General features: G+C 39.3%; 44 protein-coding genes (1 of these 44 only partly in view). 17 read left to right on the top strand and 27 right to left on the bottom strand.

The genetic code is table 11. The features are described from left to right. Positions 1-268: the 3' portion of a hypothetical protein gene (locus tag QUE09_RS17130; RefSeq protein WP_286234092.1), read on the top strand. The gene continues 212 nt to the left of window position 1, outside the view; the window shows 268 of its 480 coding nt (coding positions 213-480); its start codon lies beyond the left edge, outside the window; it ends in the stop codon at positions 266-268. Positions 269-335: 67 nt separating this feature from the next. Here the strand turns inward: QUE09_RS17130 and rep are convergent, their stop codons facing one another. After that, a complete protein-coding gene (gene rep / locus QUE09_RS17125; RefSeq protein WP_286234091.1) occupies positions 336-2,354 on the bottom strand; it encodes a DNA helicase Rep in 2,019 nt (672 codons plus the stop codon). Between the two features lie 108 nt (positions 2,355-2,462). On the opposite strand from rep, the gene ubiK reads away from it, so the two are divergent. Together ubiK and QUE09_RS17115 are read left to right on the top strand one after the other, a co-directional pair. Then, positions 2,463-2,717: a ubiquinone biosynthesis accessory factor UbiK gene (gene ubiK / locus QUE09_RS17120; protein WP_286234090.1), complete on the top strand. Its 255-nt coding sequence runs from the start codon at positions 2,463-2,465 to the stop codon at positions 2,715-2,717. 86 nt (positions 2,718-2,803) lie between these two features. Then, positions 2,804-3,442, top strand: a complete 639-nt coding sequence (locus QUE09_RS17115; protein WP_286234089.1) for a hypothetical protein — start codon at positions 2,804-2,806, stop codon at positions 3,440-3,442. 63 nt (positions 3,443-3,505) lie between these two features. Here the strand turns inward: QUE09_RS17115 and QUE09_RS17110 are convergent, their stop codons facing one another. The 6 genes from QUE09_RS17110 to ilvG all read right to left on the bottom strand — a co-directional run bounded on the left by QUE09_RS17110 (position 3,506) and on the right by ilvG (position 10,999). Continuing rightward, complete coding sequence (locus QUE09_RS17110) at positions 3,506-4,438, bottom strand: SPFH domain-containing protein (protein ID WP_286234088.1); 933 nt, start codon at positions 4,436-4,438, stop codon at positions 3,506-3,508. Positions 4,439-4,541: 103 nt separating this feature from the next. Continuing rightward, the gene (gene ilvA / locus QUE09_RS17105; protein WP_286234087.1) at positions 4,542-6,107 is read right to left on the bottom strand and encodes a threonine ammonia-lyase, biosynthetic; all 1,566 of its coding nucleotides are present in this window, start codon (positions 6,105-6,107) and stop codon (positions 4,542-4,544) included. After that, positions 6,100-7,965 (bottom strand): dihydroxy-acid dehydratase, encoded by a 1,866-nt coding sequence (ilvD, locus tag QUE09_RS17100; protein ID WP_286234086.1) that lies wholly within the window; start codon positions 7,963-7,965, stop codon positions 6,100-6,102. Before ilvD ends, ilvA begins: the two co-directional genes overlap by 8 nt. Positions 7,966-8,072: 107 nt before the next feature. Then, positions 8,073-8,999, bottom strand: coding sequence for a branched-chain amino acid transaminase (locus QUE09_RS17095; RefSeq protein WP_286234085.1), 927 nt, complete (start codon positions 8,997-8,999; stop codon positions 8,073-8,075). Between the two features lie 46 nt (positions 9,000-9,045). Further along, on the bottom strand, positions 9,046-9,333 hold the full coding sequence (gene ilvM, locus QUE09_RS17090) for an acetolactate synthase 2 small subunit (RefSeq protein WP_286234084.1): 288 nt from the start codon (positions 9,331-9,333) through the stop codon (positions 9,046-9,048). Between the two features lies 1 nt (position 9,334). Then, positions 9,335-10,999 carry an acetolactate synthase 2 catalytic subunit gene (gene ilvG, locus QUE09_RS17085; RefSeq protein WP_286234083.1) on the bottom strand — a complete coding sequence of 555 codons (1,665 nt, stop codon included), beginning with the start codon at positions 10,997-10,999 and terminating at the stop codon, positions 9,335-9,337. 447 nt (positions 11,000-11,446) lie between these two features. Here ilvG and QUE09_RS17080 point away from each other — a divergent pair, with 447 nt between their 5' ends. After that, positions 11,447-12,967 (top strand): YifB family Mg chelatase-like AAA ATPase, encoded by a 1,521-nt coding sequence (locus QUE09_RS17080; RefSeq protein WP_286234082.1) that lies wholly within the window; start codon positions 11,447-11,449, stop codon positions 12,965-12,967. 4 nt (positions 12,968-12,971) lie between these two features. Here QUE09_RS17080 and ilvY read toward each other — a convergent pair whose 3' ends face one another. After that, positions 12,972-13,850, bottom strand: coding sequence for an HTH-type transcriptional activator IlvY (gene ilvY / locus QUE09_RS17075; protein WP_286234081.1), 879 nt, complete (start codon positions 13,848-13,850; stop codon positions 12,972-12,974). Between the two features lie 150 nt (positions 13,851-14,000). On the opposite strand from ilvY, the gene ilvC reads away from it, so the two are divergent. Next, positions 14,001-15,485 (top strand): ketol-acid reductoisomerase, encoded by a 1,485-nt coding sequence (gene ilvC / locus QUE09_RS17070; RefSeq protein WP_286234080.1) that lies wholly within the window; start codon positions 14,001-14,003, stop codon positions 15,483-15,485. A gap of 208 nt (positions 15,486-15,693) precedes the next feature. Then, positions 15,694-15,849 carry a hypothetical protein gene (locus QUE09_RS17065; RefSeq protein WP_286234079.1) on the top strand — a complete coding sequence of 52 codons (156 nt, stop codon included), beginning with the start codon at positions 15,694-15,696 and terminating at the stop codon, positions 15,847-15,849. Positions 15,850-15,949: 100 nt separating this feature from the next. On the opposite strand, the gene QUE09_RS17060 is transcribed toward QUE09_RS17065, so the two are convergent. Together QUE09_RS17060 and proB are read right to left on the bottom strand one after the other, a co-directional pair. Beyond that, positions 15,950-17,206 carry a glutamate-5-semialdehyde dehydrogenase gene (locus tag QUE09_RS17060; RefSeq protein WP_286234078.1) on the bottom strand — a complete coding sequence of 419 codons (1,257 nt, stop codon included), beginning with the start codon at positions 17,204-17,206 and terminating at the stop codon, positions 15,950-15,952. A gap of 4 nt (positions 17,207-17,210) precedes the next feature. Continuing rightward, complete coding sequence (gene proB, locus QUE09_RS17055; protein ID WP_286234077.1) at positions 17,211-18,320, bottom strand: glutamate 5-kinase; 1,110 nt, start codon at positions 18,318-18,320, stop codon at positions 17,211-17,213. 290 nt (positions 18,321-18,610) lie between these two features. Here proB and yihG point away from each other — a divergent pair, with 290 nt between their 5' ends. Then, positions 18,611-19,507 carry a 1-acylglycerol-3-phosphate O-acyltransferase, YihG family gene (yihG, locus tag QUE09_RS17050; RefSeq protein ID WP_286234076.1) on the top strand — a complete coding sequence of 299 codons (897 nt, stop codon included), beginning with the start codon at positions 18,611-18,613 and terminating at the stop codon, positions 19,505-19,507. An 8-nt stretch (positions 19,508-19,515) separates the two neighbouring features. Further along, a complete protein-coding gene (locus tag QUE09_RS17045; RefSeq protein WP_286234075.1) occupies positions 19,516-20,757 on the top strand; it encodes a mechanosensitive ion channel family protein in 1,242 nt (413 codons plus the stop codon). Here QUE09_RS17045 and tesB read toward each other — a convergent pair. After that, positions 20,754-21,611 (bottom strand): acyl-CoA thioesterase II, encoded by an 858-nt coding sequence (gene tesB, locus QUE09_RS17040; protein WP_286234074.1) that lies wholly within the window; start codon positions 21,609-21,611, stop codon positions 20,754-20,756. The two genes, QUE09_RS17045 and tesB, sit on opposite strands and share 4 nt — an antisense overlap. A 474-nt stretch (positions 21,612-22,085) precedes the next feature. Here tesB and QUE09_RS17035 point away from each other — a divergent pair, with 474 nt between their 5' ends. Continuing rightward, the gene (locus QUE09_RS17035; protein WP_286234073.1) at positions 22,086-22,328 is read left to right on the top strand and encodes a hypothetical protein; all 243 of its coding nucleotides are present in this window, start codon (positions 22,086-22,088) and stop codon (positions 22,326-22,328) included. Between the two features lie 122 nt (positions 22,329-22,450). Here QUE09_RS17035 and QUE09_RS17030 read toward each other — a convergent pair whose 3' ends face one another. From QUE09_RS17030 to QUE09_RS17010, 5 genes are all read right to left on the bottom strand, one after another. After that, entirely contained in the window at positions 22,451-25,300 is a 2,850-nt protein-coding gene (locus QUE09_RS17030; protein WP_286234072.1) for a M16 family metallopeptidase, read from the bottom strand. A gap of 18 nt (positions 25,301-25,318) precedes the next feature. Then, positions 25,319-26,710, bottom strand: a complete 1,392-nt coding sequence (locus QUE09_RS17025; protein WP_286234071.1) for a M16 family metallopeptidase — start codon at positions 26,708-26,710, stop codon at positions 25,319-25,321. Beyond that, a complete protein-coding gene (locus QUE09_RS17020) occupies positions 26,697-28,034 on the bottom strand; it encodes a M16 family metallopeptidase (RefSeq protein ID WP_286234070.1) in 1,338 nt (445 codons plus the stop codon). The genes QUE09_RS17025 and QUE09_RS17020 overlap by 14 nt, the downstream gene beginning before the upstream one ends. A gap of 190 nt (positions 28,035-28,224) precedes the next feature. Continuing rightward, the gene (locus tag QUE09_RS17015) at positions 28,225-29,640 is read right to left on the bottom strand and encodes a hypothetical protein (protein ID WP_286234069.1); all 1,416 of its coding nucleotides are present in this window, start codon (positions 29,638-29,640) and stop codon (positions 28,225-28,227) included. 106 nt (positions 29,641-29,746) lie between these two features. Further along, a complete protein-coding gene (locus QUE09_RS17010) occupies positions 29,747-31,933 on the bottom strand; it encodes a winged helix-turn-helix domain-containing protein (protein ID WP_286234068.1) in 2,187 nt (728 codons plus the stop codon). A 296-nt stretch (positions 31,934-32,229) separates the two neighbouring features. Between QUE09_RS17010 and QUE09_RS17005 the strand changes: the two genes are divergently transcribed. Together QUE09_RS17005 and QUE09_RS17000 are read left to right on the top strand one after the other, a co-directional pair. Continuing rightward, positions 32,230-32,451 carry a hypothetical protein gene (locus tag QUE09_RS17005; RefSeq protein WP_286234067.1) on the top strand — a complete coding sequence of 74 codons (222 nt, stop codon included), beginning with the start codon at positions 32,230-32,232 and terminating at the stop codon, positions 32,449-32,451. A gap of 53 nt (positions 32,452-32,504) precedes the next feature. Continuing rightward, positions 32,505-33,386: a TraB/GumN family protein gene (locus tag QUE09_RS17000; protein WP_286234066.1), complete on the top strand. Its 882-nt coding sequence runs from the start codon at positions 32,505-32,507 to the stop codon at positions 33,384-33,386. 55 nt (positions 33,387-33,441) lie between these two features. Here QUE09_RS17000 and QUE09_RS16995 read toward each other — a convergent pair whose 3' ends face one another. Beyond that, positions 33,442-35,493 (bottom strand): prolyl oligopeptidase family serine peptidase, encoded by a 2,052-nt coding sequence (locus QUE09_RS16995; RefSeq protein WP_286235960.1) that lies wholly within the window; start codon positions 35,491-35,493, stop codon positions 33,442-33,444. Between the two features lie 298 nt (positions 35,494-35,791). On the opposite strand from QUE09_RS16995, the gene QUE09_RS16990 reads away from it, so the two are divergent. Both QUE09_RS16990 and QUE09_RS16985 read left to right on the top strand, forming a co-directional pair. Beyond that, complete coding sequence (locus QUE09_RS16990) at positions 35,792-36,658, top strand: SPFH domain-containing protein (protein ID WP_286234065.1); 867 nt, start codon at positions 35,792-35,794, stop codon at positions 36,656-36,658. A gap of 45 nt (positions 36,659-36,703) precedes the next feature. Continuing rightward, entirely contained in the window at positions 36,704-36,889 is a 186-nt protein-coding gene (locus QUE09_RS16985; protein WP_350226382.1) for a type II toxin-antitoxin system antitoxin, read from the top strand. Between the two features lie 317 nt (positions 36,890-37,206). Here QUE09_RS16985 and polA read toward each other — a convergent pair whose 3' ends face one another. The 5 genes from polA to gorA form a co-directional block, all read right to left on the bottom strand. Then, positions 37,207-39,939 (bottom strand): DNA polymerase I, encoded by a 2,733-nt coding sequence (gene polA / locus QUE09_RS16980; RefSeq protein WP_434017576.1) that lies wholly within the window; start codon positions 39,937-39,939, stop codon positions 37,207-37,209. Between the two features lie 541 nt (positions 39,940-40,480). Next, positions 40,481-41,848: a sensor histidine kinase gene (locus QUE09_RS16975; RefSeq protein WP_286234062.1), complete on the bottom strand. Its 1,368-nt coding sequence runs from the start codon at positions 41,846-41,848 to the stop codon at positions 40,481-40,483. Between the two features lie 119 nt (positions 41,849-41,967). After that, a complete protein-coding gene (locus QUE09_RS16970) occupies positions 41,968-42,930 on the bottom strand; it encodes an aldose epimerase family protein (RefSeq protein ID WP_286234061.1) in 963 nt (320 codons plus the stop codon). A 200-nt stretch (positions 42,931-43,130) separates the two neighbouring features. Then, positions 43,131-43,988 carry an N-acyl homoserine lactonase family protein gene (locus QUE09_RS16965; RefSeq protein ID WP_286234060.1) on the bottom strand — a complete coding sequence of 286 codons (858 nt, stop codon included), beginning with the start codon at positions 43,986-43,988 and terminating at the stop codon, positions 43,131-43,133. A gap of 290 nt (positions 43,989-44,278) precedes the next feature. Then, positions 44,279-45,634 carry a glutathione-disulfide reductase gene (gorA, locus tag QUE09_RS16960; protein WP_286234059.1) on the bottom strand — a complete coding sequence of 452 codons (1,356 nt, stop codon included), beginning with the start codon at positions 45,632-45,634 and terminating at the stop codon, positions 44,279-44,281. 153 nt (positions 45,635-45,787) lie between these two features. On the opposite strand from gorA, the gene prlC reads away from it, so the two are divergent. From prlC to QUE09_RS16940, 4 genes are all read left to right on the top strand, one after another. Further along, on the top strand, positions 45,788-47,836 hold the full coding sequence (gene prlC, locus QUE09_RS16955; RefSeq protein ID WP_286234058.1) for an oligopeptidase A: 2,049 nt from the start codon (positions 45,788-45,790) through the stop codon (positions 47,834-47,836). Positions 47,837-47,847: 11 nt separating this feature from the next. Then, positions 47,848-48,534 carry a DNA-3-methyladenine glycosylase I gene (locus QUE09_RS16950; RefSeq protein WP_286234057.1) on the top strand — a complete coding sequence of 229 codons (687 nt, stop codon included), beginning with the start codon at positions 47,848-47,850 and terminating at the stop codon, positions 48,532-48,534. Positions 48,535-48,545: 11 nt separating this feature from the next. After that, positions 48,546-49,337: a class I SAM-dependent methyltransferase gene (locus QUE09_RS16945; protein WP_286234056.1), complete on the top strand. Its 792-nt coding sequence runs from the start codon at positions 48,546-48,548 to the stop codon at positions 49,335-49,337. A 216-nt stretch (positions 49,338-49,553) separates the two neighbouring features. Continuing rightward, positions 49,554-51,506: a methyl-accepting chemotaxis protein gene (locus QUE09_RS16940; protein WP_286234055.1), complete on the top strand. Its 1,953-nt coding sequence runs from the start codon at positions 49,554-49,556 to the stop codon at positions 51,504-51,506. A gap of 83 nt (positions 51,507-51,589) precedes the next feature. On the opposite strand, the gene QUE09_RS16935 is transcribed toward QUE09_RS16940, so the two are convergent. From QUE09_RS16935 to QUE09_RS16915, 5 genes are all read right to left on the bottom strand, one after another. After that, on the bottom strand, positions 51,590-52,300 hold the full coding sequence (locus QUE09_RS16935; protein ID WP_286234054.1) for a helix-turn-helix domain-containing protein: 711 nt from the start codon (positions 52,298-52,300) through the stop codon (positions 51,590-51,592). Between the two features lie 242 nt (positions 52,301-52,542). Further along, on the bottom strand, positions 52,543-53,823 hold the full coding sequence (locus tag QUE09_RS16930) for a GGDEF domain-containing protein (RefSeq protein ID WP_286234053.1): 1,281 nt from the start codon (positions 53,821-53,823) through the stop codon (positions 52,543-52,545). Between the two features lie 13 nt (positions 53,824-53,836). Further along, complete coding sequence (locus tag QUE09_RS16925; RefSeq protein ID WP_286234052.1) at positions 53,837-54,850, bottom strand: ABC transporter substrate-binding protein; 1,014 nt, start codon at positions 54,848-54,850, stop codon at positions 53,837-53,839. Between the two features lie 106 nt (positions 54,851-54,956). Beyond that, positions 54,957-55,682, bottom strand: a complete 726-nt coding sequence (locus tag QUE09_RS16920) for an exonuclease domain-containing protein (RefSeq protein WP_286234051.1) — start codon at positions 55,680-55,682, stop codon at positions 54,957-54,959. After that, entirely contained in the window at positions 55,660-57,513 is a 1,854-nt protein-coding gene (locus tag QUE09_RS16915) for a putative nucleotidyltransferase substrate binding domain-containing protein (protein ID WP_286234050.1), read from the bottom strand. Before QUE09_RS16915 ends, QUE09_RS16920 begins: the two co-directional genes overlap by 23 nt. Positions 57,514-57,671: the final 158 nt, after the last annotated feature.

Below are 57,671 nucleotides of genomic sequence, written 5' to 3'. Positions count from 1 at the left end.
TGAGCATGCGGAAAAGTTCTTAGAAGTACTGCATCCATTTATTAATAATTATAGTGTGATTTATACCGAAGCGATTAGAGGTAAAGGACAATTGCACAAAATTACTCAAAAGTGTTTTGAAAGTTATCAAAAAGGTAGCTATCGCAAGTTTACAGGCATTATTGGTGCGATGAAGCCACATATTAATAGGGCGTGGTCAGGCAATAATATTGGTGCATTGGTAACGTTTACAGAAGCAATCTTTTACGACATGGAAAATCCAGAATAGTTAAAGCCAACACTGAAACTGATAAAGTGATCAATCAGTTTCAGTCACTGTCGTACTTTATCGCGTGTTAATTTTTCTTTTTAAGTAACTCTCTTAAGTTCGCCACACCTGCTTTAGCGGTTTGTTGCTTTTCTTCCTGTGTTTTTGTTGCTTTCTTTGTTTCCCAGTTTAAATCATCTTGTGGTAATTCATGTAAAAAACGGCTGGTATCTGTGCGTGCTACTTCACCAAACTGACGCCGCTCTCTAGCATAGGTGAAGGTGAGCTCGCGCTGAGCCCGTGTAACCCCTACATAGGCTAACCGCCTTTCTTCTTCAACATTACCTTCGTCTATACTTGTTTGATGCGGCAATAACCCTTCTTCCATACCGATTAAGTAGACATAAGGGAACTCTAATCCTTTTGAGGCGTGCAGGGTCATCAATTGTACTTGATCGGCAAATTCTTCTTCTTCGTTACGCTCCATCATGTCACGAAGTGTTAATCGTGTGACGATTTGCGGCAGAGTCATGGGTTCTTCATCGTCGGAACCTTCTAACATTTGCGTGATCCAACTAAAAAGCTCAGTAACATTTTTCATGCGCATTTCTGCTGCTTTCGCGCTTGGAGATGTATCGTAGAGCCAATCCTCATAATTTATTTCTCGGATCATACCTCTAAGTACAGCTGCGGTATCGCCGCGCTCTGCATTGTCGGCGGTTTCGACCAGCCAACGAGTAAAAGCTTGCATTTTTGCTAAGCCACGACCCGTTAAGTACTCTTCTAACCCATATTCAAAACTTGCAGCGAACATACTAATTTGTCGTTTATTGGCATAACTGCCGAGTTTTTCCAATGTTGCTGGGCCTAATTCTCGTTTCGGTACGTTTACAATACGCAAAAACGCATTATCGTCGTCTGGATTAACTAATACGCGTAAATATGCCATGACATCTTTGATTTCTGCGCGAGAGAAAAATGATGTACCACCACTAATTTTGTAGGGAATGCGGTTGGTCATTAAGGCTTTTTCGAGTAGACGAGACTGATGATTACCGCGATAAAGCACGGCATAGTCTTTATAGTGACTTCGATTTAAAAATCGATGACCGATCAGATCACCAACAACACGTTCTACTTCATGTTCTTCATTTTTGGTCTGTAAAACGCGTAACTCAACACCGTAATCTAATTCACTAAATAACGATTTATCATAAACATGCGGGTTATTAGCAATAAGAATATTGGCACATTTTAAGATACGACCGCTTGAACGGTAGTTTTGCTCGAGTTTGATTAATTTTAAGGAGGGGTAATCTTGGCCGAGCAAAACAAGGTTTTGTGGTTTGGCACCACGCCATGAATAAATAGACTGGTCGTCGTCACCTACTACTGTTAAACGGCCGCGCTCTCCAGTTATTAATTTTACCAGTTCGTATTGGCTAGTATTGGTATCTTGGTATTCATCGACCAACATATAGCGAATTTTTTTGCGCCATCGCTCTCTTACTTCCGCATAGTTTTTTAGCAGTAGCGTTGGGATCAAAATCAAATCATCGAAATCTAGCGCATTATACGCTTTCATATGCTGATGGTATTGTTGATAAAACTGTGCATATTGTAACGTATCTGCATCGCTCGACTGTTTCATTGCCGCATCAGGAAGAAGTAAATCATTCTTCCAATTCGAAATCATCGATTGCAATTTATTTAAGAGATCTTTATCGCCATCAAGTTGCTCTGCAGTTAATTCTTTTAGTAGCGCTAAGGTATCTTGGTCATCAAATAGTGTAAAACCAGGCTTGTAACCTAAGGTTTTAATTTCTTTTCTAACAATATCAAGTCCCAGCGAATGAAAGGTTGATACCGTTAAACCTCGTGTTAAGTCTCGTCCTAACATTTTAGTGACACGCTCTTTCATCTCACGTGCCGCTTTATTGGTAAAGGTTACCGCGGCAATATTGCGTGCCTTGTAATCACATTTTTTTATTAGGTAGGCAATTTTCTGACAGATTACGCCTGTTTTTCCACTACCTGCACCCGCTAATACCAGACATGGCCCACTTACATAATCTACAGCTTCTTGTTGTCCGGGATTTAATTTCATGAGGTCAGGCTACTATTGATAAAGGGCGGTGATTTTACCTTGTTTTTTACGTTGGCAAAATAGCTAATTCGATTACAATAGTAATATATATAGAGAAGAGGCGTTGCCATGATTAATGCAAAGAAAATTGAAGATATTGCCAAACAAGTGACGGAAGCTATTCCTCCAGGCTTAAAAAATTTAGCAAATGACTTTGAAGATAAAACCAAAACAGTGCTACAAAGAAAACTATCAGAGCTTGACGTGGTTACCCGTGAAGAGTTTGATGTACAAACACAAGTGCTGATTAAAACGCGTGAAAAATTAGCGACACTTGAACAAAAAATAGTAGAACTCGAAGCTAAGTTGAATGACGTAACATAAGGTTTGGACTTTAGATAATAAAACAAGATGTTTTGTTTGTTGGCTCAACATTTTTATTATTTTGATACTAACGAAAGGGATGACATATGTTTAATTTTGCTAAAAAAGTACCAATAGTTGGCATCATAGCTTTAGCTTTTTTGCTACCACATCAAGTAGTTGCACAAGATACGTTTGTAAGAGATAAAATTGAAAACTTTTCGATTTTGGGGATTTCACTTAACACCAAATCGGCAGAGCTAGACCGTTTGTTAAATCAGCATCCTTTGCAATTTAAATGTAACGCTGAACAAAGTGGTATTAGTGTTAATCGACAGAATTATTCAGTAGAGTATCGAAAGTGCAAAGCAAATGGCGTTAAAATTGAACTCACTATCACGCTTACTGACGAACATATTTCACAGGTTCATTTCAGAGGTCAAAGCAAAAAAAATTATCATGCAGAGCTGCTGAGTGACATCAAAATACTTAGTCAAGATTTGATTAAAGCAGGTAAAGTGCTACAAAAGAGTCATCCTAAGAGTTCAGATAAAGAGGGCTTCTTTTATCGAAGCGATGAAATGGCTCCTGGGATGAGCGATACAAATTTGGCTTTAATAACGCCGGCAACATGTATTCATCAAGTGCCTCCTACAGTCGTTGGTCTTTCAGCACGAATTATGGAAATGCCAGGTTTAAATGACGTTGCGGTTACGGTGAGTAACGGTAACGCCCATCTCTGTTAATTGAACTTGAGTGAAAAGCCTATTGATGACTCAATAGGCTTGGAGGTTTTTATAAACTTAGGTCTACTTTTCTTTCATATTCCACAAGATACCTTGGTCGCTTCCCATTACCGTCGTCGGTAATTTACCATCCCACTGTTGTGCTTTAACGTATTCAACAAGCACTTTGCTGGTTTTTATCGCTTCGGCTTTTTTCTTGATCGCTTCTGCTTCAGCTAAACCTTTTAACTTTATTGCTTCTGCTTCGGCTTTTGCCTCTGTTGTAATAGCATACGCTGAGCCGTCAGCCCGTGCTTTTTCTGCATCTCGTTTTGCTTCTGCGGTATTAACTTCGCGCTGTGCTTCAAGCTTTTGACGCTCTAAACGATGCTCTTCAGCAGCCGCTAAGTTTTTTTCGGTTTGCTTAGTTTCAATACTCTGTAAATATTTAGGTGGTAGCACAAGGTTTTCAATTTGAACGCTATCCAGTTTCACGGGAAATTCAGTCATTTCAGATAACAGTGTTTCTTCTATCTTTTGAATTACTTGCCCTCTATTTTGAACAATTTGTTCTGCTTTAAAGCGCGCTAAGGCGTCTTTAGTTGCAGAGCGTAATCTTGGATCAAGAATACGGTTTTCAAACTGGTCTAAACCACCATAATTTTTGTATAGCTCGAAGGCTTCTGAACGGATCACTGTCCAGTTTACAGATACTTCTGCTGTTACGGGCATCTGTTCATAGGTAGAAGCTTTCAATGACTCCGCATTTTTACGTGTACGAATTTCAAGTTCTTCTATGGTATCTGCAAAAGGAACTTTGGTGTGAAGGCCTGGGTTTACCTGTGTTGTTGCTTCGCCAAATCGTTTAACAATACCAACATGACCTTCGTCAATGGTGTAAAAAGTCATCCACGCACCAATAAAAATTGCCGCGACAATTACGCCTTTGGTCAAGTGTTTAGAAACGTTGATATTATCTTGTTTTTTAGATTGGGTAGGTAGTCCATTTTTTAACATAAAAAACTCCTTACTAAGCTATGTTAACTTGACATAATATGTCATTGAGGTGTTTATATGTCAAGTTAATACAGCATGTTAGCTCGGGATATGCTGCTAATAGTTAGCTTAAAAATGCTTTATAGGCTTGGTTATTGGTTTCTTCTTGCCATGCATAATCAAGCGTTTTTACATGGTTGAAGAAGTCCAACTGATCATCATTACTTACTTCAAAGCCAGCAAGCACTTGACCAAATGCTGCACCGTGATTTCGATAATGAAATAGGCTAATATTCCAACGTTCGCCTAAGGTATCTAGAAACTTCTCTAAAGCGCCAGGATACTCTGGAAATTGAAACCTAAAAATACGTTCTTGCACTGCAGTAGGATTTTGTCCGCCTACCATGTAGCGGACATGTAGTTTTGCCAATTCATTATTGGTAAAATCATCAACGTGATAACCTTGTTGTTGCAGTACATCAATCAAGGTTTCTCTCTCTTGTTGACCAGATAACCTCACGCCAACAAAAATGTGTGCCTTTTCATTATCATCATGCTGTGCCTGACGATAATTAAACTCGGTGATCACACGACCTGCCAATGCTTGGCAAAAACGTCGAAAACTACCTTTTTCTTCTGGAATGGTAACAGCCAATACTGCTTCTTTTTGTTCACCAAGTTCACAGCGTTCAGAAACATACCTTAAGGTATGAAAATTCATGTTGGCGCCAGATAAAATGGCAACCAGAGATTCGTCACCTTCACTTGATTGGCAATACTTTTGTAACCCTGCTAACGATAATGCGCCAGCGGGCTCTGCTATAACACGCGTATGTTCAAAAATATCTTTAATTGAGGCGCAGATTTCGTCGGTCGACACTGTAATTACATCATCACAGTATTGCTTTATTAAATTAAACGTATGCTCACCAATACGTTTAACAGCGACACCATCTGCAAATAGCCCTACTTGATCAAGATCAGTCGGTTGGCCAGCCTCCATTGCTGCTTTTAAACATGCTGAGTCTTCTGCTTCAACGCCAATCACTTTGATATTAGGCCTTAACTGTTTAAGGTAAACAGCCATTCCTGCTAAAAGACCGCCGCCGCCAACAGGTACAAAGATGACGTCACATTTAGTTTGTTGCTGAAGAATCTCTTTAGCTACTGTGCCTTGACCGGCGATAACATCAATGTCGTCGAATGGGTGCACGATGGTTTTATTTTCATCTTTTGCAATTTGTAAACAGGCACTCGCTGCTTCATTAAAACTTTTGCCAACTAATCGCACGTCTGCACCAAAACGACGAACATTGTCTACTTTGATCTCAGGTGTTGTGATCGGCATAACGATGGTGGCTTTAATACCGAGTTTATGCGCCGCAAGCGCTAAACCTTGCGCATGGTTACCCGCTGATGCAGCGACAACGCCATGTATGCATTGTGCTTCAGTCAAGTTCGCTAACTTGTTATATGCGCCGCGTAATTTAAAGGAATGTACGGGTTGTTGATCTTCGCGTTTTAAATAAATTTGATTCCCTAATCGCGCAGATAGTTTATTCAGTGGCGTTAAGTCACTTTCAACCGCAACTTCGTAAATAGGCGCTAATAAGATACGACGTAAATAATCTAATGCTTGCTCTTGGTTGGCATTTGTTTGTGCCAGTTTTTGTTGTTCTTCATCAGTCATTATTTGCTACCCCATCGAGCAAGTCACGATTTCTTACTGCACCTTTGTCTGCACTTGTTGCAAGCATGGCGTAATTTTTTAGCGCATAACTGATTGGACGGTGACGATCAACGGGTTGCCATTTATTTGTTCCTTTCGCGTTCATTTTTTCACGACGGGCATTAAGCTCTTCATCACTGATGTTAATTTGAATAGCACGTTTTGGAATATCTATGTGAATTATGTCACCTTGTTCTACTAGGCCAATTGCGCCACCGCTTGCGGCTTCAGGTGATACATGGCCAATAGATAAGCCTGAAGTGCCACCTGAAAAACGACCGTCAGTGATCAACGCGCAGGCTTTACCTAGGCCCATAGATTTTAAGTAGGTTGTCGGGTAAAGCATTTCTTGCATACCAGGACCACCTTTTGGTCCTTCATAGCGAATCACAACGACTTCGCCGGCAACGACACTACCGTTTAAAATACCTTCAACAGCCGCATCTTGGCTTTCAAAAATATGTGCGGGCCCGGTAAACGTTAAGTTATCTTCGGACACGCCTGCGGTTTTAACTACGCAGCCATCAACGGCGATGTTTCCTGATAATACGGCTAAGCCACCTTCTGTAGAGAACGCATTGTCAATGCTTCGTATACAGCCATTCTCACGGTCATCATCTAGCGTATCCCAACGACAATCTTGACTGAATGCTTTTGTTGTACGGATACCCGCAGGGCCTGCACGGTAGAATTTTTTAACGTCTTCGTCTTCAGTAACCTTGATATCATATTTAGCGATCAGGTCTGCTAATGTTGTACCTAAAACATTTGGTACATCAGTGTTTAACAAGTTAGCGCGTGCTAACTCACCAAGGATACCAATTACACCACCCGCGCGATGCACATCTTCCATATGATAATCTGGCGTTGAAGGTGCAACTTTGCAAAGTTGAGGCACGATCCGAGATAACTTGTCCATATCTTCCATGGTGTAGTCAACTTCTGCTTCTTGCGCCGTGGCTAATAAGTGCAATATGGTGTTAGTTGAACCACCCATCGCAATGTCTAAGCACATCGCGTTATGTAATGCTTCTTTACTGGCGATATTGCGCGGTAACGCTGATTCATCATTGTCTTGATAATATCGCTTGGTTAAGTTAACAATTTCTTTACCGGCATCTAAGAATAACTGTTTTCGATCTGCATGGGTTGCTAACATGGAGCCATTACCTGGCAAAGCTAGGCCTAATGCTTCTGCTAAGCAATTCATGGAGTTAGCGGTAAACATGCCGGAGCACGAACCACAAGTTGGACATGCAGAGCGCTCTACTTGATCACTTTGTTCGTCGGAAACTGTTGGATCTGCACCTTTGATCATAGCGTCAACTAAATCTAGCTTGATGATTTGATCCGAAAGCTTTGTTTTACCTGCTTCCATTGGGCCACCAGATACAAAAATCACAGGGATATTTAAGCGCATTGCTGCCATTAACATCCCTGGGGTAATTTTGTCACAGTTTGATATACATACCATTGCGTCGGCACAATGAGCGTTTACCATGTACTCTACTGAATCTGCAATTAAATCACGCGATGGTAAACTATAAAGCATGCCACTGTGCCCCATAGCAATTCCATCATCAACGGCAATGGTGTTAAATTCTTTAGCCACACCACCTGCTTCTTCAATAGCGCCTGCAACCAATTGCCCCATATCTTTTAAATGCACGTGTCCAGGGACAAATTGGGTAAATGAATTCACAACAGCAATTATAGGTTTGCCAAAATCATTGTCGGTCATTCCAGTTGCGCGCCATAACGCACGAGCACCGGCCATATTGCGGCCTTGAGTTGAAGTGGCTGATCTTAATTTAGGCATAGTGTTATTCCATTAGAGATGTTTAAATTTACTTGTTAAAACAAAGGGATACCTTCGCTTTAACAAGCAAACTTAGGAGTTTGTGCTCCTAGTTTGCCAAGCTTATTTTATTCGACTGGCGTCAACCATGAATCGTCGATATCTGTAGAACCATTAAACATACCGAAGAATGCTTCTTGAATTGCTTTTGTTATAGGTCCTCGAGTACCAGTACCGACTGGAATACCGTCAACAGTTTTTACTGGAACCACTTCCGTTGCAGTGCCTGTCATGAAAAACTCATCTGCTAAGTATAATGATTCACGAGAAATAGGCTCTTCACGTACTTCGTATCCTAAATTACGTGCAAGCTGCATTACCGTATCACGCGTTAATCCAGGTAAAATTGACGCAGTACTAAATGGTGTATAAATTACGCCTTTACGTACTAAGAAAAGGTTTTGTCCAGCACCTTCACTTACCATGTTATTGACATCAAGCGCGATTCCTTCAGTGTAACCATGTCGACCGGCTTCCATTGAAATTAACTGCGATGATAAGTAGTTACCACCTGCTTTAGCGGCAGTTGGCATTGTATTTGGTGCTAAGCGATTCCAGCTTGAAACGCCAACTTCAACACCATTTTCAATGGCATCTGCACCTAAATATGCTTCCCATGAAAACGCAGCGACCATTAGATCTGCCTGTGCGTCTGCAGGTGGACGAAGACCCATACCCACATCGCCTAAAAAGGCTAAAGGTCTTAGATAAGCGGAAGCTAAATTATTTTTAGCGACAGCATCCTTACAGGCTTGCATGACTTCTTCATGTGTATAAGGAATTTGCATGCGATATACTTTGGCTGAATCGAAAAGTCGATCTATGTGTTCTTCTAAACGAAAGATACAAGTGCCTTTGTGCGTTTGGTAAGCGCGAATGCCTTCAAATACAGATGAGCCATAATGTAAAGCGTGGCTCATCACATGTACGGTTGCATCTTTCCATGGGATAAGACCGCCATTAAACCAGATGAGTTCTGCACTAACTTTTGCCATTTTCTTTTCCTAATTTGTTTATCAATTTCAGTGTTAATAACACTGATTATTTGTATTGGGTGCTTTTTAAATAATTTTGCGCACTGTCTTGGTGCGAGCCTCTATTGTCTACTTTGACATCCTTGATGTCGATCAGTTTATTGATTTGGTCAACCAATAATTCAATGGGTCGTTCACTACTTACTTGTAGTTCGATAGTGCCTATCTGGGTACCTGTATTGACCACCGCATTCATGCCGTTTATGAGAAAACCTCGATAGCGTGTTACTTGTAAAATACGCTCAAGCACTACCTGTTTATCGTCTACCGAAATAATTAATTGGTAATGATTCATCTTAGGTGCTCTCCATCATTTTGTCGTTTGCGGTTTCGGGTGGAACAAGTGGCCAAACGTTCTCTTTTGCATCTATCTTTACTTGTAAAAGATAAGGGCCGTTATGATCTAGCATTTCTTCAATTGCTTCAGTAACTTGGTGTTTCTCTGTAACCATTTTAGCTTTAATATCAAAGGCATTAGCAAGCATCAGGAAATCTGGATTATCTGACAGGTCGGTTTCACTTAATCGGCCCTCGAAGAAAAGGTCTTGCCATTGTCTAACCATACCTAATTTGGCGTTGTCGATAAGCACTATTTTTACCGGTAACTGAAAACGTTTAATGGTTGATAGTTCTTGAACATTCATCATGATTGAGCCGTCACCTGTTACGGTGATAACGGTGTCATTAGGCCTACTAACCTGAGCGCCAATGGCGGCAGGTAAGCCAAAGCCCATTGTGCCCATGCCACCGCTTGTTAGAAAGTTACAAGGATCGTCAAATGCCATATGTTGTGCAGCCCACATTTGGTGTTGACCTACGTCAGTAGTAACACAACTATTTGGCGGCATTTTTTCACTAATTTCATTAAGTACGGCAGGCGCATAGATGCCTTTTCCAGGGTGGTCATATTGCCAACCGAATTCTTGTATCATCGTGACAATACTTTCTTGCCACGTATCGATATTTAATGGTGTTGCTAGCAGTGGAACGTTTATTTTCAAATCACCTAAAATGGCCGCATCAACAGCACGTCTTTTATTGATTTCAGCGGTATCTATATCAAAATGAATCACTTTAGCATTTGGCGCAAATTCATTAAGCTTACCGGTAACCCGATCATCAAATCGTGCACCAACAGCCACCAATAAATCACATTCTTGTACAGCTAGATTAGCGGCTTTAGTGCCGTGCATTCCAAGCATACCAAGGTAATAGGGGTTATTTGGATTAATTGCACCAAGGCCTTTAAGTGTTGAAACACTAGGTAACCCTGTTGTTTCAGCAAACTGTCTTACTTCATCTAGGGCGTTTGCCATACCTACACCACCACCGACATATAAAATCGGTTTCTTGGCGTTAGTTAAGATATCTAGTGCTTTAGTTACATCCGCTGGCGGTAATTTTACTTTGTTTTTTATTTGGTCGTAATGTACACCTAATTTTTCTACGGCGGCAAGCTGAACGTCTTTTGGAATATCAACTAATACTGGGCCTTGTCGACCTTCCAGAGCAATGGTAAACGCTTTGTGAAGTACTTTTTCTAATTCATCAACATGGTGAACTTGAAAGGAGTGCTTTGTACAGGCTAAAGACAAGCCAAAAACATCTATTTCTTGGAATGCGTCTGAGCCCATAGCCGCAGTAGCAACTTGGCCCGTAATCGCCACAATAGGGATAGAATCTGCTAACGCATCAGCAAGACCCGTAATCAAATTTGTTGCACCAGGTCCAGAGGTTGCTAGACACACCCCTATTTTCCCTGTTGCTCTAGCGTAGCCTATGGCAGAGAAAGCTGCACCTTGTTCGTGTCTCACTAAAAAATGCTGAACATCACTATCATACAAAGCATCATAGATTGGCATGATAGCACCGCCTGGATAGCCAAAAACGTGTTGAACACCATGTTGTTGCAGCACATCAAATAATAAAGATCCACCGGTGTGTTGATTGTCAGTTGCCATGATTGTTTTATACTATTCAAAACTTATTCAGTTCTGTTTAGTAGACTCCTTTTTGTTTGTTACCTTAACGTTCACGTAAATTAACCGCCATATACGAAAAACCCCCCGGTCCTATCGGAGCGGGGGGTTTGTATTTCTTAACTGAGTTTTCTTTAGCTCAACAAACGACCCCGCGATGATTTAATAATCACCACGACGAGAATGTTAATAATGACTGAGCTAAGTGTTTGCATGTTTATTCAAATACTCTGAAAATAAATTTATAAATGCGCATATTTCGCGTTCTTTTTAAATTAGTATCATAGCTCTAAATCATTGTGCAAGTACTTTTGTTAGAGTTTTTTTTAAGCGAATTGTTGCCTTTGGTTATAACCAAGTGAAATTCGCGTAATTAAAAAAGCAGATCTACAATGAAATTAACGGAATGTAACATCAAATGGAATTTGTATGTCTTTAGCGTGTGTTTATAGTCGTGCTCGTGTTGGTTTAACTTCACCATTGGTCACTGTTGAAGTACATCTAGCAAATGGTTTACCTGCTTTTAATATTGTAGGGTTACCTGAAACAAGTGTTCGAGAGTCTAAAGACCGAGTGCGCAGTGCTATCATCAATTGTGGTTATGAATTCCCCGCTAAACGTATCACGATCAATTTAGCCCCAGCTGACTTACCCAAAGAAGGGGGACGATTCGATCTGCCTATTGCAGTTGGAATTTTAGTTGCGTCGCAGCAATTGCCGTCAGATGATATTGAAAATTATGAGTTTGCAGGAGAGCTTGCTTTATCAGGAGAACTTCGGCCGATTGTTGGTGAGATCCCAATGGCAATGGCGAGCAGTGAATCTAAAAGAGCGTTAATTTTATCGGCAGAAAATGGCGAACAAGCCAGTTGGGTTGAATCAGCAACTATACTCCCGCTCAAACATCTTGCAGATTTATACCCGCACCTGATGCGTCAACAAAGATTAGCTATTGCAGAGCCCAATCGACAAGCCGTTAATACTGCGATAATGGAAGACGACATTAGTGATGTTATTGGTCAACCATTAGCCAAGCGCGCTTTAGAACTGTCGGCGAGCGGTGGCCACAATTTATTGTTAGTAGGTCCTCCTGGCACAGGAAAAACCATGCTAGCAAGCCGATTACCGGGTATTTTACCCGCGATGACTGAACAAGAAGGTATCAATGTTGCTGCAATCAAATCGATTAGCAACCAAGCTGTTGATGCAAATGCATGGCTTACACGCCCGTTTCGAAGTCCACACCATACGGCTTCTTCCGCAGCACTCATTGGTGGAGGTAGTATACCTCAGCCAGGAGAGGTAACGCTGGCGCATCATGGTGTATTATTTCTTGATGAATTGCCTGAGTTTGATCGTAAAGTGCTTGATGTGTTGCGTGAACCTATGGAGTCTGGTGAGGTCACGATATCGCGCGCATTACAAAAACAAACGTATCCAGCGCAGTTTCAATTGGTGGCAGCGATGAACCCATCACCGACGGGTTTTTACAATGATAACCGCAGTACACCAGAGCAAGTGTTACGATACTTAAACAAACTATCAGGACCGTTTTTAGATCGTATTGATATTCAAATTGAAGTGGCGAGGTTACCAAAAGGTATGTGGTCAGACTGTGTTCCGGTAATGGAAACCAGTGCACAAGTAAGGTTTAGGGTTCAGAAATGCCGTACCATTCAAATTAAGCGCCAAGGAAAAGCAAATGCGCATCTTACCAGCACAGAACTTCGACAATACTGTGTATTAACACCCGATGATAATGAGTTCTTAGCACTTGCGGTAGAAAAACTCGGGTTATCGACACGTGCCCATCATAAGATTTTAAAGATCGCGCGAACATTAGCCGATATGGAAAATTGTGATGCTATTGAACATAAACATTTGATCGAAGCATTGTCTTATCGTGCAATGGATCGATTATTAAAGCATTTAACGACAGCCGTCGCCTAGAGTTCTAAATAATTGCCTGAAGAAATGCCGTAATAAGTTTGTTCGCTTTATTTTGATTTAAACAACACACACCTAATTCGAATGGCGCAATATCACCGACATTGTCGAGATTTTGGATACGTTCTTTAACGGGGCTGTTGTCTACGACCACTTGCGGCACCATACCTACACCACATCCTAACGCAACCATACTGACTAATGCTTCATGCCCTGAAACCGTTGCATAGATATTTGGTTTACCTTGTTGTCGTCGTCGGTACCAATAGTCAAATCGCTTACGTGCAATGCCATGTTCCGGCAATATCATTGGAATGTTACTCCAAGGAATTACAGGCATGCTTACTTGCTGTTGAACTTGGCATACTTTGCTCGGTGCAATAACGGTTAAAGGTACTTTGGCTAAAGGGTGAAAATAGAACTGACGAGATAACGTTTCAGGTTTTACGGCTATGGCAACATCAACTGTTTGCGAGCTGAGTTGCTCAAATGCGTCTGCTGCGTCACCAGTCACTAGCATTATTTCCACCAAGGGATGTTGTTGACGAAATTTATCAAGGAGTGGCGGTAGATGACTATATGCTGCGGTTACAGAACAAAAAATATTTAACTTACCTTGTAATTGAATTTGTTCTTGGCGTAAAGACAGCTGCAACACGTGCCAGTTATCAAGCTGTTGTTGGGCATATTGTTGAAACTGTTGCCCTGCTTGCGTTAGCACTACCGTTCTGTTGTCTCGGTGTAATAAATCACAACCGACTTCAGTTTCAATACGTTGTATGGCACGACTCAAGGTTGAAGTGCTGACATGGTTAGCTTCAGCGGTTTTACCAAAATGTAGATTGTTTGCTAGGTCAACAAACATTTTTAGTGATTTTTGATCCAAAATAAACCCTTGGTGTTGCATTTTTTGCAATACAGTGGTGCGAATATATCATTTTAAGCAATACGAGTCTTGCAGTATTATCGTTACAGGTCAGAAAATCTGACAAACCGTTTTAACAAGTTCAGCGGATAAGGCTGGCAAGGAAGAGTGATGAGTAATTATTTTAATACCTTAAGTTTGCGCGAAAAGTTAGCCCAATTGGGAAAATGTCGCTTCATGAAGCGTGAAGAATTTAGTGATGGGTGTAATTTTATTAAAGATTGGAACATCGTCATTGTTGGCTGTGGTGCGCAAGGCTTAAACCAAGGTCTTAACATGCGTGACTCTGGGTTGAATATTTCTTATGCGTTACGTGAATCAGCTATTGCTGAAAAGCGCCAATCTTGGGCGTGGGCAACTGAAAATGGCTTCACTGTTGGTACCTATGAAGAGCTTATTCCTCAGGCTGATTTAGTATTAAACCTTACACCTGACAAGCAGCATACATCAGCAGTCTCTGCGGTTATGCCGTATATGAAACAAGGTTCTACCTTAGCGTATTCACATGGCTTTAATATTGTTGAAGAGGGTATGCAAATTCGCCCAGATATTACCGTTGTGATGGTAGCGCCAAAATGTCCGGGTACTGAAGTACGTGAAGAATATAAACGTGGTTTTGGTGTACCAACACTTATTGCGGTGCATCCTGAAAATGACCCTCAAGGTAACGGTTTAGCGATTGCTAAAGCATATGCGTCAGCTACCGGTGGTGATCGTGCAGGAGTTTTAGAATCTTCATTTATTGCAGAAGTTAAATCTGACTTAATGGGTGAGCAAACTATCTTATGCGGTATGTTGCAAACTGCTGCAGTGCTAGGACATGAGCAACTGGTGGCTCAAGGTGTGGATGCCGGTTATGCGCGAAAATTGCTTCAGTATGGTATTGAAACGGTAACAGAAGGCTTGAAACACGGTGGTATCACCAACATGATGGATCGCCTATCGAATCCAGCAAAAATTCGTGCTTTCGATATGTCAGAACAACTAAAAGATGTGTTACGTCCATTATTTGAAAAACATATGGATGACATTATCGAAGGTGTATTTTCTGCGACTATGATGGAAGATTGGGCAAATGATGATGCAAACCTTCTAAAATGGCGTGAACAAACGGCTGAGTCTTCTTTTGAACAAGCTCCAGACTGTGAAACACCCATTAGTGAGCAAGAATATTACGATAAAGGCATTTTCGTCGTCGCGATGGTAAAAGCTGGCGTTGAATTAGCGTTTGAATCTATGGTGGCGGCAGGCATCATTGAAGAATCAGCGTATTACGAATCTTTACATGAAACACCATTGATTGCGAACTGTATTGCCCGTAATAAACTTTATGAGATGAACGTGGTGATTTCTGATACTGCAGAATATGGTAACTACTTATTTACGCATGCAGCACAGCCAATGTTAAAAGACTTTGTAAGCAAACTTTCACTAGAAGATTTAGGAGAAGGTTTGTCAACAACATCAAATGGTGTTGATAACGTACGCTTAATTGAAGTTAATGAAGCGATTCGTAATCATAGCGTTGAAGTTGTTGGTAAAGAATTGCGTGGTTATATGACAGACATGAAACGCATTGTTGAATCTGCGCTTTAAATAACGTATTCACCCTATGACCATACTGTTTTGGGTATGGTCAAAAACCGATATCAGTACTCTGGAGCTGATATCGGTTTTTTATTGTTAACTCAAAATCATCCCTATGGAGGTGATGAACGTTCAGTTGGGCTTTGCCCGTAAAGCTCATTTTTAAAAGTATCAATTGAATTGTTTCCAAGTATCTTTTTAATGTTAAATTGCAGTGATGGAACTTCTCGACACTGACGAGCGGTGGGATGCGCATTTATTAGAGCGGTATGATGGTCTAACAATATTGCTGTTAGTGTCCGCTGAACAGGGTGATGAGGGAGTTGTCAGAGGGAAACAATCGATGAAAGTAATTTACGATGAAACTCAGTAAAAGCTGAAAGAAATAAGCTCCCATACAGGAAGCCTTGTCAAGGCTTCCTGCTATGCTGGTAGATTATTTACTTATTGGTTGTTGAATAAAGGTAAGGCGGTTACTCTCTAATTTGTCCATCACCAATTACAACATATTTTTCTGTCGTTAACGCCGCTAGCCCCATTGGGCCATAGGCGTGTAATTTACTCGTAGATATACCAATTTCAGAGCCTAACCCGAGCTGTCCGCCGTCTGAAAAACGTGAAGAAGCATTAGTCATCACCACAGACGAATTGACCTGTCTAATGAAAGCCTGACATCGACTCGTATCTTGGCTTACGATAACTTCAGTATGATCAGATGTGTACTGGTTGATATGGTCTATTGCCTTGTCATATGAATCCACTACCTTGATGGCAATTTCATTGGCAAGATATTCGGTATGATAGTCTTCATCATTGGCGAGTACTGCACCAGCAAAGTAATTGATGCTATTCGGGCATGCATGTACCTTGACGTTGTTTTCCGCCAATGCTTTTGCAGCAAGAGGTAAAAACTTAGCAGCGATATCTTGATGTACAAGTAAGGTTTCAAAAGCATTACATGCACTTGGTTTTTGTGTTTTACCATTAATTAAAATCTGAATGGATTTATTTAAATCGGCATATTTGTCAATGAATAAGTGGCAAACCCCTTTAAAGTGTTGAATCACAGGGATTTGACTGTTTTCTGTTACATAGCGAATTAATCCTTCGCCACCGCGCGGGATAACGAGGTCGATTGATTCTCGTTGTTTTAATAATTGCTCAATGACAACGCGACGCGTATCAGGTATCACGGAGATAACATTACGGTCGATATCATTGTCTTCAAGTACGCGATGCAGACAATTGGCTAGTGCTAGGTTGCTATGTATAGCCTCTGAACCTCCGCGCAATATGACTGCGTTGCCCGATTTTATACACAGTGCCGCTGCTTCGGCTGTAACATTGGGTCTTGCTTCGTAAATCATTGCAATAACACCCAATGGTATTCGCATTTTACCTACCTGAATACCATTGGGTCTTAGGGTCATGTTGGCAATGCTACCTACGGGATCGTGAAGTGCAATAATTTCACGAATGGCTTCAGCAATATCTTTTACTCTTTCAGGAGTTAACAATAATCTGTCTAACATTGCTTCAGTTAAGCCACGTTGTCGTCCAGCGGTAATATCCTTGTTATTTTCAGCCAATATGTTGCTTATATCTTTTTCTATTGCATTTGCCATTTGTAAAAGTAGCTTGTTCTTCACTGTAGTGGTTAGTTGCGCAACTTGCCTTGCTGCTACTTTTACATGTTTTGCATTGTCAGCAATATCGAATGTACTTGTCATAAACTTAAAACTCCTTGCTAAGCATTACCAAATCATCGCGATGGACGACAACTTTACTTGGTCGATAACCCAATATTTGAAAAATGTCGTCACTCTTGACGCCTTTAATTTGTTGAAGTTCTGGTTGACTATATTGGCAAATACCTTTGGCGATAACGCGATTTGTTTTGTGATCAATAAGGTCAATAGCGTCACCGGCAATAAAACTACCTTCGCAGTTCACAACACCTGAAGATAACAAAGATGCTCCGTTGCGGGTTAAGGCGGTAACGGCACCTTGATCGAGATATACTTTACCGTCGCTCTTGAGCGTATGTTTGAGCCAGTGCTTACGTGCTGGAGCGGATATTTCTTTAGCTAAAAATTTGGTACCCGGGTTTTTGCCTTTAAGCAATTGCTCAAATACTTCAGGGTTAGTGCCGTTGATAATATAGGTGGTAATGCCATTTTCTATTGCTTTCTCGGCTGCTTGAATTTTGGTTTTCATACCACCTGTAGCAATAGGGTTGTTGGTACAACCTGCCATGGCATAAATCTCGTCAGTGATCTCTGCAATTTCTGGAATCATTACAGCATCAGGGTTATGACGTGGATCACAGTTAAAAACACCATCAATGTCACTTAATATAAACAGGCAATCAGCTTCGCTTACCAAAGCAACTTGTGCTGCAAGATTATCATTGTCACCAACTTTTAACTCGTCAGTTGCAACCGTGTCATTTTCATTTACGATTGGTAGTACCTGATTAGCTAATAAAATACGTAACGTATTCTTAATATTTATATAACGCTCTCTGTCTTTTAAGTCGCCATGGGTAATGAGCAATTGACTGCAGGCTTGATCAAAAAATCGTTGCCAATTTGCCATGAGTTTTATTTGCCCTACGGCTGCCATTGCCTGTTTTGTTTGGATTGAGGGGATGGGGGAACCATGACTAATTGACAGCCTGCCAGCAGCAACACTGCCGGAAGAGACTAAAATGATTTCTTTGCCTGCTTGTTGGCATGCCGTTATAAAACGAGCAATTGAAAGCAGGTACTTGCCGCTGCAACTATTAGTATCTGGTGACACTAATGCGCTGCCGACTTTAATGACAGCCCGATGAAAATTCATTGTGTTTCCTCAATTATCCAGCCTAAAAGCATCCTTCATCCCAGCGCAACTTGCAATGAGAAAATACATATTCATTAGACGAGATCGTTATTTTTACTCGTTTTAAGCAATAACGACCATCGATGAGTTATTTTTATTATTAATATTGACGATTTTTATCAAGAAATAGCGGAGATAAATTTCAAATGATAGAAAAGTAATCAATTTATAATTTTACTAATTAGTAGCTGAAAGCGAGTGAAAATCCCTTTATGATATGAGCTACCTAAAGTTATTCATTTTAATGCCGCATGTTACGTTTTTTACCCGCACCCATTACTGGTTTATTGTCATTTTTATTTTATGTGATTAATACACTTTTTTGGTTAGTACCGATTGTGATTTTTTCTTTACTTAAGGCACTTGTTCCTGTGGCTGGCTGGCAAAAGCTTTTTAGTTATCTACTCGACCGCATGGCAAGCAATTGGGTGGCGATAAATACCGTTAACCAGAAATTATTTACCAAAACAAAGATTATCGTTTCTGGGCTTGAAAAATTAGAAATAAAACAATGGTATTTGGTTATTGCGAATCATCAAAGTTGGGTAGACATTTTAGTATTGCAAAGAGTATTGAGAGGCAAAGTGCCATTTTTAAAGTTTTTCTTAAAGAAAGAGCTTATTTATGTGCCTTTTTTAGGAATTGCTTGGTGGGCGCTAGATTTTCCATTCATGAAGCGATATAGCCAAAGTTATGTGAAGAAAAATCCACATCTAAAAGGTAAAGACCTTGAAACAACGCGTAAGGCATGTGAAAAATTCAAACATAAGCCTGTTAGCGTTATGAGCTTTATAGAAGGAACGCGTTTTACGTCAGAAAAGCACCAGAAACAAGGCTCTCCATTTCAGCATTTATTAAAACCAAAAGCGGGGGGGATAGGTTTCGTGATGTCCGCAATGGGAGAACAACTGAATAAAGTATTAGATGTGACCATTTACTATCCAGAGAAAACCCCTACTTTTATTGACTTTTTATGTGGTCGCGTGCATACCATAGAGGTTGATATTGAGATTAAAGATGTCGATCAACAATTAGTTGGCGATTATATGAATGACCGAAGTTATAAAATTTATTTTCAGAAGTGGGTTAACACTTTATGGGAAGCTAAAGATCAGAAATTGGCGCGGCTACAGAAAAAATACCAATAGGGAATAGTATGCAAGATATTTTATCAACATGGCTATCTGAACAAGGGGTTTCCGAACTTTACTTATCATCAATGACTATGGTGGTAGGTATAGCAATAATGTTGGCAATTGCAGGTATTGTTTATTATTTAGCTAAGCACCAATTGTTAGTTGCCATTGAAAAAATGGTGATTCACTCAAAAAACACTTGGGATGATCTATTATTTGAGCAAGGGGTTTTTAGTCGAACCATCGCAATAATCCCTCTGGTAGCTGCGTGGTTTCTGGTGCCGCATTTATTTGTTGAAGACAGTGTTTTTCGACACTTTCTCTTAGTTTTTTTTCATATCGCAATAACGTTTCAAGTAGCAAGGGCGCTTAGTGCCCTACTTAATGTGTTTAAAAGCAGTTATCGTCAAGTAGCGCAGAATCGATATATCCCTCTGAACTCAACCATTCAAGTCATTAAGCTGTTGGTATATTTAGTTGCTAGCATTCTGTCTATTTCGTTTGTGTTAGATAAATCACCATTGTACTTGTTAAGTGGTTTAGGCGCGTTGACTGCCGTATTACTATTAGTTTTTCAGGATACCATTAAAGGGCTTGTCGCCAGTATTCAAATTTCTGCGAATAAGATGTTGGCACCAGGAGATTGGATTGAAATTCCACAGTATGGTGCAGATGGTGATGTACTAGAAATTGGCCTCAATACCGTTAAGGTACAAAACTTTGATCGTACAATTACTACAGTACCTACTTATGCATTAATTAGTGGCTCTTTCAAAAACTGGCGAGGCATGTATGTATCTGGAGGAAGACGGATTAAGCGTTCAATTACACTCGATGTATCCAGTGTTCGCTTTTACAAGCCTGATGAAATCAAAAATCTGAGGTCAGTAAGGCTTATTCATGATTATTTAGACGAGAAGCAAAAAGAAATTGATAGTTATCATCAATTGCGCGGTATAGCCCCGGAAGATGTGGTTAACCAACGACAACTTACAAATGTTGGTACTTATCGAGCGTATATTGAGAATTATTTAAAGCAACATGAGCAAGTGCACCCAGACATGACTTGTATGGTTAGACAATTGCCAGCAACCGCTTCTGGCTTACCATTAGAACTTTACTTTTTTTGTAAAGATAAAAATTGGGTGAGTTATGAATCAATACAAGCTGATATTTTTGATCACCTTTATGCGATGGCACCAATCTTTGATATTCGTGTTTTTCAACATCCAACAGGGCAAGATTGGCGCCAGCGGAATTAACGTTGGCGAATTACGCCTTCTTGCATGGTACTAGCAACCAGTTCGCCAGTTTGGTTGTATATTTGCCCGCGGACTAACCCTCTTCCTCCTACAGAAGTGGGACTTTCCATTACGTATAATAACCAATCGTCAAACCTAAATGGTCTATGGAACCACATCGCGTGATCAATACTGGCAATTTGAAAGTTTGGTTGCCAATGGGATTCTCCATGCGTAAAAAGCGCTGTCGGTAAAAAATGAAAATCGGATGTGTATGCCAACATATATTTGTGAATTCGGGGATCGTCAGGTAAGTTACCATTTGCCTTAATCCACATATGACATAATGGATCTGTTTTTTGTGGCTTTATCCAGTTATATTGCTCCACAGGGCGCAACTCTATAGGCTTTTCAGATAAAAACTTTGCGCGAATGTTGTCAGGAATATACTCTTGGTGATCAAAAATAAAGTCACTGAATGATGGGATACCGTCTGGTCCAGGTACATTAGGCATTGTTGGCTGATGATCAAAGCCAACTTCATCTAGCTGAAATGATGCTGTCATGTAAAAAATAGCTTTACCATTTTGAATGGCTTTAACACGTCTTGTATTGAAACTATGACCATCTCTGATGTTTTCGACTTCGTAAACAACAGGCTTCTGTGCATCACCTGGACGCAAAAAATAAGAATGTAGAGAATGAATATGACGAGCAGGGTCTACAGTTTCTTGCGCTGCTGATAACGCTTGTCCCATTACTTGACCACCAAACAGCGCTTTAAAACCTAAATCTTGGCTTTGTCCGCGATATAATCCCTGCTCAATGGGTTCTAATGTGAGTAAATTTAATAAATCGTTTAATACCTGGCTCATAATAGTGATGATCTTTTTTGATTTTCATTACGTATAATGTCCTAAGTATAAGAAAGTGAAGCCATCTTTGGAAGTAACTAGAGCGTGTTGATCTTTGCTGTTTGAGTTTTGTTCAAATTAAACGTCTTCTGATCGCGGCACTTGGATTATTGCATAGTCATGCTATGGTTAGTTTAAGTAACAAAGAGCAGGAGGCGTTTAGGTGAACCCTTCGGGCAGCATCTGTTTGGCATTTCTACTGTGTTAACGCTTTACTGGAGTAGAATAACTACACGGCGTAAGCGCTGCCTTGTGTAAATACCAAACAAATTGCAGCAAAAGCAAACATGAAAGATCAACACGCTCAAGATATACCAGTCTAAAAAGTATCATTATTTAACCGCGAGTTGTTGAAATAATGTACCAACTAAGATATCTTCGCTGTCATATGTAATTGTTATTATCATATTTACAGAGGTTAATGTGGAAGCCGTAATGGACAGAGAAGCGTTATTAGAACGCAGACATTACCAACCTGAGCACTCAGTGCTTTGGGACAAGTTATCGTTAGCGCAAAAGTTTGCTGCGAGTAGCTTAACGCAGTTCGGTTATGATCTGTCATTTATTCGCGCCAGTAATGCTGGTAGTTTGGCTGTGCTGATGTGCGATGGTAATGTAGCCACGATATCAGATGACGGTGAAATTGATACATCACCAACAATTACTATCCGCCCTTAAAGCGAAGAAAACAATAGGTGTTTAAAAGCTGCTTATGCGGCTTTTTTTGTGCCTGTAGGTTATTGTATAGCGATAAAAAAGCCCGATGATAACATCAGGCTTTTTGAGGAGCATGTACTATATTACAACGAATGTTGTATTACTTGGTAACCTAGCGCTTCAAGTTGTGGTGTTAGTGTTGCAGAATCACCCACAACAACCATCAGCATATCTTGCAACTGTAGGTGTTTCTTCGCCAGTGCATTTATTTCATCAGCTGAAATATTTTTTACGATTTCTACGCGTTCTTGTACGAAATCAGGCGATAAGTCATGTTCTAAAATTTGTGCTAAGAAACCTAATTTAGCTCTAGGTGTTTCATATTTAAGCGCATCTTTTTGGTTAATTGCATTACGCATAAAAGCGAGCTCTTCGCGCGTAATACCACTGGTAGCATATCGTTCAATTTCTTTGACAAATTCAACAATTGACTTGTCTGTTGCATCTGCGCGCACTTCTGCACTTGCTGTGAAAAATCCAGCTAATTTATTGGCACTGAAATATGAACGCGCACCATAAGTATAACCTTTGTCTTCACGAAGGTTTAAATTGATACGACTATTAAATGCACCACCTAATGGAAAATTCATTAAGTATGACTTGTAATACTCGCCGGTAATATCTTCTGTGATGGAGCGTTTACCAATTCGAATCGCTGACTGTGCTGCCTGGTCTTTATTTACAAGGTAAATTACACCAAGTTTTGTTTCAGGCGCTGGTAAGGTGAGAGTTAATGGTTGACCTTCACCTTGCCAAGAAGTAAGCACTGATAATGACTTATCTACCTGTTCTTTATTCAGATCTGAAACAATAATCAGTTGACTATTTTTTGGCTTAACTTGGGTGTTGTAAAACGCTTTGACGTCGGCCAAAGTAATATTGGCAATTGTGCTTTCTGTGCCACCAACAGGTAACGCGGCAATATTATCTGAATGTAATAGTTGACGATAAGCCGTAGACGCAAGATAGCCAGCGTCTTTTTTACTATTTATAACACCTTGAATCGCATTACTTTTATTGCGTGCGAATTCACTTTCAATAAAGGCTGGTTGAGTCAATTTTTCATTAACTAAGGCTAATGTTTTATCAATATTTTTGGTCAACGCATTGATATGGACATTGATATATTGATTATTAGGCGAAATGTAAACAGAGGCTCCTAACTTTTCAAGTTCATTACTCATTGCTTCAGCACTACGTTTAGTCGTTGATTCATTAAGCATGCTGGTTAACAACGATACAATGCCGGCCTTATCTTTTTTGCTATAGTAATGACCTGCTGGAATTTTTAATAGCATTGATGTTGTTGGTGTTTCTAGGCTTTGTGCACCTAACACCTTAATACCGTTCGATAAGGTTGTGCGCCACATATCTGGTACTTTGACTGCTTTATTAGCACCAGCTGTTGGGATAACACTACGATCAAAGTTATCCATTGCTTTGCGAACGACTAAGTCATCGGCGGTTGTTTCGCTTGATTTCGGGATATTTCTCTCTGCAGGCGTAAAGTTATCTTCGGCGGCAATTAATGCTAATTTACCTTTTGGTACGACGCTCATGATCACAGCGTTTTGATCTTTAATGTAGGTATTAAATACACGCATTACATCTTCTTTGGTTACATTTGCATAACGTGCAATGTCTTCTTCGATGTAATTTGGGTTACCTGTAAACGTCTCGTTTGCGGCCAGTTGACTTACTTTACCGGCAACACTTTGTAGGCCAAAAACAAAACCTGACTCCATATCAGCTTTCACTTTTGTTAAGTCGTCGTCTTGAACACCACGCTGTTCAAATTCAACTAAAGTGTCGCGAATAATTTTTTCTAAGTCAGCTAAGTTCTTACCAGATGCAGGGTGAGGTAAGGCGAGTAAATTAAAGGTACATGCAAGCTCTGCACAGGGGTGTGTAACCGTTGCCTGTACTGCAATTTGGTTCTTTACCAAATTCTTATAAAGCAAAGACGTTTTACCACCACCAAGAATACTTGAAAGTACATCTAAAGGCGCTTCATCTTCGTGACGCACAGAAACTGTAGGATAAGACATATAAATCAATGGCAAATGAACATTGTCTTCCATCGAAATATAACGGTCACTCTCTAAGGTAACTTGCTCTTTTTCAGGCGGTAATACTTCTGGTCCGCGAGGTATACTGCCAAAGTATTTGTTAATCAAGGCTAGTGTTTTCGCTGGTTCGATGTCACCACCTATTGATAAGGTCGCGTTGTTTGGGCCATACCAACGTAAAAAGAATGCTTTCAAATCGTTAACGTTGACGCGATCTAAATCTTCTAAATAACCAATTACCGGCCAAGAATATGGGTGTCCTTCTGGGTACAATGCTTGTGAAACACGCTCGTTCAATCGACCGTATGGGCGATTGTCTACACGTTGCCCTCGCTCGTTTTTAACGGTTTCGCGTTGAACTTCAAACTTCTCTTGTGTAACTGCATCCACCAAAAAGCCCATGCGATCTGCTTCTAACCAAAGCATTTTTTCTAACTGATTAGCGGGCACCGTTTGAAAATAGTTGGTGCGATCTGAATTCGTGGTTCCATTCATGGTACCGCCGGCTTCAGTTACTAGTTTAAAGTGTTGCTCATCGGCTACGTTTTCTGACCCTTGAAACATCATGTGTTCAAAGAAATGAGCGAACCCAGATTTACCAATCTCTTCACGGCCAGCACCCACATGATAGGTAACATCAACATGCACGAGGGGATCAGAGTTATCTTGATGTAAAATGACAGTTAAACCGTTATCAAGCTCGTACTTTTGATAAGGTATAACGGTTTTTCCAGGTTTTCCTTGTACCTGTTCGACAAAGTTTACGCCTTCAATATTAACGACGGCATTATCATTTTCTGGACCATTAGTTTGCTGACACGCTGCCAAGCAAAATACTAATAGTGGGATTGTCCATTTCTTCAAAATTTATCTCCTGAGTGCTTAATGGATGTTAAATCCACTGTTTTTTATGTCTACTTCGGTAATGTTACCGTACTTTGCTAGTTTTGTTCTAATCTCATCGGCTTTACCTATGACAACAAATTGTAAGTTTTCTTTAGGAAAGTAGGTATTGATGAGATTGCGAGACTTCTCTACAGTGAGCGAATCAACTTGCTGCTCAAAGGTATTGATATAGTTTTCATCAAAACCATAACCGTACATATCAACGAGCAAACTGGCGAGCTGACTCGATGTTTCGAATTTGGGTGGAAACTGCCCCTTAACATAGGCTTTAGCTGATGTTAACGTGGCATCGTCAATTCCTTTTTCCCACAAGCGTTGGTATGTTTTTAACGCTAAATCTATGGCATCTATGGTGGTTGCTGTTTTTGTAAAAGTGGAAATTGCAAAGTTACCATCTTGACCGAAAGCATTAAATTTACTGCGTGCACCATAGGTTAAACCTGCGTTAACTCTTAGTTCATCATTTAGCCAAGAAGTAAACCGACCACCTAAAATGGTGTTAATAACTGATATGCCGACAATATCTGGATTATTACGGGCAACACCATTGCCACCAATTAAAAAAGTAGATTCACGAGCATCGCTTTTATTAACGAGTAATACACGGGGTGCTGTTGGTGGCTGCGTTTTTTTAAGCTTTTTATCAGGTATTGAGGTATCGTCTGATGACCACGATGAAAAAAGCGTTTCTATTTTTTTCTTCATGGCGTTGCTATTAAAGTCTCCCACTACCACAATTGCGGCGTTTTTGGCTTTATACCACTTCTGATAATGCTGTTTTATTAAGGGTAAACTTATCGCCTTTACGCTGTTTTGATCGCCGCTAACAACTGCACCGTAACCTTGTTGCCCAAAGAGTAATTGGTTGAAGTATTGATTGATTACAGAGCGTGGACTTTCTTTTTGTTGACTTAAATTAAGCAAATGTCTGGCTTGATGTTTGTTAAATTCAGTTTCGTCAAAGCGCGGTGTTAGCAAGATGTCACGTAACAATTTCATGATGTTATCTGTGTCTTTCGCGGCAAAAGAAGCGCCAATTGTCGAAAATTCAAGGTTTGCAGTACTATATAATTCTGCACCAACAAAATCAGTTTGTTGGTCTAACGCTGATTTAGTTAACTTCTCGGTACCTAATAGTAAATTTTTGCTCGTCAGGTAACTCAAGCCTGGGTTGTCACCATCATTGACTGCACCAACCTTAACTGCAATGTTAACGTCGATCAACGGGACTTCATGCTGTTCCATTAAAATCACTGTTAGACCATTGTTTAACGTAAATTTTTCGTAGCTTGGCATGGTGTACTCTGCGGTTGCAATATTGCTGATTAATATCAAGCAGCAAGAAATAATTGCATTAAAGGTCTTCATCACTAGAGTCCTCCTGTGAAGATAAAACACCAACAGTACGGTTTGCTTTTCTTAAATATTTTTTCGCGACATTTTGTATATCTTGTAAACTAACCTGTTCATAGTAATCAGGGGCTGCAAAGAGTTTCTTATAATCACCAAAATACATTTGATAACTACCAATGGTGTTTGCTTTGCCATTAATTGTTGCCATCTCACGATAAAAGTTGACTAATTTTGTGTTTTTTACTTTCTGTAGCTCTTGCGAGGTAATGCCTTCTTTCATTACTGCATTTACTTCAGAAATAATGGCTTTCTCTAGGCTTTTTGCTGATACATTGTTGGCAGCAACTGCGTAAATATAAAATAGGTTAGGGTCTATCGATTGAGGCATATAAGTAAAGACTGAACTGGCAATTTGCTGTTCGTTAATGAGTGTTTTTTGCAGTCTTGAACTATCTCCTACAGATAATGCATCACTTAAAATATCAAGCGCATAAAAATCTTTGTGTTTTGTTTCTGGTACATGAAACGCCATGAGTATGTTTGGTGTTGTCACTGATGCTTTGTGGAGGTAAGCACGCCTTTCACCTTTTTGTTCAGGCTCTACGGTATGCACTTCGCGAGGAGGGGCTTGTGCTGGAATTGGCTCAAAATATTGCTTAGCGAGCTTTTTCACCTGTTTTACGGTGACATCGCCAGCAATGACAACCACGGCATTATTAGGTGCATAATAGGTTTTATGGTAACGCTTTAAATCGTCTAGACTCCAATTATCAATATCGGATTGATGACCAATCACTGACCAACTATAAGGGTGTGCACGAAATGCGGCATTTTTTACTTCTTCAGAAATTGCACGAAAATTAGAGTTCTCTAGCCCCGTGCTGCGTTCTGAGGTTACAACACCACGCTCACTTTCAACCATTTTTTCATCAATAGAGAGGTTTGCAATACGATCGGCCTCTAGATCAAACATTGTTTCAATGGATGCCGCTGGAAACCAATCGGTGTACACAGTAAGGTTTTCTGTTGTATACGCGTTATTACTTCCGCCAGCAGCTTCCATTGTGCGGTCAAACATCTTTGGGCCGTATTTTTTTGAACCATTAAACATCATATGTTCAAAAAAATGTGAAAGCCCTGTTATACCAGGGTATTCGTTACGTGAACCTACTTGCCAAAACAAGTACATATTCGCATTGGGGATTGAATGGTCTTCAAGCACTAAAAATTGCATGCCATTTTTAAGGGTAAATGAATGTATGTCTTCTACATTGGTTGCGAAAGATGAACTTGATAGTAAAAGAATACACGCAAATACAAAGGTTTTAACGAACCTCATTTTAGCTCTCCATTAGGTATCGTGCGCAGTTAATAGGGGTTTTTGTTCTTGTTATGTGTGTGACAAGGTGTAAATCGACACACTCATTGTACTTAGATTCTTATAGCACAATATTTTTATTTATAACAAAACATTAACATATTTTTGTGTACAAAGGGCAAACTTACGGTGAATACGGTATTTTATACGTCTATTGGCGAGTTTTGTTAATGCGCTTCTTTAATCTAAAAATAATAAAAATCGCGATGACTAACAAAAGCACCGATAAGATTAAACCAAGCCAGAGTTTTTCCATGATATTTTGTTGATTGAGAAACTTAGTTGTCATACTTGACTTAAGCGATTGATGCATAGATTCCCTTTCTTCAATCAAAGCGCCAAAAATTTCTTCGTGTGCGTTAAAGTCTTGCTCTCTATCGAGGCGTGCTTTTGTTAATAATGCTTCGTGACGTCTTTCTAACCATTCATTGGCTTTTTGATGTTGACCCGTCATTTTATAAGCGTCTGCATATGCTGTGTAAACATCAAGCATAGTGCTTTTCATGCCTTCTTTATTGGCGAGTGTATGTGCGTTTGCAAGTAAGATAAAACCTTGTTCGATATTGCCATTGTGAATGCTTGCTAACCCGTGATTAAGTGAGCATATTGCAACTAAATTGACCTGGTTTATTTGAGAAGCGATTTCGACACAGCGTTTTGCACGTTCGATTGCTAAATTATAGTTTTTATACCGTAGGAAGTAATCTGAAATGTTAGCGTAAATGGAGGCTTGAATTTCTAAGTCGTTAGCCTTGAGTGCGTAATCTTGTGCTGTTAGGTAAGCTTCAAGTTCTTCATCTTTTTTGCCTAAGTAAGCAAGTGCAATCGCTCTGTTAATATAGTTTGCCGCCACTAGACCTACCGGTGGTGAAGGCATCATTGCTATCGTAGATATTGCGTTATCTGACATGGTAAGTGCTTGTGCATATTCAAAGCGATCCAAATACAGCGTTACTTGGTTGGTATAAATTGTGACGAGTTTATCTACATCGCCTATTTTTTGAAAATAGGCGTGTGCTTTAATGTAATCTTTTAACGCTTTACCGCTTTGCGATAATTTACTGAAAGAAACACCACGCGACATTCTAGCATTTGCTTCGATAAGCTGATAATCCAGTTGCTTAGCTAAAGTTATCGCTTGCGTTGCAAACTTTGTTGATTGGAGATACTTACCTTGACGCATTTTATTTAATGCTAAACGTTCTAAGTATGTGCTTGAAATCCATTTTGCTTCGTATTTATTAGCAAAAGTGGCTAGTGAGTTGATTAATGTATTCGCTTTAGCATAGTCATTATTTGCATGCGCAATGGCAATTTGCGTCAGAATATTAGCGACTTTAAATTCTACACTTAAGTTTGCAATATTTTTGATATTGAGTGCGCTATAGCGTTGTGTTGCATCGTTAACATCTCGGCGTGCACTTTTAGCAATATCAAATAGGGCTACTGCTAACGGCTCGGTTCGAATATTTGCAAAGGGATCGAAACTTTTGTCATCCGCATGAACAGTGAACAGTAGATTGCATAGTAAGAATACGCTTAAAACGCTTATGTTTTTAATCGACAACTGCACCCTTTAACCCCCTAGCATATTAATACGGCGTTATACTTCTATCATACCGATGAAATCGCTTACATGGAAGGAGGCTTTGATTGTGTTTTATCTTCGCCGATCAATGATGGGTTATGAGTGGCGACTGCCACGAAACACGTTTTATTTGAGAAGGCGCATTATTATATTTTGCCGCAATGGCGGTGTGATCATTTACCATTTTTATGCCTGAAGTTCTAATCGGAATAGTGATGTGCTCAACGTCTCCTGTAGCAAGTGACATTTTATACAAGCTGTTACTGCTATCTAAGCTATACAATGCATTATCCGTAATTGAAACTGAACACCAACAATGGGCAATAGGGATTGTTATCTGATGTTTCGTTTGGCTATTTAATTGATGAAGAATATCATCATTAATGTAATACAGCTGATGTTGCTGATTTTTAATCAACATTCTACCGCCCGTGGTTGTTAGTTGCGTTTGTACATTAGTTGTTAGATCTGTAGACCAAATCTGTCGAATGCCTTCATGTGCCATATCGTAATAAATTTTTTGCTGATCTTGATGCCACTGATAACTACCGATTGCGCCTTGGGTTGCCATATCAATTTTTTTTGTTGTTTTGGTCGTTAAGTCAAGAATTTCGAGCTCATTCCCCCTTAAATATAATAAGCTCTTCTCATCGGGAGATAAGATTAATGAACCTATTTTTTTGATCTCTTGTTTTGGAAAAAACGTTACCTGTTCAACTTGCTGCCCTTGCTTACGCCAGATTTGCAAATTTTCAGTTCGATTAGAAACAAAGTAACTGGCTTTTGCGTTATTGTGCCCCTTTGTTAAGTAGTAATTCATTGAATCAGATTTAACTAGAGATGTTATTTTAGCTGACGTATGTTGACTAAATAGTTCGGACAATTGGACGACTTCTAAGTTTGGGTTAGGTGCCAAGGCGATTAATACATTCGAGGTATCTTCAATGGCGAGCCCTATTATCCAGTCAGCTACATTAATAGGATACGATGCAACACTTTTGCCGTCTAAATTAAAAATAGTGAGTGACTCGATAATTTGTATTGCCAAATGTTGGCTATCAGGAAACCATGCAAAATCTAACGGCGCGCCTGCCATAGATGATTGATGAAGTGTTTTATTTTCTCTGGTTATTAAATCCATCATATGAACGGTGAACGGTTGATCACGTTCATGACGCATGTAAAGCAATTTTGTATTGTCAGGGGATAATTTAAGGCGAGTGATACCAAATTGCGTGTCACCTGAAGGAATAAGCAACGTTGACTTTTTCGCTTTAAGATCAAAAACGACGACTTGGCCCCCTTGCTTTACTTGATCAAGTTCAATTAAATACAACTTATTGCCGTTTGAAGCGAGATGAGCGCCACCATACATTTCTTTATCACAGCTTTTTAGCTTGGTGACAGGAGGATTGTCTGTAAAACTACTCAGATCGAATAATCCGATAAAACATTCATCTTGATAATTGGTGACCTCGGCTAAGAGGTTATGTGTACCTTGCTGCCAAGATAATGAGGTTACATCTAAGTCCTTATAAATTAACTGCACTTCTTTCAAGTCACTTTTACGTTTTACAAAGCTAGTTATGTTTGGTTCGGCTCTGTTGTTGTAGGCAAATAATAGATTGTCAGAAGAAACGATTGGTCTAAATTCTTGCCCTGAATTCCATGTAACGCCTTGGATAGTATGCAACGATGAATTGCTATTTTCCTTCACCTTTACAGTGCTTTCTGGCTTATTATGTTTTTTTACTTGGTGCTGATTCGACGCTGAACCTTGAATATAAGTAAAGACATGGTAACCACCAACAATAAACAACAGCGAGCATAACACCATGAGTATTACACGTGACTGTATACCTTTGGCGCGACTTTTATCTTTAATCTCCGAAGCATCATATTCGCCGCTGTTTAACGTACTGTTGCCTTGTTTATTGGTTACTGTTGTTTCTATGATAGGTATGGCGATTACGTCTACCGTTATGCTATAACCTTTGCGGTAATGTGTTTTTATTAACGGTGCCGAATTATCAGGATGTGATAGCTTTTTTCTTAGCTCCGACATTGCGCGATTAATGGCATTGTCGTCTACAAATGATTGTTGCCAAACATGCTCAATAAGCTCTTGCCGAGAGATTATCTTTTCTTGGTTATTAACAAAGTACGTAAGCAACTTAAATAAAATAGGCTCTAGTTCAATGTCGCCTGTTGTATTTGAACATAGCATGCATTTATAAGGAACGAATAACCAAGGCCCTATTTGAAAGTTCATTGTGTAGACTTTTACTAGTAAAAAAGGATGTGAAAGTTAACATGTTTTTTACAATTATTAAATGATTGAATTTAGATCACGATTTATAGACAAAAAAGGTAAAAATATCGTGATAAGGTTTTGATAAGGTTTTAATTTTTTATGTAAAAAAACATTAATTATCAATTATTTAACTTTATTGAATCTAATGGGTAAATTGATATGACTTTGATAAGGGACATGATAAAAAATCTACCGTAATCTTATTTCCATCAGCGAATAATCACTGACGATTAAATGCATCAAGGAGTAATTTTATGAAACAACTTAATAATCAAAAGCACTACATTATTGGACCTATTATCGCATTATTAGCACTACTTTGTGGCGCTGCTTCAGCAGAAACTAATACCGTAATGGATGAAATAAAACAAATTGCCGCTAATGAATTGAAAACGTCAATGAAGAAAAATCAACATTATTTTCAGCATCAAACGAAGCAATTTGAAGTTAAACCAATAAAAGTAAGTAACAAATAAAAAAACGCAATTTTTATAAGAATGCAGTAATTTTAAAGTAAGGATAGATAAATATGAACATGTTAAAAAAGACATTGAAAGCAACAGCACTGCTAGCGACAACAGTAATTTTGAATACAAATACTTGTTTTGCTGATACGTCAGTATGGAAAGTAACAAAAGGCGAAGATCACGTATACATTGGTGGTACTGTGCACATTTTACCGCCCTCTGAATTCCCTTTACCAAAAGAATTTATAACGGCTTATGAAGCGACAGATGCGATAGTTTTGGAAACACCGTTGCCTGATCCAACAGATGCGAGTTTTCAGGCTAAGCTTATGCAACAAGTCTCTTATACAAATAATCAGAAGCTAAGCGATAAACTAAGTAATGATACGTTCAAAGCATTGGAAACACATTTGGCTGCGTTTGGCATTAATGTAAATGAAATGAATGGTTTTAAGCCTGGCTTTATCGTGATGATGATGGCAATGCTTGAGGCTAAACGTTCACAATTAGCGGGTGAAGGTGTTGATGCCTATTTCAATAAAATGGCGAGTAAAGACAACAAAGGCAAAGAATACTTAGAATCGAGTGATTTTCAAATAGGGCTGATAGCCAATATGGGACAAGGCAGTGAAGAAGCCTTGATTAGTTCGACAATCGCGCAAATGGGCGAATTTAAGGAAATGTTTAACCAGCTATTACCTGCATGGAGAGAAGGTAAATCACAAGAACTTGCGAACCTAGTGGTTAACCAAGTAAAAGACGAAGATCCTAAAACATTCAAACAAATGTTTACTGATCGTAATCAAAATTGGGTTCCTTTAATTGAGCAAATGTTTACTGATACTGATAAGGAGTTTGTACTTGTCGGTGTTGGACATTTAGTTGGCGAAAACAATGTGTTGCAGTTACTTGAGCAATCAGGCTACCAAGTTACAAAACTGTAAGTAAAAAAAAGCGCTAGTGTTAGCTAGCGCTTTTTGGTGTTCCGCGATCAATCACTTATTGATTTGGTAAGGACTCAAAGCCCATATTAAATAAAGTGAAACCGAAAATATCTGCATACTGTTCAATAGTTTTTGATACTGGCGTACCCGCACCGTGGCCGGCATTCGTTTCAATACGAATTAACGTTGGTGCTTTACCTGATTGCTTAGCTTGTAACTCAGCTGCAAATTTGAAGGAATGCGCTGGTACTACGCGATCATCATGATCACCCGTAGTTACCATAGTTGCGGGGTATTTAATCCCTTTTTTAACATTATGTACTGGTGAATAAGCTTTTAAATACTCAAACATCTCTTTGCTTTGCTCGGCTGTACCATAGTCATATGCCCAACCTGCACCTGCGGTAAAGGTATGATAACGCAGCATGTCTAGTACACCAACTGCGGGTAAAGCAACTTTCATTAAGTCAGGACGTTGCGTCATCACCGCCCCCACTAATAAGCCACCATTTGAACCACCGTTGATTGCTAAAAAGTCACTGGAGGTATATTTTTCTTTAATTAAGTATTCAGCGGCAGCAATAAAGTCGTCAAAAACATTTTGTTTTTGCATTTTCGTTCCCGCTTTGTGCCATGCTTTGCCGTATTCACCACCACCACGTAAATTAGCAACCGCATAGATACCACCTTGTTCCAGCCATACTGCACGAGTTACGCTAAAACTAGGTGTTAAGCTAACATTGAACCCACCATAGCCATATAATATGGTTGGGTTTTTACCGTCAAGTTGAATACCTTTTTTATAGGTAATAATCATCGGAACTTTCGTACCATCTTTAGAGGTATAGAAAACCTGCTTTGATTCATATAAATCGCTGTCGAACTTCGCACCAGATTTACGATAAACAGTTGTTTTACCCTGCTCTACATCAAAGGCATAAGTGGTGCTAGGCGTTTTGTAGTTGGTAAATGAGTAATAAAGACGTTTTTCTTCTTTTTTACCGCTAAAGCCACTAGAGCTGCCAACGCCAGGTAAGGTCACATCTCTTACTTTATTACCTTGATAATCGTATTGTGATACTTTTGAAATTGCATCAACCATATATTCTGTAAAGAAATAACCACCACCTGTAGTAGCTGTTAACACATGCTCCGTTTCTGGAATAAGTGTTTTCCAGTTATCAACGGAAGGATTAGCGGCATCGACAGTAACGATTTTTTTGTTTGGTGCATCCAAGTTTGTCACTAGGTATAGCTTGCTTCCTACGTTATCAATAACATAGGTATCAGAATCAGTATGATCTAATACGGTTATTAATTTGCTATCTTTTTCCGCTAGATCTTTAATAAATAAACGATTACCTGATGTAGATACCGAGCCGCTGATGACAAGATAGCGATCATCTTCGGTTACATAGCCACCGACATAGCGATGTTTTTCAGCCGCAGTACCGCCGAAAATTAGCGTGTCATTTTTCTGTGCAGTCCCTAATTTATGATAATAAAGTTTGTGTTGATCAGTCTTTGCCGATAATTCACTACCCTTGGGCTTATCGTAGCTAGAGTAATAAAACCCTTCATTGCCATACCATGAAATTCCAGAAAATTTAACGTCAACTAGAGGGGTTTCTAGTTCTTTTTTAGTTTCTACATCGATTACAATGATTTTTCGCCAATCGCTACCACCTTCTGAAATTGAGTAGGCTGCGATTGAACCGTCTTTAGAAAAGCTCAATGAAGCCAATGACGTAGTGCCATCTTTACTAAACTTATTTGGGTCTAAAAACTCTTCAATATTACCCGCTTCATCTTGACGGTAAACAACACTTTGATTTTGTAAGCCATCGTTACGATAGAAATATTGGTATTTGCCACGTTTAAAAGGAGCGCTTACTTTTTCGTAATTCCACATTTCTTCCAAACGCTTTTTTAGCTGTTCGCGGTAAGGAATTTGCGCTAAATAGTCAAAGGTCACTTTATTTTGTTGACCAACCCAATCAGCAGTTTCTTCACTGCGATCATCTTCTAACCAGCGGTAAGGATCAGCAACTTGCTCACCAAAGTAAATATCAGACACTTGGCCTTTTTTTGTTTTTGGATATTTCATTTCAATTTGATTTAACTCGGAGACAGTTTTTGATTCTGCTTGATTGAACGCTTGAGTGTTGAACGCACTCAGTGTTAAAGAAGCAGCCACGAATGTGGTTATAATTCTCTGCATAACACCCTCTATTAACATTATTTTAACGAAAAGAGCATAGCAGAAATTAATAAGGTGCGTGCATCCTTTACCGCAAATAATCTGTTATTAATCGATTTAACAACGTGTATTGAGAGTAAAATACTTGACATTGTTTCATGTTGATATCATAGTGATATCACTTTATTCATTGTTGGAGATGAACATGTTTACAGAAAAAGAAATAAAAGCGCCTAATGGCATCATGTTTATAGTGGTCTTGCTCGTGCTGCAATTAGCTGGTATTGCTGCGCTTATTAATGGCATTCAAAGCCATGCAGGTTGGCAAATAGTCGTCAGCGCTATATATACTATTGTCGTATTTATTTGTTGGTTTGGTTTTTTTATGGTGCACCCAAAGCAAGCTGCGGTATTACAGTTATTTGGTAAATACGTAGGTACAGTACATATGCCTGGGCTGCGTTGGGCTAATCCATTTTATAGTAAAGCGCGTGTTTCAATGCGGGTTAGAAACTTTGAAAGTGGTAAGCTAAAAGTTAATGACAATAGCGGTAATCCCATTGAAATAGCTGCGGTAATTGTCTGGGAAGTTGTTGATACCGCTGAGGCTGTTTTTCAAGTCGATGACTATGAAGACTTTGTTTCTATTCAAAGCGAGTCTGCATTACGTAACTTAGCTACAAGTTATGCCTATGACAACCATGAAAATGAGGAAATTTCGTTACGAAGTGATCCTATTCAAATTTCTGAAGCACTTAAATGTGAAGTACAAGATAGATTGGAAAAAGCGGGTGTTAAAGTTATTGAAGCACGTATAAGTCATCTTGCTTATGCACCAGAAATTGCAAATGCTATGTTACGCCGTCAACAAGCTATGGCGATTATTTCTGCACGTCAAAAAGTAGTAGAAGGCGCTGTTGGAATGGTTGAAATGGCGCTAACACAGTTGTCAGAGCGTGAAATTGTTGAATTAGACAGTGAACGAAAAGCGGCAATGGTCAGTAATTTACTCGTGGTGTTATGTAGTGACGAGGCAGCTCAACCTGTCGTAAATACAGGTAGCTTGTACTAATTAATGCGCAGAGCTTATAGCTCTGCGTTTCAAAAAGAGGTAAACGTGGCAAAAAAAGCATATCCATTACGCATTAATGAAGAAATTTTATCCGCTATGCAACAATGGGCTGACGATGAATTACGTAGTTTAAACGCACAGATAGAGTATGTGCTGCGTGATGCATTACGTAAATCTGGTCGCAGTAAACCTAAGCCTATAGAGCCAATTGTTGATCCCGTAGATGATTAATTTCATTTACATCAATAATGTTTCAACTGAGAGAGTTTTGAAATTTAGGTAGTAGAGATAAAAAAAGCCCGATGACATTATCATCGGGCGATTAGCTATGAGGAAAGCTAGAATATACAAATTATTACAACAAGCGTTCGCTAAGGAACGAACTGTATTATAGAGTAAAAGCTCAGTTGTTGTAAAGACATAATTGTAAATTTATTACATTTGTGTTGTTTTATTCCTTTAATTGTCGTAATTAAGTGATTCCTAGCAAGAAAAAAGTCGCAATAAATGCGACTTTTTTCTAAAAGTGAAACTAAAGTACAAAATAGCTAATGTGCTTGTTCCCAATTGTCTCCTACACCAGCTTCCGCAATTAACGGCACACTTAACTCAACAGCGTCGTTCATTATGGTTACTAAACTTTGCGTAGCTGACTCGACAATATCTTGATGAATTTCGAAGATCAATTCGTCATGCACTTGCATCGTCATTTTTATTCTAGGGTCTTGGTTTGCTTCCAGCCATGCATCAACGGCTAGCATGGCTTTTTTAATAATATCTGCCGCCGTACCCTGCATTGGAGCATTTATCGCGGCACGCTCTGCACCTTTACGGCGCATCGCATTTTTTGATTTTATCTCTGGCAGATATAATCGGCGTCCAAATAATGTTTCAACATAACCTTGCTCTGCGGCGAGCCTGCGTGTGTCTTCCATATAGCTTAACACGCCAGGGTAACGCTCAAAGTACTTGTCCATATACGCTTGTGCTTTGTTGCGCGCAATGCCGAGTTGTTTAGATAGCCCAAAGGCCGACATACCATAAATTAACCCAAAGTTAATTGCTTTGGCACTGCGACGTTGATCGCTCGTTACTTCATCTAAGTCGACCGAGAAAATTTCAGCGGCTGTTGCTTGGTGGATATCTCTTCCTTCTGAAAAAGCGGCCAATAGTCCAGGATCTTTAGATAAATGTGCCATTATACGAAGCTCAATTTGTGAGTAGTCAATTGCAACAATCTTGTGATCTTCTGGTGCGATAAACGCGTGTCGAATTTTTCTTCCCTCTTCACTTCGAATAGGAATATTCTGCAAATTCGGATCAGTGGATGATAACCTGCCTGTCGCAGCAACAGTTTGATTATATGAAGTGTGTACTCGACCTGTTTTTGGCGACACCATTAGCGGTAATTTGTCAGTATAAGTTGATTTGAGCTTACTTAATCCACGGTTTTCTAGAATTACTTTTGGTAACGGATAATCTAACGCCAGTTCTTGTAAAACTTCTTCTGCGGTTGACGGTGCACCTTTTGGTGTCTTCTTAATAACTGGGATCTTGAGTTCTTCAAATAAAATTTGTTGTAGCTGTTTTGGTGAACCCAAATTAAAACTTTGACCAGCGATGTTATGCGCTTCAACTTCTAGTTCTTGTAATCTTGCTCCAATTGCTTGGCTTTGCTCAGCAAGTAAGTCACTGTCAATCAATACGCCTGTTTGCTCCATTCTTGCTAGCACTGGCATCAGTGGCATTTCAATATCCGTAAAAACAGCGAGCTGGCCTTTTAATGCTTCGAGTTGCGGGAATATTGCTTGATGCAGTCTCAAAGTGATGTCTGCATCTTCTGCAGCATAATGTCCTGCTTTTTCCAAATCAATTTGGTTGAATGTCAATTGCTTAGCACCCTTGCCGGCAATGTCCTCAAAATGCACTGTTTTATAGTCAAGATACTTTTCAGCTAAGGCATCCATATTATGACGTGTAGCAACACTATTCAGGCAATAAGATTCGATCATTGTGTCGTAAATGGTTCCAGCAATCTCAATATCGTAGTGCGAGAGCACGTTGGCATCATATTTTAAGTTTTGACCTACTTTTATATATTTCTTGTCTGCTAACAGCGGTGCTAATTGTGTTAACACCCACTCTCTATTTAGCTGAGCAGGTGCCTCTTCATAATCATGTGCTAGTGGCACATATGCCGCTACACCGGGTTCTACAGCAAATGATAAGCCAACCAATTCCGCCTTCATGTAGTCAATACTTGTTGTTTCTGTATCGAAAGAAAAATAATCCGCAGATTTTAATTTTTCTAACCACTCGTTAAAGGCAGCTTGCGTTAGAATGATGTCATAGTTAACGTCAACTTTTTCTTGAACTGCATTAGTATCCGTTTCAATTCCAGATTCTTCATCTTGATTTTTATCAAGTTCCGCAAGTAAGCGTCGTAATTCAAACCGCTTATACAATGTCGTGAGTTTTTCAATATCTGGTGAACTAGGCACTAATTCTTCTAGCGATTGTGAAAGTTCGACATCGAGTTTGATCGTGGCTAATTCATAAGATAGGGGTAATTGATCAAGTGCTTTTCGCAGGTTCTCGCCAATTTTACCTTTAACTTTGTCGGCATTTGCTATCACGTTATCAAGGGTATTATGTTCTAAAAGCCACTTAACCGCAGTTTTAGGGCCACACTTTTCAACGCCAGGTATGTTGTCGACTTTATCGCCCATCAAGGCTAAGTAGTCGATTATTTGGTCTGGCTTGATGCCGAATTTCTCGATGACGCCATCAACATCCATTTCAACATTAGTCATGGTATTAATTAATCGAACATGTTGGTTCACTAACTGAGCCATGTCCTTATCGCCTGTGGAAATCACAGTTTCGATACCTTTTTTAGTTGCTTGAGCTGATAAGGTGCCTATAACATCATCGGCTTCTACGCCATCAATCACAAGTAACGGTAGCCCCATTGCTTCGATAATTTCATGTAACGGTGCGATTTGCGTGCGCAAGTCATCAGGCATCGGTGGACGATTTGCTTTATATTCAGGGTATAAATCGTTACGGAACGTTTTACCTTTAGCGTCAAAGACAACAACAATATTACCGTTTGGGTAATCTTTTTTAAGGCTCTTAATCATATTAAGCACACCTGTTATTGCGCCTGTAGGTTGTCCATCAGCGGTAGAGAGCGCTTGCAAATAAGGAACATGGTAAGCGCGAAAGAGATAAGAAGAGCCGTCGACTAAAATTAGTGGAGATAAATGAGTAGTATTCATCGTTTTCGAAGCAATATAGAAAAAAATTTTGTTAAGCATGACATATTCAATGCACGCACACTAGCGCTATTAGAAATTTCTTAAAAATTAGTAGCTTCGCTTGTGGATAACTTTGTTGAAAACATTAGTAATTCCCACGATAAATAGACATTATCATGGTAAGGCAATAAGTTAACTGCTTGTTTTTAAAATAAAAAAGGTGAGAACAAAATCCTTTTATACATTTATTTTAATTATTATCTGATGTGGATAAAGAAAATCAGCAAAGGTACTTGTTGGACAAAAAACCATCTAATATCCTCATCAGGGGAGAAACAGATTACCAGAAATTTTACTCATTACCAGTGTATTATTAAATTATTTTTAAAGATTTATGAAAGCTACAAATAACTAAAAAACATAAGCAAGTGTTTGTGTGCTTTTGCGCTTGTTTTAGATATTTTGCTCTACTAACATCTTTTGACAGCGTTATCATTATTACCTGTAGTAAACAGTTGTATTTTGTCTTTCCTCCCAGAAAAGTAACGAGTAAAAATAATCGTTAGCTAATAGGTACAACAAGTGTGAAGCAGACACCGCGAGGGTGATTATCACTAACGGTTACTTTACCGTTTAGGGTGCGAGTGATTAGGTTATACAAAATATGCATGCCTAATCCCGTTCCTCCTTGTTCTCGTTTCGTTGTGAAAAATGGTTCAAATATTCTGGCTTTATCTTTGTCTGGAATACCCAAGCCATTATCTCGATAGTCAATGATCACCTTATCGTCTTTTTGGTATAAATAGATATTAATGGTGCCACTTTCCTGTTTATAAAAGCCATGGCTAATCGAGTTATGATAAAGATTAGTGATGATGCGCTTAATTGCTTCGGGAGCTTGATTGATATAAATATTTTCATCGCCTGAAATTTCAAGCGTTACCATGTGAGAATTGTTCGTATTTAATTGTTTTAGTGTTTGCAATAAGAGTAAGTAAAGGTTAAATGACTCTTTTTGTTCATTATTTTGTATGTTCGACGCCTGTTTAAATTCTGTTATTATATTTGCTGCTCTATCAAGGTTATCTGCTATCATCTCTGCACTATGTTGAGTTGACGATAAAAAGTTATTCATAGCTGTACGTGTAGTACTGGTACTTGATACTTTGTTCTTAAATTTCTCTGTGTTTTCCTTAACGGCCGAAGTAGCTGTAATTGCTACTGCTATGGGCGTATTTATTTCGTGCGCTACGTTTGCTGCAACTTTCCCTAATGACACTATTTCTTCCGAAGCCAGGAGTTCTTCTTGTGTACGTTTAAGTAAAATTAAACTTTGCTGAAGTTCATCTGTACGTTCTTTTAGCTGCTCTTCAAGCGACTTTTGTTGCTTTCTTAATTGGCGATTGGCGCGAGTAATATCAACGCCTAATATTCGAATACTATATGTTACAACAGTCAAAATGATAACCACTAAGATAGCAGAAGTGAGACCTGAGCCTGATACTAGATGAACGTAAATACCGGTTTCATTGGTTAGCGCCATTAACATAATACTGCTGGTAATAATGGTATAAAGTGCAAAGATCAGTCGCTCTGTTCCAGTAAGCACTGCAAAGGTGATAATTGCAGGGAAAATGAGCAATGCTTCGTCTCTTACTCCTTGATTTAACGCGCAAAAAATTAAAATCATGAAGGTTAACGTAATCGAGATGGTGTTGGCGGCAAGGCTAAGCTTTTCTTGTTTGGCGAAATGTCGACATAAAAACATTAATGCGAACACCAACAACATTATAATGATGTTGGTTGTTTGGCCAGTTAATACTGGATGATAAAACGCTGTTACTAAGGCAGCCTGAGTAAGCCATGTTACTTGAATAATGCGCTTTTGTTGCATTGATTCACTTATCAAAATGTCTTTTTCAATAGCCAACAAACATTCCTTAATACGTAATGCTAACGCCGCAATTTATTGCAATATAAGTTAACTATAAAAGCTATTCATTAATTCGCCATTAAAGTATTCATATTTGTCTTTTTGGCAAAAGTCGATTAATCAGAAGGTTTATCGTGGGGTTTTACGAGTCGATAGCTGATATTGGCTGAATAGGGGTGCTCGGGCGTTGTTAACGAAAAAGGAAAGTCGCTAACATTAGGGCTATTTGGGAAAAATTGTGGCTCTAAACATATGCCTTGCCGTGGGATAAAACGTCCGAATAAGTGATCAGCGGTATAAACTTGTAACCCGGGCATATCACTTGAAACATGTAACTGTAGTTTTTTATCTGGGCTAATTAACGTTGCGTGGTGCTTATCTCCTGGATGAATAACAAAATTTTGATCGATTACATCTCGTGAGACATGTGTGAGAGTTCTTGGTTTTTGAAAGTCAAAATGTGTATCTTTTACCGGTAAAATTGCACCTGTAGGAATAAGTTTTTCGTCGACTTCGGTAAAGTACTCAGCATTAACATGTAATAAGTGTCGATCTGCGTCATTTTCTATGCCCGCTAAATTAAAGTATGGGTGTGATGTCAGCCCTACAACGGTAGGTTGTTCCGCAATAGCAGAAAGGGCTATGGTCAATTCGCCTTCGTCAGTAAGGGAATAGGTTACACTAAATGTAATTGCACCTGGATAGCCGTCATGTCCATTCGCAATTGCACAAGATAAAGTAACTGATTGCTCAGATTGTTGTTCCAATTGCCAAAATTGCTGACTTAGGCCGTGAGTACCGCCATGGAGATGGTTATAACCTTCATTTGCGTCTAATGGGTAGAGTTGGCCTTCTATCGTTACTTGAGCGTCTTTAATCCTGTTGGCGAAAGGTCCAACAATAGCGCCATGATAAAAAGGGTCTTCTAAATAATCGGCTAAAGAGGAGTAACCTAGTACGATATTACGCTCTTCACCGGCAACTTCAGTATACCACTGAATGATACGAGCACCATAATTGGTAATACACACTTCATCACCGTTATTGTTACTGATTAAGAAAGAACGAATTTCGGTCATTATTTTGTGCCAAACTGCCGACTTTTATACCACGATGTATTTATAGTATGACTTTTTAATGATTGCGCAAGAGAATTTCGAACTTGGTATGCTTTATATTCGTTAACAGAATAATATCTAAACGATTTTAAAGCCTTAAACATGAAAGTAAAACGTGCGTTACTAAAGTACACGTTTTACTCATGTTTAACTGAAGCAGATTAATCGAGATATTGAGGAATTTTAGGAAGCTTACTTACGTCTTTTGCGTCATGCTGAACAATGACTTTCGCGTGTTCTGTTTCAACAATATTTTCAAACTTCTTAAACGATTCACGTGTTTGTGTTTCATCCACATTAAAGCGCGGAACGCGTTTAAGTTTTCGGCTTTTAGTTTGGTGGTATAAGTCACCAGAGAGTAAAACTGTACCCGTGTTCGCGAGTTTAACTTTTAACGCCGTGTGACCTGGTGTGTGGCCTGGTAACGTCAAAATTATTACACTGCCGTCGCCAAAGACATCATAATCTTGTGAGAAAGTTTTACGTTTCATTTTACTAAGATCAGCGTGCAGTGCTTTAAGGTTTTCAGTATTGGCTATATGTGTTAACTCTGCTTGACTTGTTAGCCACGTAGCATCATTAAATGTAGCTGCTTGGCCAACGTGATCAAAATGACTATGTGATAAAGAAAGATACTCAATATCTTTTGGTGTTAGCTTGATTTTAGCAAGCTGGTCTATCAAAGACGTATTCAGTGATAAAGTGAACACACCGTTCACCATCGGCTCTTTACCAATCAGTGATGTTGGTAGGCCTGTATCCCACATTAAATCGCCTTTTGGGTGGCGAATTAAATAACAACTATCGGTAAAGGTCGCTTGTTGTTTGGCATAATCACCCGTGGTTGAAAATACATCCATATCTGAGACTTTTATTGTCCCGCAGTTAAAGGTATATAACTTTATGTCTTCTTCATGCTTATTGTTTGCTTGTGCCAAGGTACAAGTAATAACTGTACTTACCAGCGCTAATGTCTTAAACAATAAAGATGAACTACGTACTATTTTTCTATCAAACATTCTTTTACTCCATTAATACGATGCTAGAGCGTGTTGATCTCAGCTGTTTGAGTTTTGTTCAAATTAAACGCCTTCTGATAGCGGCACTTGGATTATTGCATAGTCATTCTATGGTTAGTTCAAGTAACAATGAGCAGGAGGCGTTTAGTTAAACCCTTCGGGCTGCATCTGTTTGGCAATTCTACTGTGTTAACGCTTTACTGGAGTAGAACAACTACACGGCGTAAGCGCTGACTTGTATAAATACCAAACAAATTGCGGCAAAAGTAAACATGAAAGTTCAACAAGCTCTAGGTAAGTGTAACAAATTCTTCCGCTGACGTTGGATGAATAGCAACGGTATTATCAAAGTCTGCTTTAGTTGCCCCCATCTTCATTGCTACAGCAAAACCCTGAAGCAATTCGTCACTGCCAAAGCCTATTGAATGAATGCCGACGATTTTTTCTTCTTTACCAACGCATACTAACTTCATTTTTGTTGGGTCTCGATGATTTTCGGTCATTGCTTGATACAGGGCTGTAAATTGCGAGCGATACACAGTTACTTGTTCTGCACCATATTCATCTATTGCTTCTTGTTCTGTTAAACCAACAGTGCCGATCACGGGGTGGCTAAACACTACTGTTGCAACATTGCTGTAGTCTAAATGTTCATTAGGTTTGTTATTAAACAGTCGCTCACATAAACGACGACCCGCTGCTACAGCCACAGGGGTTAGTTGTACTCTTCCGGTATTGTCTCCAACGGCATAAATACCGTCAATACGGGTATTTTGATATTTGTCTGTTGGAATAAATCCATGGCTATCGAGTTCGATACCTGTCGCGCTAATATTGATATTATCTGTAGCCGGTTCACGTCCGATAGCCCAAATAACTGTATTTACCGGACCAACCTTTTTACCGTTCTCTAAATGGATAGTTAATGTTCCATTAGCGTTTTTCTCAATAGACGTTGGAGTACTGTGGTTGTGTAATGTTGGCCCGTGTTTAGCCATTTGTTCGACAAGCGTATCCGACAACATGTCGTCAAACCCTCGAAGTGGCTTCTCTTTTCTCACTAAAAGATGCGACTCACTGCCTAGTGCATGTAATACGCCTGCTAATTCTACGGCGATATAACCAGCGCCAATGACGGCGACAGATTTTGGTTGTTCAGTTAATGCAAAAAAGCCATCTGAGTCTATGCCATGTTCAGCGCCAGGGATATTTGGAATACTAGGGCGCCCGCCCGTTGCAATCACGATGTGATCTGCTGTAATTTTTTCACCATTGACTTCAACGGTATTTTTATTAAGAAATTTGGCGAAACCATCGATAACAGTGACACCATTAGCATCAAAGCCTCGTCCATAGGCAGCGTGTATACGCTTAATGTAGGCTTCTCGATTAGCAACTAAGCGTGACCAATCAAAATTACCTGACGTTAAATTGAAGCCATAATCATGGCTATAGTGAATAGCATCAGCAATTTGCCCAGCGTACCACATGGCCTTTTTTGGAACACATCCGACATTTACACAGGTTCCACCAACTTGTTTAGCTTCAATAACAGCTGCTCTTTTACCAAGTTTAGCGGCGCGATTTGCCGAAGCGATGCCCCCACTACCCGCACCAATAGCTAAAAAATCAAAATGTTGAGTCATATGTTGTTGTTCCTGAGCAATTTGCTGATAAGACCTTAAATATGCGGATAAACATTCATGCTTTCAAGCAAAGTTATTTTTACGCCTTGAATTAATGTAGATTCGCCTTTACATCTACTATCATAAAAGCACCATCAATGAGCTAACGTTACTATGAGTAATCCATTACTAGAAGATACATTATTACCCCAGTTTTCAAAAATTCGTCCGGAACATGTAAAGCCTGCTGTTGAACAAGCAATTGCGGCATGTAAATCGACGATTGAAAAAGTGTTAAAAGAAAATACCACTTATACATGGGATAATTTAGTCGAACCCATAAATGATGTTGATGATGCACTTGGTAAGTTATGGTCCCCCGTTTCTCATATGAATTCAGTGGTCAACAGTGAAGCATTGAGAGATGCGTACGAGTCATGTTTACCATTACTTTCTGAGTACGGTACGTTTGTAGGCCAGCATCAAGGGTTGTTCGAAGCTTATCAATCACTTGCCACCAGTGATGAATACCAAACATTGAATACTGCGCAGAAAAAGGTGATTGATAACGCACTGCGAGATTTTACATTGTCGGGGATTGCATTGCCTCCTGAACAAAAAGAACAATACGGCAACATCGTAACGCGCTTATCAGAGTTAGGATCTACGTTTAGTAACAATTTATTAGATGCAACTCATGCTTATACAGTCAATATAACTGATGAAGCAGAGTTAGCTGGCTTGCCAGATTCTGCAAAAGATGCCGCAGCAGCTCATGCTCAAGCCGAAGATAAGCGTGGGTGGTTGTTTACGTTAGATATCCCCAGTTATTTACCGGTAATGCTTTATTGTGACAATCGAAAGTTACGAGAAAAATTATATCGTGGCTATGTAACGAGAGCTTCTGATCAAGGGCCTAATGCTGGAGAGTATGACAACAGCGAAATCATGAATGAAATTTTAACTTTGCGTCATGAACTCGCACAATTACTTGGGTTTGATAACTTTGCTGAGAAATCGTTGGCGACTAAAATGGCCAATTCAATCGATGAGGTATTAGGTTTTTTGGAGAACCTTGCTGAAAAGTCTAAAGCTCAAGGTAAAGAAGATCTTGAACAAGTAAAAGCGTTTGCTCGTGACAAGTATGATGTTACTACGATTGAACCTTGGGATTTACCTTATTACAGCGAAAAATTAAAACAAAGCCGCTATGCTATTTCTGATGAGGAGCTTCGTCCGTATTTTCCAGAACACAAAGTTGTGGCGGGATTATTCGAGGTTGTTAACCGATTGTTCGGTATCAAAATTACAGAAAAATCGGGTGTTGATACATGGCATGAAGATGTGAAGTTTTATGATATACATGATGCCAACCAGCAATATAGAGGTAGCTTTTATCTCGACTTATATGCAAGAGCTAAAAAACGTGGTGGCGCATGGATGGATGATTGTGTTGGCCGTAGACAATTATCTTCTGGCAAAATTCAATACCCAGTTGCCTATTTAACGTGTAATTTCAATGGCCCTGTAGGTGATAAACCGGCACTTTTTACGCATGATGAAGTTGTAACATTATTCCATGAATTTGGTCACGGTATTCATCATATGCTTACGCAAATTAATGCTAGTGGTGTATCTGGTATCGATGGTGTGCCGTGGGATGCAGTTGAGTTACCCAGTCAATTTTTAGAAAACTGGTGTTGGCAGCCAGAAGCGCTTGCGTTTATTTCGGGACACTTTGAAACAAATGAGCCACTACCACAAGATATGCTTGATAAAATGTTGGCGGCTAAAAACTATCAATCAGCGATGCAAATGTTACGTCAATTAGAATTTAGTCTATTTGATTTTCTTATGCACGCTAACTATCAACCAAATGTTAACCAAAAGGCGTATATCCAGCAAACACTGGATCAGGTTAGGGATAAATATGCTGTTGTATCTACGGCTGAATTTAACCGCTTTCAGCATAGTTTTGGTCATATATTTGGTGGCGGTTATGCTGCGGGCTACTACAGTTACAAATGGGCTGAAGTACTCTCAGCAGATGCATTTTCACGTTTTGAAGAAGAAGGCGTTTTTAATTCAGCAGTAGGTAAGGACTTTCTTAACTGCATACTAGAAAAAGGGGGTTCACAAGAACCAAGTGAGCTTTTTAAAGCCTTTAGAGGTCGAGAACCGAAAATTGATGCGTTACTGCGCCATAGTGGTATTGCTGCCTAAAGGGTAAGAGTATGAGACTGGAAAACGTCGAAAAAATTTATCAACGCGCTGCTGAACGAAAGGGCGGTGAAACGGCTTTAAAGTTACTGATTGCGCCACAAGCGCAAGAGATCGCGCACCTGACTGATGATCGTATTTTATCGGAGATGACAAAGAAAATATTTCAGTCAGGCTTTGTTTGGCGGGTTGTTGAGAAAAAATGGCCAGATTTTGAATCAGTATTTTTTGACTTTAATATCGAGAAAATACTGATGATGCCAGAGGAAATGCTCGAACAAAAAGCAAGTGATCCGAAAATCATTCGTAACTTTAACAAGGTTAAAACAATTAAAGCCAATGCGCAGATGATGTTCGAGGAGCAGCAAAATGGTCATACCTTTGCTGAGTTTATTAGCCATTGGCCTTCAACAGATATCATTGGACTATGGGCGTATTTAAAAAAACATGGGCAACGACTTGGTGGTAATACTGGCCCCTATGCATTAAGGATGTTAGGTAAAGATACCTTCTTGCTCAGCCGAGATGTCGAGGCTTATTTTCGCGCCCATGATTTAATTTCGGGTGGTCTTCATACGAAATCGAGCCTGAATACCATTCAACAGAGTTTTAATCATTGGCAGCAAGAGTCTGGCCTATCGTTGTCACAATTAAGTCGCTTAATTGCATTTTCAACGGGTGATAATAACTTAATCTCGTGAGTATCAAATCAATGAATAGAGTCGCCGTTGCTTATGCTGATCCGGTAGATGCCGAAAAGGCGAAAACAATTGCAAATCAGTGGGGCTTCGATTATATCGGTGACATAGCTGCTGCGGTTAACTTTCCAGAGCTTGAGTTTATACTTCAGGTGAACATACAGCGTTTAGAACTCATTAAACTTGATGAGCCTAAACTCGGCGCGATTGCTGTTGATTTTGTTTCTGGTGCCACCGCCCATCGCCGTAAATTTGGTGGTGGTCGTGGTCAGGATATTGCTAAAGCTGTTGGGTTAAAACATGGATTTACACCTTGTGTACTCGATGCGACCGCGGGTTTAGGTCGAGATGCTTTTGTACTCGCCACGTTAGGATGTAACGTGAAGATGATTGAAAGAAACCCGATCGTTGCAGCATTGTTGCAAGATGGCTTATTGCGAGCCTCTCTAAGTAATGAAGTTAAAGATATTACAGATCGTATGACATTAATGTTCGGGTCTTCTATCGAGAATATGACTGATGAGGAAGATATTGATGTGGTCTATTTAGATCCCATGTATCCTCACAAAGAAAAGTCTGCTGCCGTTAAAAAAGAAATGCGTGTTTTCCAATCCTTAGTTGGAGAAGATTTAGATAGTGATGCTTTGTTAGCGCCTGCCTTGCAGATAGCGCATTATCGCGTTGTTGTTAAACGACCCAGTTATGCGGATTTTCTCGCTAAGAAAAAACCATCAACAAGTATCAAAATGAAAAAAAATCGTTTTGATGTCTATGTTAATAAGGCTATTCCTAAGCCAACGGTTTAAGCATTGCAGTATGTGTAAGAACCGTCATAAAAGTGCAATCGTATCATCATAATTTTATACGTAAATAGTCGCTTTCGATAATCATAGTAGTGTCTTAAGTTGTGCGTGACTGGTGGCGATATCTAGCGACATAAAACTGTCACACTGCTGTAACGTAATTGTCATATTTAATAAAGAAAATACCCGCCAATTGTCTACTAAATCTCAGGTTTATTCGTGCGCGTATCTACTTTTTCTCGATGTTCTGTTGTTGCAATCAGCGCCTTTGCTGTTATTTTCCTTACTACTATGTTCCAAGTTGGAGAGTCACTGTCTAAAAGTCGGGAGCAATACGATGAATACCAACACCTAAAATCATTAACAACGGTAAAGTTCAGTAGAACAGTAAGGCGTTATTTAGCTTCTGGAGATGCGAGTCAATTAACGGAAGCTGAGGCAATACTTGCCGACATTGTCTTAAGTACCGAACAATTGTCCATTACTCAATTAGCGACTGAAATTGCAGATAAGGCCTCGGCATTAAAAAAAGACATTACAACAAAGTATCGCGCAATGGGGAAATTAAGTGGGGACCCTATGGCTTTGCTTCGTAATGGAGAGCGTGGCATATCTGCTATCAACCAAAGCTTAGCAAACTACGTTGAACAAACATCAGTGTTGAACGCCAATGAGCAGGCGCGATATTTACAATTAACCAACCAAATCGCGAGTGCATTATTCAACTTAGTAGATAGTCGCGAAACCATGTTTGCACAAAAACAAGCAACCAGCGACTCGTTATCTTATTCATTACAAACGTTAATCGAACTTGGAGAGCAGCTTTCCGCTAAGCCTTTGTTGGAAATTTATCTTGACGATGGCGATGATGACGATGATTTTTTTGCTGACGAAGATGATAAAGAAGATGTGAGCGAAGAAGCATTGTCCGAGTTAATTTCACTGATCAACCGTTATCAACTTGAGCTTAATAATACCTTAGAAAACCAGCAAAAACGTCAACAAGGGTTTGCTTTACTGGCGAAACAAGTCGATGAATTAGAACAAATCATTCTTAATGGTGAAGCTGAAATCACACATAACCAAGAGCTAGTTAATCAGCAACTTACCTATATTGTTATAGGCCTGTTGTCATTTTTAATCTTGTTCTTGGCTGCAAACTATTGGCTTACGCGTAGCGTCGTACTAAACCCATTACGTAAACTTAGAGATAGTTTTGTTACTTTAGTTAATGAGGGGCGTGTTGAAAATATTACGGGTATTCCTTTAAAAACTGAGTTGGGAGAAATTTCACATAGCTTTAATCAAATGGTTTCAAAGTTAGCTGAAGAAGATAAACAAAAAGAAGAGCAACTTAATTTAGTTTCAAAGGCTATGCAAACCATGGAAAACCAAGCACGCAACATTCTAGATTCATCATCTAGTACAGATCAACATCTTGCTGGTGTTGTGCAAGTGATGGATGCTTTGTCTGCGGTAACCGACAATGTAAACACTCTATCACAACAAGTTGTTGATAATGCTCAGACAACGCAAAAATCGATGAATGACAGCCAAACGAAAGTACATGAAGTTTTGGTTGCAAGTGAGCAAACGAACTCCGCCGCTAGTGCCGGTCGAGAGGCTATTTTAACGTTAACACAATCGGTAGAAAGTGTTGGTTCAATTGTCGATGTTATTAGTGCTATTGCCGATCAAACCAACCTACTGGCACTTAATGCCGCCATTGAAGCAGCGCGTGCAGGAGAGCATGGTCGAGGTTTTTCAGTAGTGGCTGACGAGGTAAGGCAGTTAGCAGGTAAAACACAAGATTCATTAAACCAGGTGAGCCAACGCTTGGAGCAGTTAAATCAAGCCAGTTTAACGTTAGAAAATAATATTTACGGTATCGAAACCGCTTCAAGCCAGCAAAAGCAAATTGCGGCAGTACTAAAAGAAAACGCAGAGAATGTAGTACAACAAGCCATAATCTCTGCACAAGTAGCTGAAGATGCACTCTCGCATATTAATCAACAACGCAATCATTTTTCAGCGTTTGAACAAGCAATGATGAGTGTACAAAGTGAAGTAGGCCACTCCCGAACACTTGCTGAAACTATTTCTCAAGATGTAAATGCTCAAGTTAAAGATATCAATCAGACGTTGCGATTGGTGTTATGCACTGATAATTAGTTGCGTAAGTCTTAATTTGATCTGTCAGGTTTAATTCATCGGATTCAATCAAAACCTGACAGTCGCAGATGTGCCAACAACGGTCATTCGCTAATCTTATCTAATAGTGCATTGTCTTTGATTAGTTGTGACTCTAATCTTAATTTGGATGTCCTGAAAAATAGTTCAGCAACCACCACCGAATATAAGACTGAAGCTATTATGCTGTTTGCCATTAATTCGCTGAATCGGGCAGAGAATAAACTTACTTCGGGCCAAGCGAAGGACATTTGCCAACCATGAAAAAGAAAAGCGAATATTGCCGAGATGTAAGTAAATCGAATCAATTGATTCAGACTAGAAATTAGCTGTATTAGAGGCTTTGAATTATCCAACTTGCCACCACCTAATGAATATATTAATAAAAACTTTAATTCCTTAATATCAATAACTCTAATTGATAATGCAAATAAGGTGAACATCATAACCACACCATTGATATGAAGACGAACTTGCAACTCCCCATCAGGAACTAACAATATTGCTAGTAACATTGTTAGTAATAGCACCCAGCTTATCACATTGAGTCGCGGTGAAATTACATAGTTATTTTCTGTATAATTAGATTCATTTACTAAAAACTTTGGGGTCACGTTAAATGCAGCAGCGATTGCCATTTTTGACTCTAGTGAGCATTCTCCTGTTTTTTCAATTCTCTGAATCGTCCTAGAGCTAACACCCGATATGGTGGCAAGTTGCTCTTGAGTCCAACCATGTTGGCTTCTTAAATTTTTTATAATGTCAGGGGATATCATGTTTTCATCCTTTAATTGATAACTAAACAATATCATTAAATGTGATTTTTAACAGTTTATACACGACAGCAACCAGACAATGCACGTCAGCAAGCTGACATCGGCTTAATATAAAGACATGAGCAAAACAGAGTTAGGTTCAGAGCACCCAGTAACTGTCCGTTTTTCGCTCATAGCTGACTGCCCGTTGAAGCCTTAACCTATTCATCCAAACGGTAAGATCTGTTAAAAGCGACGACAAATTAGTCTGTATCAGTATTAAAGACTTCGATGCGATTTCTACCTTTGTGCTTAGCTTGATACATGGCTTGATCTGCCTCGTTCAGTAATTGCTCAAAGTTCTCATGTCTGGCATTTTGTGTACTCATACCAATGCTAATGGTTATTGGGATCATTTGCCCTCTAAAGGTTAAAGGGTTCTGGTAAAGTCTTTCTTGAATGCGTTTCGCAGTTTCTTTGCTATCTTCAATTTTACATGCTGGTAAAATAACGACAAACTCCTCACCGCCGTAGCGCCCTAAGAAGTCCACTTCACGTATTTCTAATTGGCAAATATTACAGAGGTGCTTTAAGAGTTCGTCGCCACAAAAGTGGCCATATTCATCATTTACTTTTTTGAAAAAATCGCAATCAAAGAGCATCACTGTTAATGAGGAGTTAGCTCTTTTACTGCGAGAAAACTCAAGTGCCCCTCGTTCATAAATAGCACGCCTATTTGCAATTTTTGTTAATGGATCTGTGCGTGAAATTTCCTCTAATATTTTTGTTCTTTCGGCAATAATTTGCTGCATGGCATCGATTGAAATACTATTTTCTTCAAGCTTTCGATTCATTTCTTGAAAGTGAGTGACAATGCTTTCAAATTCTTCAGAGGGATAAGTTAAGTCTATTTGTTGAAAATGATCTGTTACATTGTTTTTAATGCCTTCTTCAACTTCATTTAATGACGTTTTTACCACGCGCTTAAGTTTAACCGCTCCCAAGGTGAGAGAACTTAGAGAAAGTAGTAATACAACCGCAATTAACATAAATTCTTGTTCGACTGTCTCTTTAATGTTTCTTTGTACATCTTTAGATAAGTTAACGGCATCAGCACGAATGGATTCTAATTGCGTTAACAATCTTGCGTTAAAATGGTTTTGAAGTATTTTGTTCGCATTGTCGAGTTGTTGGGGTGTTTGTTTCTCAAAAAGTGCTTTAAGGTTTAAGTTTCGGCTTGCAATACTGTTCAGAATTACCTGTTGTTTAGCTGTCATTCTTGGCGCGGTTTTTATTAGTTCCTGCAATTGATTATGATAGGTAATCCATTCTTGCGTTCGGTTATTCTTAGCAAAAAGTTGTTTGCTTAATATGATCTGTTTCAGTACATCAGTATGGCTTTCAATTCGCTGAGCAAAAGCTTCTTGCTGCGTTGCTAAAGAGATACTTTGGTAAGCGAAGAGTACACTAAAAATGATGACAAAAAAAACGAAGCAGCAGCCAATCGCAAAATAAGAGATTCGTTGTGTCAAAGCCATTGTCATACGTTATACACCATCAATGAACATTTACTAATTGAGGGTTTAGTTGTGAAAGTGCGCGTTCATCAATATAGGTTACATAGCTTTTCGCTAAGGTTAGTTGAGGTGATAACGCGTTACCTGCCAACTGTCTAAATGCCCACCTTGCTTGTGATTCTATACTTAATAAAAGTGAATTATCTAACCCCACTTTAAAAATATAATCTCGCCAAACCCACTCAATGAATTCAGCATCAACGTTTAATTTACTTTGCACTATCGACTTTGCACGTTTAGGTTGAACGGCGATAAATTCATTGGCTTTAATGAGTCCTGATAACAGGCATTTTGTTGCCCTAACACTATGTAATGGTAATGGTTTAGAAACTAAATTAAAACTTAATGAATTTAAATTTTTGGTCTGGTGTAACTTGAGTTGTTGACCCATTGCTTTCACCGCATTAAATGCAAAAGGTTCCCAAGGTACAATAGCTTCTACCTTGTTTGTTTTAATTGCATGATAAAGTTGATCAGGGGGAATATCGACCAAGGTAACATCAGTAGGCGTTAAACCTTCTAATGCTAGTAAAGAAGTAAGGAAGTACTCGCTAGCTGTTCCTAGCGTTACACCAATGCGTTTACCGACTAACTGCTGTGTATACTCAATATTTGATGAAACTTTACTCAAGAGTTTTACGTCATTATCTGATTGAACAAACATAGCATGAGATACTAACTCAGAATGATATAGGCTTTGAAAGGCAATCACAGAGTCTGATGAAGTAGCATAAGTTGCTTCGTCAGTAGCGACCAGGTCATAAGCGCGTTTACCACCAACAACATCAATAATCGAAACGTCAATGCAGTGCTTATCAAAAGCATTGATCGCTTGTGCGACATAAAAAGGAGCAGACAGCGGTGTTAACGATACTGCAATGGTTATGGGTTGAGGCTTAGCTTTAGGATCACCTTTTACATTGAGAAATAGCGCTATAGATGCACATCCAATCCCTACTGCTAGCACAAATTTATTTCGCCAACGGTGCTTCAAATCCTTTTCTCGCGTTGTTGCTTTGTGCTAAGTATAGCTGATAACAACTCTGTAATTAGAATATTTATGCTATGTTGTTAAAAATAGCTTGTGCAAATCGCTATATTTAAATCAATAGGTCTTTTAAAGTTGCATTGGTGTATTGGGTTTGGCTTTCGGCTAAGAATAGTTCTGCTGTGGCTATCGCATCACTTAACGCGTTATGTGCATAGTAGGTCGGTAAATCATAGCGACTGCGAAGCGCGCTTAATCTAAGTTCAGAGGGATCGTAAGCCACGTCCCGTTTATCTAGGCGTTTTTTAGCTAATAATAAGGTGTCTATTATTGGTAGAGGAGGTGCAAAGCCATAAAGCTCTAAACACGCACGCTGTAAAAATTGCTTTTCTATGTGGGCGAAGTGTACTAAAAGAGGCTTCCCTGCAATGGCTTTTAGTAATTGCTCAATGACCTCTGCTAAGGGCTTACCTAACTGACGCTGTTGATCAGTTATTTGATGAATAATAACGTTGTCGGCAGCTAAGGCGCGATTGGTATTTATTATTTGATGGTAACAACTATTGAGTTGAATTTGTTGTTCACTGATATTAACGAACCCTACACTGAGTAGTTTATCATTTATGGCATCAAGCCCCGTTGTTTCAAAGTCTACTGCAACTAAATTTAACTTCGCTAATGGCGTATTCAAAGCAGGGAATGGCTGTGATAAATAATCTTTGACGGGACCAGCTGGCGCCCTGAGTAGCGCTTTTTTACGTGCGATCTCTATGCCAAATAACCAATTAAACAAAAACTGATGTCGCCACATATGATTAATAACTCGATTGTCGTGCATCTTGTAATGTTTTGATGACTTTAAAGGCGTCTTTTAAATGCTCGCGTTCTAGTTTGGAAATGTCTTTGGGCGCGAGAAAGTTATCGGGCGCAATGTTTGCCACTAGTTTTTTTGCCTGATGTTCCATGCGTAAGAGCGATAAAAATTCATAAGCATCAATAAGATTAGCTGCAGAAGCTTTAGTTAATGCTGGCGTGCCTGCAACTTGTTTTAAGCGCTCAATAGTATTTGTTGCTTGTATACCTTCGCTTAATGCATAAATTCGTGCTAAATCGACAATGGGGGCAATACCATTGTGCTTTAAATCTAATACCCGTTTATTTTCACCATCTTTAATTAATACAAAGTCTCTGAAAAAACCTAGCGGTGGCCGGTTTAATAACGCATTTTTTGATAGGTGCGCTAAAAATAGCGTATTTCCTTTGGTTTTTTGGAGTAACCTTTTTCGAACATCATTAAGTAATGATTCATCACCGTGGACGGTCGTAAGATCAAAAAAGACACTACTGTTAAGCAACGCTTGAGGGCTAGGTGTGTCTACCCAATCGGCAAAATATTTATGCCAAACCTTTTGTGGTTGTCGCCATTGTTTATTGGTCGCCATAATATCACCAGGGCAGTAAATAAAACCGCATTTGGCAAGCCCATCTGAAACGAAACGTGCAAGTTCGATAAACCATTGGTCATGCTCTGGCTTTACGTCATCACTGATGATTAGGGCGTTGTCTTGATCTGAATGAGCAAATTGTTCTTCTCTTGCTTGAGAGCCTGCAGCTAACCATGCATAACTGACAGGAGCACTGCCTAACGTTTTTTCAGCAAGTTCGATTAATCTTATGGTGAAAGCTGATGTTATGGCGCTTATGCTTTTACCAACGTGATCAGCAGTCGTGCCAAGTTTAGCCATTCTAATTTGTAATTTTGGTAATAATGCGCTGACCTGTATTAACTCTTCTACTGAGGTTGCTTTGCGAATGATGTGTGTCAAATTAACCGCATTTTGACTTTCATGATTCATTAAATCGGTGATTGTTACCATGGCGAGTAACCGATTGTTTTCCATAACAGGCAAATGATGTATTCGCTTAGCTGTCATTAACATTAAAGCATCGTAAGCGCGACTGCCTGCTTCTATGGTTAACATCTCCTTAGTCATGATGTCACTTACGGGTAGTGAAAAGTCTAACCCTTTAGCAATACAACGCTGACGAAGGTCTTTATCTGTCACAATGCCAACAGGTAAACGTGTTGTGTCGTTGGTGGTGACAACTAAGCATGAAAAGCCTAGTTCAGTCATATCAATTGCCGCTTGTTGAATTGACGTTTGTTGTGAAATTGTTGCAACTGGTGTGTGATAAAACTGACTTATATCTGTATTCATCAATGAAGATGCGAGTATAGCGTCTTCATTGACTTGCGACATTTTACTGTTTAACCGTTGCTCTGAGCTGTGTTGAAAAAAGTTAATGACGGCAGGATAATGAAAAACTACATCGTGTAATTGCGGATAACTAATACAATAGGCAAGTGTATCTTCTTCGGTTATTACACTAATTTCAACCTGCTCATTGTCTTGACAAAAAACCGTACAAATATCTCCTTCACCATATTTACCCACGAGCTCATCTTCAGTGTCATAATAGGCTAATGCCCCTTTACGAACGATAAAAAGACTATTGTTTTCACATTGGCTGGGTGGCAATTTTTGGTGTTGCTTGATGTAACAAATGTTTATCAGCTTAACAACGAGCTTTATTTTGTCTTCAGGCAATTGATCAAAAGGGGGGATCCCTTGAATAAACGCAATAATTTCGGCTATTTCACTATCCATTGTTGTTCCCTTTTGTTTTCTCTACAACTGTTGTAGTGCATTTTGATAGTACTGGTCAACAAAGATATTCACGTCCTAGACTAAAGTGTAATACCTTGGCCAAAAAATCCTTGCTAGTGTGTACATTAGTTTAGTTTTATTGTGCATTTTTCTCTGTT

The organism is Thalassotalea sediminis (assembly GCF_030295915.1).
GTDB lineage: Bacteria > Pseudomonadota > Gammaproteobacteria > Enterobacterales > Alteromonadaceae > Thalassotalea_C > Thalassotalea_C sediminis.
The sequence above is the reverse complement of the archived record's forward strand: the minus strand, read 5'-3'. Positions and strand labels throughout refer to the sequence as shown.

Excerpts from the sequence above, each read along its gene's own strand:
- rep (WP_286234091.1), bottom strand. The coding sequence starts at position 2,354 with ATGAAATTAAATCCCGGACAACAAGAAGCTGTAGATTATGTAAGTGGG.
- ubiK (WP_286234090.1), top strand. The coding sequence starts at position 2,463 with ATGATTAATGCAAAGAAAATTGAAGATATTGCCAAACAAGTGACGGAA.
- QUE09_RS17115 (WP_286234089.1), top strand. The coding sequence starts at position 2,804 with ATGTTTAATTTTGCTAAAAAAGTACCAATAGTTGGCATCATAGCTTTA.
- QUE09_RS17110 (WP_286234088.1), bottom strand. The coding sequence starts at position 4,438 with ATGTTAAAAAATGGACTACCTACCCAATCTAAAAAACAAGATAATATC.
- ilvA (WP_286234087.1), bottom strand. The coding sequence starts at position 6,107 with ATGACTGATGAAGAACAACAAAAACTGGCACAAACAAATGCCAACCAA.
- ilvD (WP_286234086.1), bottom strand. The coding sequence starts at position 7,965 with ATGCCTAAATTAAGATCAGCCACTTCAACTCAAGGCCGCAATATGGCC.
- QUE09_RS17095 (WP_286234085.1), bottom strand. The coding sequence starts at position 8,999 with ATGGCAAAAGTTAGTGCAGAACTCATCTGGTTTAATGGCGGTCTTATC.
- ilvM (WP_286234084.1), bottom strand. The coding sequence starts at position 9,333 with ATGAATCATTACCAATTAATTATTTCGGTAGACGATAAACAGGTAGTG.
- ilvG (WP_286234083.1), bottom strand. The coding sequence starts at position 10,999 with ATGGCAACTGACAATCAACACACCGGTGGATCTTTATTATTTGATGTG.
- QUE09_RS17080 (WP_286234082.1), top strand. The coding sequence starts at position 11,447 with ATGTCTTTAGCGTGTGTTTATAGTCGTGCTCGTGTTGGTTTAACTTCA.
- ilvC (WP_286234080.1), top strand. The coding sequence starts at position 14,001 with ATGAGTAATTATTTTAATACCTTAAGTTTGCGCGAAAAGTTAGCCCAA.
- QUE09_RS17065 (WP_286234079.1), top strand. The coding sequence starts at position 15,694 with ATGGAACTTCTCGACACTGACGAGCGGTGGGATGCGCATTTATTAGAG.
- QUE09_RS17060 (WP_286234078.1), bottom strand. The coding sequence starts at position 17,206 with ATGACAAGTACATTCGATATTGCTGACAATGCAAAACATGTAAAAGTA.
- proB (WP_286234077.1), bottom strand. The coding sequence starts at position 18,320 with ATGAATTTTCATCGGGCTGTCATTAAAGTCGGCAGCGCATTAGTGTCA.
- yihG (WP_286234076.1), top strand. The coding sequence starts at position 18,611 with ATGTTACGTTTTTTACCCGCACCCATTACTGGTTTATTGTCATTTTTA.
- QUE09_RS17045 (WP_286234075.1), top strand. The coding sequence starts at position 19,516 with ATGCAAGATATTTTATCAACATGGCTATCTGAACAAGGGGTTTCCGAA.
- tesB (WP_286234074.1), bottom strand. The coding sequence starts at position 21,611 with ATGAGCCAGGTATTAAACGATTTATTAAATTTACTCACATTAGAACCC.
- QUE09_RS17035 (WP_286234073.1), top strand. The coding sequence starts at position 22,086 with ATGGACAGAGAAGCGTTATTAGAACGCAGACATTACCAACCTGAGCAC.
- QUE09_RS17025 (WP_286234071.1), bottom strand. The coding sequence starts at position 26,710 with ATGAAGACCTTTAATGCAATTATTTCTTGCTGCTTGATATTAATCAGC.
- QUE09_RS17020 (WP_286234070.1), bottom strand. The coding sequence starts at position 28,034 with ATGAGGTTCGTTAAAACCTTTGTATTTGCGTGTATTCTTTTACTATCA.
- QUE09_RS17010 (WP_286234068.1), bottom strand. The coding sequence starts at position 31,933 with ATGAACTTTCAAATAGGGCCTTGGTTATTCGTTCCTTATAAATGCATG.
- QUE09_RS17005 (WP_286234067.1), top strand. The coding sequence starts at position 32,230 with ATGAAACAACTTAATAATCAAAAGCACTACATTATTGGACCTATTATC.
- QUE09_RS17000 (WP_286234066.1), top strand. The coding sequence starts at position 32,505 with ATGAACATGTTAAAAAAGACATTGAAAGCAACAGCACTGCTAGCGACA.
- QUE09_RS16995 (WP_286235960.1), bottom strand. The coding sequence starts at position 35,493 with ATGAAATATCCAAAAACAAAAAAAGGCCAAGTGTCTGATATTTACTTT.
- QUE09_RS16990 (WP_286234065.1), top strand. The coding sequence starts at position 35,792 with ATGTTTACAGAAAAAGAAATAAAAGCGCCTAATGGCATCATGTTTATA.
- polA (WP_434017576.1), bottom strand. The coding sequence starts at position 39,939 with ATGAATACTACTCATTTATCTCCACTAATTTTAGTCGACGGCTCTTCT.
- QUE09_RS16970 (WP_286234061.1), bottom strand. The coding sequence starts at position 42,930 with ATGACCGAAATTCGTTCTTTCTTAATCAGTAACAATAACGGTGATGAA.
- QUE09_RS16965 (WP_286234060.1), bottom strand. The coding sequence starts at position 43,988 with ATGTTTGATAGAAAAATAGTACGTAGTTCATCTTTATTGTTTAAGACA.
- gorA (WP_286234059.1), bottom strand. The coding sequence starts at position 45,634 with ATGACTCAACATTTTGATTTTTTAGCTATTGGTGCGGGTAGTGGGGGC.
- prlC (WP_286234058.1), top strand. The coding sequence starts at position 45,788 with ATGAGTAATCCATTACTAGAAGATACATTATTACCCCAGTTTTCAAAA.
- QUE09_RS16950 (WP_286234057.1), top strand. The coding sequence starts at position 47,848 with ATGAGACTGGAAAACGTCGAAAAAATTTATCAACGCGCTGCTGAACGA.
- QUE09_RS16945 (WP_286234056.1), top strand. The coding sequence starts at position 48,546 with ATGAATAGAGTCGCCGTTGCTTATGCTGATCCGGTAGATGCCGAAAAG.
- QUE09_RS16935 (WP_286234054.1), bottom strand. The coding sequence starts at position 52,300 with ATGATATCCCCTGACATTATAAAAAATTTAAGAAGCCAACATGGTTGG.
- QUE09_RS16930 (WP_286234053.1), bottom strand. The coding sequence starts at position 53,823 with ATGACAATGGCTTTGACACAACGAATCTCTTATTTTGCGATTGGCTGC.
- QUE09_RS16920 (WP_286234051.1), bottom strand. The coding sequence starts at position 55,682 with ATGCACGACAATCGAGTTATTAATCATATGTGGCGACATCAGTTTTTG.
- QUE09_RS16915 (WP_286234050.1), bottom strand. The coding sequence starts at position 57,513 with ATGGATAGTGAAATAGCCGAAATTATTGCGTTTATTCAAGGGATCCCC.